This window comes from Streptococcus sp. CL9.43 (assembly GCF_049737935.1).
GTDB lineage: Bacteria > Bacillota > Bacilli > Lactobacillales > Streptococcaceae > Streptococcus > Streptococcus infantis_I.
Genome location: NZ_JBKOTS010000003.1, coordinates 173,015 through 229,603 on the forward strand (window position 1 = coordinate 173,015; position 56,589 = coordinate 229,603).

58 protein-coding genes and 1 pseudogene (1 of these 59 running past the window's edge) are annotated in these 56,589 nt (G+C 41.3%); 18 read left to right on the plus strand and 41 right to left on the minus strand.

What is annotated here, in order from left to right:
• The 3 genes in view from ACLNCS_RS06170 to ACLNCS_RS06180 are tightly spaced (at most 60 nt apart) and all read left to right on the plus strand, a layout consistent with a single transcriptional unit that may run on beyond the window.
• On the plus strand, positions 1 to 429 hold the 3' portion of the coding sequence (locus ACLNCS_RS06170; RefSeq protein ID WP_004250648.1) for a PTS mannose/fructose/sorbose transporter subunit IIC. The gene continues 384 nt to the left of window position 1, outside the view; 429 of the gene's 813 nt are visible here — the last part of the coding sequence; its start codon lies off the left edge, out of view; its stop codon occupies positions 427 to 429.
• 14 nt (positions 430 to 443) lie between these two features.
• Positions 444 to 1,355 (plus strand): PTS system mannose/fructose/sorbose family transporter subunit IID, encoded by a 912-nt coding sequence (locus tag ACLNCS_RS06175; RefSeq protein ID WP_070678627.1) that lies wholly within the window; start codon positions 444 to 446, stop codon positions 1,353 to 1,355.
• A gap of 60 nt (positions 1,356 to 1,415) precedes the next feature.
• Positions 1,416 to 1,505, plus strand: a complete 90-nt coding sequence (locus tag ACLNCS_RS06180) for an IS3 family transposase (protein ID WP_367400507.1) — start codon at positions 1,416 to 1,418, stop codon at positions 1,503 to 1,505.
• An 83-nt stretch (positions 1,506 to 1,588) separates the two neighbouring features.
• On the opposite strand, the gene ACLNCS_RS06185 is transcribed toward ACLNCS_RS06180, so the two are convergent.
• The 13 genes from ACLNCS_RS06185 to leuS form a co-directional block, all read right to left on the minus strand.
• A complete protein-coding gene (locus ACLNCS_RS06185) occupies positions 1,589 to 2,281 on the minus strand; it encodes a leucine-rich repeat domain-containing protein (RefSeq protein ID WP_004250645.1) in 693 nt (230 codons plus the stop codon).
• A 368-nt stretch (positions 2,282 to 2,649) separates the two neighbouring features.
• Positions 2,650 to 2,895 carry a hypothetical protein gene (locus ACLNCS_RS06190; protein WP_004250643.1) on the minus strand — a complete coding sequence of 82 codons (246 nt, stop codon included), beginning with the start codon at positions 2,893 to 2,895 and terminating at the stop codon, positions 2,650 to 2,652.
• A gap of 166 nt (positions 2,896 to 3,061) precedes the next feature.
• Positions 3,062 to 3,625 carry a DUF4230 domain-containing protein gene (locus ACLNCS_RS06195; protein WP_006151309.1) on the minus strand — a complete coding sequence of 188 codons (564 nt, stop codon included), beginning with the start codon at positions 3,623 to 3,625 and terminating at the stop codon, positions 3,062 to 3,064.
• 264 nt (positions 3,626 to 3,889) lie between these two features.
• Positions 3,890 to 5,206: an ISL3 family transposase gene (locus ACLNCS_RS06200; protein WP_004250640.1), complete on the minus strand. Its 1,317-nt coding sequence runs from the start codon at positions 5,204 to 5,206 to the stop codon at positions 3,890 to 3,892.
• Positions 5,207 to 5,344: 138 nt separating this feature from the next.
• Complete coding sequence (gene pepC, locus ACLNCS_RS06205; protein ID WP_004250638.1) at positions 5,345 to 6,679, minus strand: aminopeptidase C; 1,335 nt, start codon at positions 6,677 to 6,679, stop codon at positions 5,345 to 5,347.
• A gap of 107 nt (positions 6,680 to 6,786) precedes the next feature.
• On the minus strand, positions 6,787 to 7,509 hold the full coding sequence (locus ACLNCS_RS06210; RefSeq protein ID WP_004250633.1) for a pseudouridine synthase: 723 nt from the start codon (positions 7,507 to 7,509) through the stop codon (positions 6,787 to 6,789).
• A gap of 165 nt (positions 7,510 to 7,674) precedes the next feature.
• A complete protein-coding gene (locus ACLNCS_RS06215) occupies positions 7,675 to 8,247 on the minus strand; it encodes a nucleotidyltransferase family protein (protein WP_004250632.1) in 573 nt (190 codons plus the stop codon).
• Positions 8,228 to 9,226, minus strand: a complete 999-nt coding sequence (ruvB, locus tag ACLNCS_RS06220) for a Holliday junction branch migration DNA helicase RuvB (RefSeq protein ID WP_004250631.1) — start codon at positions 9,224 to 9,226, stop codon at positions 8,228 to 8,230. The genes ACLNCS_RS06215 and ruvB overlap by 20 nt, the downstream gene beginning before the upstream one ends.
• Positions 9,227 to 9,392: 166 nt before the next feature.
• Complete coding sequence (locus ACLNCS_RS06225) at positions 9,393 to 10,247, minus strand: ABC transporter permease (RefSeq protein ID WP_004250630.1); 855 nt, start codon at positions 10,245 to 10,247, stop codon at positions 9,393 to 9,395.
• Entirely contained in the window at positions 10,247 to 11,110 is an 864-nt protein-coding gene (locus tag ACLNCS_RS06230) for an ABC transporter ATP-binding protein (protein ID WP_004250628.1), read from the minus strand. The genes ACLNCS_RS06225 and ACLNCS_RS06230 overlap by 1 nt, the downstream gene beginning before the upstream one ends.
• 276 nt (positions 11,111 to 11,386) lie before the next feature.
• A complete protein-coding gene (locus ACLNCS_RS06235; protein ID WP_004250626.1) occupies positions 11,387 to 11,809 on the minus strand; it encodes a GNAT family N-acetyltransferase in 423 nt (140 codons plus the stop codon).
• Positions 11,810 to 11,821: 12 nt separating this feature from the next.
• Positions 11,822 to 12,514 (minus strand): GNAT family N-acetyltransferase, encoded by a 693-nt coding sequence (locus ACLNCS_RS06240; protein ID WP_074324496.1) that lies wholly within the window; start codon positions 12,512 to 12,514, stop codon positions 11,822 to 11,824.
• Positions 12,515 to 12,624: 110 nt separating this feature from the next.
• On the minus strand, positions 12,625 to 15,126 hold the full coding sequence (gene leuS, locus ACLNCS_RS06245) for a leucine--tRNA ligase (RefSeq protein WP_424847817.1): 2,502 nt from the start codon (positions 15,124 to 15,126) through the stop codon (positions 12,625 to 12,627).
• A 239-nt stretch (positions 15,127 to 15,365) separates the two neighbouring features.
• Here leuS and ACLNCS_RS06250 point away from each other — a divergent pair, with 239 nt between their 5' ends.
• The 8 genes from ACLNCS_RS06250 (at position 15,366) to ACLNCS_RS06285 (ending at position 24,067) form a co-directional block, all read left to right on the plus strand.
• Positions 15,366 to 16,382 carry an NAD(P)H-dependent glycerol-3-phosphate dehydrogenase gene (locus ACLNCS_RS06250; RefSeq protein ID WP_424847819.1) on the plus strand — a complete coding sequence of 339 codons (1,017 nt, stop codon included), beginning with the start codon at positions 15,366 to 15,368 and terminating at the stop codon, positions 16,380 to 16,382.
• 21 nt (positions 16,383 to 16,403) lie between these two features.
• On the plus strand, positions 16,404 to 17,300 hold the full coding sequence (galU, locus tag ACLNCS_RS06255; protein ID WP_254731318.1) for a UTP--glucose-1-phosphate uridylyltransferase GalU: 897 nt from the start codon (positions 16,404 to 16,406) through the stop codon (positions 17,298 to 17,300).
• Between the two features lie 127 nt (positions 17,301 to 17,427).
• Positions 17,428 to 19,971 (plus strand): penicillin-binding protein PBP1B, encoded by a 2,544-nt coding sequence (gene pbp1b, locus ACLNCS_RS06260; protein WP_424847821.1) that lies wholly within the window; start codon positions 17,428 to 17,430, stop codon positions 19,969 to 19,971.
• A 9-nt stretch (positions 19,972 to 19,980) separates the two neighbouring features.
• On the plus strand, positions 19,981 to 20,913 hold the full coding sequence (locus ACLNCS_RS06265; protein ID WP_070678476.1) for a DMT family transporter: 933 nt from the start codon (positions 19,981 to 19,983) through the stop codon (positions 20,911 to 20,913).
• A 63-nt stretch (positions 20,914 to 20,976) separates the two neighbouring features.
• A complete protein-coding gene (gene dapD / locus ACLNCS_RS06270) occupies positions 20,977 to 21,675 on the plus strand; it encodes a 2,3,4,5-tetrahydropyridine-2,6-dicarboxylate N-acetyltransferase (protein ID WP_424847824.1) in 699 nt (232 codons plus the stop codon).
• A 60-nt stretch (positions 21,676 to 21,735) separates the two neighbouring features.
• A complete protein-coding gene (locus ACLNCS_RS06275) occupies positions 21,736 to 22,866 on the plus strand; it encodes an N-acetyldiaminopimelate deacetylase (RefSeq protein WP_049496947.1) in 1,131 nt (376 codons plus the stop codon).
• A gap of 3 nt (positions 22,867 to 22,869) precedes the next feature.
• The gene (locus ACLNCS_RS06280) at positions 22,870 to 23,409 is read left to right on the plus strand and encodes a 5-formyltetrahydrofolate cyclo-ligase (RefSeq protein WP_049496943.1); all 540 of its coding nucleotides are present in this window, start codon (positions 22,870 to 22,872) and stop codon (positions 23,407 to 23,409) included.
• A complete protein-coding gene (locus ACLNCS_RS06285; RefSeq protein WP_371620884.1) occupies positions 23,393 to 24,067 on the plus strand; it encodes a rhomboid family intramembrane serine protease in 675 nt (224 codons plus the stop codon). Before ACLNCS_RS06280 ends, ACLNCS_RS06285 begins: the two co-directional genes overlap by 17 nt.
• A 73-nt stretch (positions 24,068 to 24,140) precedes the next feature.
• Here the strand turns inward: ACLNCS_RS06285 and ACLNCS_RS06290 are convergent, their stop codons facing one another.
• The 5 genes from ACLNCS_RS06290 to ACLNCS_RS06310 form a co-directional block, all read right to left on the minus strand.
• On the minus strand, positions 24,141 to 25,520 hold the full coding sequence (locus ACLNCS_RS06290; protein WP_424847826.1) for a glycoside hydrolase family 1 protein: 1,380 nt from the start codon (positions 25,518 to 25,520) through the stop codon (positions 24,141 to 24,143).
• A 110-nt stretch (positions 25,521 to 25,630) separates the two neighbouring features.
• Complete coding sequence (locus ACLNCS_RS06295) at positions 25,631 to 27,484, minus strand: proline--tRNA ligase (protein ID WP_414271901.1); 1,854 nt, start codon at positions 27,482 to 27,484, stop codon at positions 25,631 to 25,633.
• Positions 27,485 to 27,500: 16 nt separating this feature from the next.
• Positions 27,501 to 28,757, minus strand: a complete 1,257-nt coding sequence (gene rseP / locus ACLNCS_RS06300) for an RIP metalloprotease RseP (RefSeq protein WP_371500264.1) — start codon at positions 28,755 to 28,757, stop codon at positions 27,501 to 27,503.
• A gap of 21 nt (positions 28,758 to 28,778) precedes the next feature.
• Positions 28,779 to 29,582: a phosphatidate cytidylyltransferase gene (locus ACLNCS_RS06305; protein ID WP_424847827.1), complete on the minus strand. Its 804-nt coding sequence runs from the start codon at positions 29,580 to 29,582 to the stop codon at positions 28,779 to 28,781.
• An 8-nt stretch (positions 29,583 to 29,590) separates the two neighbouring features.
• Complete coding sequence (locus ACLNCS_RS06310) at positions 29,591 to 30,343, minus strand: isoprenyl transferase (protein WP_424847828.1); 753 nt, start codon at positions 30,341 to 30,343, stop codon at positions 29,591 to 29,593.
• A gap of 213 nt (positions 30,344 to 30,556) precedes the next feature.
• On the opposite strand from ACLNCS_RS06310, the gene ACLNCS_RS06315 reads away from it, so the two are divergent.
• The 4 genes from ACLNCS_RS06315 to ACLNCS_RS06330 all read left to right on the plus strand — a co-directional run bounded on the left by ACLNCS_RS06315 (position 30,557) and on the right by ACLNCS_RS06330 (position 35,097).
• A complete protein-coding gene (locus tag ACLNCS_RS06315; RefSeq protein WP_424847829.1) occupies positions 30,557 to 30,952 on the plus strand; it encodes a helix-hairpin-helix domain-containing protein in 396 nt (131 codons plus the stop codon).
• A 362-nt stretch (positions 30,953 to 31,314) separates the two neighbouring features.
• Positions 31,315 to 31,875, plus strand: a complete 561-nt coding sequence (locus ACLNCS_RS06320) for a GNAT family N-acetyltransferase (RefSeq protein WP_424847830.1) — start codon at positions 31,315 to 31,317, stop codon at positions 31,873 to 31,875.
• Positions 31,875 to 32,453 (plus strand): AAA family ATPase, encoded by a 579-nt coding sequence (locus tag ACLNCS_RS06325; RefSeq protein ID WP_424847832.1) that lies wholly within the window; start codon positions 31,875 to 31,877, stop codon positions 32,451 to 32,453. The genes ACLNCS_RS06320 and ACLNCS_RS06325 overlap by 1 nt, the downstream gene beginning before the upstream one ends.
• A complete protein-coding gene (locus ACLNCS_RS06330) occupies positions 32,446 to 35,097 on the plus strand; it encodes a valine--tRNA ligase (protein WP_424847834.1) in 2,652 nt (883 codons plus the stop codon). The genes ACLNCS_RS06325 and ACLNCS_RS06330 overlap by 8 nt, the downstream gene beginning before the upstream one ends.
• Before the next feature lie 51 nt (positions 35,098 to 35,148).
• On the opposite strand, the gene ACLNCS_RS06335 is transcribed toward ACLNCS_RS06330, so the two are convergent.
• From ACLNCS_RS06335 to ACLNCS_RS06395, 13 genes and pseudogenes are all read right to left on the minus strand, one after another.
• Positions 35,149 to 35,748 (minus strand): response regulator transcription factor, encoded by a 600-nt coding sequence (locus tag ACLNCS_RS06335; protein WP_247913141.1) that lies wholly within the window; start codon positions 35,746 to 35,748, stop codon positions 35,149 to 35,151.
• Positions 35,749 to 36,846, minus strand: coding sequence for a sensor histidine kinase (locus ACLNCS_RS06340; RefSeq protein WP_371500250.1), 1,098 nt, complete (start codon positions 36,844 to 36,846; stop codon positions 35,749 to 35,751).
• A complete protein-coding gene (locus ACLNCS_RS06345) occupies positions 36,846 to 37,583 on the minus strand; it encodes an ABC transporter permease (RefSeq protein ID WP_371500248.1) in 738 nt (245 codons plus the stop codon). Before ACLNCS_RS06345 ends, ACLNCS_RS06340 begins: the two co-directional genes overlap by 1 nt.
• A gap of 1 nt (position 37,584) precedes the next feature.
• Complete coding sequence (locus ACLNCS_RS06350) at positions 37,585 to 38,469, minus strand: ABC transporter ATP-binding protein (RefSeq protein WP_371500246.1); 885 nt, start codon at positions 38,467 to 38,469, stop codon at positions 37,585 to 37,587.
• On the minus strand, positions 38,456 to 38,650 hold the full coding sequence (locus tag ACLNCS_RS06355; protein ID WP_006154913.1) for a hypothetical protein: 195 nt from the start codon (positions 38,648 to 38,650) through the stop codon (positions 38,456 to 38,458). Before ACLNCS_RS06355 ends, ACLNCS_RS06350 begins: the two co-directional genes overlap by 14 nt.
• A complete protein-coding gene (locus ACLNCS_RS06360; RefSeq protein WP_006152799.1) occupies positions 38,647 to 38,838 on the minus strand; it encodes a hypothetical protein in 192 nt (63 codons plus the stop codon). The genes ACLNCS_RS06355 and ACLNCS_RS06360 overlap by 4 nt, the downstream gene beginning before the upstream one ends.
• Positions 38,839 to 38,980: 142 nt before the next feature.
• The gene (locus tag ACLNCS_RS06365; RefSeq protein WP_225749942.1) at positions 38,981 to 40,645 is read right to left on the minus strand and encodes a DAK2 domain-containing protein; all 1,665 of its coding nucleotides are present in this window, start codon (positions 40,643 to 40,645) and stop codon (positions 38,981 to 38,983) included.
• A gap of 2 nt (positions 40,646 to 40,647) precedes the next feature.
• The gene (locus tag ACLNCS_RS06370; protein WP_000216443.1) at positions 40,648 to 41,013 is read right to left on the minus strand and encodes an Asp23/Gls24 family envelope stress response protein; all 366 of its coding nucleotides are present in this window, start codon (positions 41,011 to 41,013) and stop codon (positions 40,648 to 40,650) included.
• 153 nt (positions 41,014 to 41,166) lie between these two features.
• A complete protein-coding gene (gene rpmB, locus ACLNCS_RS06375; protein WP_001140948.1) occupies positions 41,167 to 41,355 on the minus strand; it encodes a 50S ribosomal protein L28 in 189 nt (62 codons plus the stop codon).
• A 106-nt stretch (positions 41,356 to 41,461) separates the two neighbouring features.
• Positions 41,462 to 42,136 (minus strand): LiaF transmembrane domain-containing protein, encoded by a 675-nt coding sequence (locus ACLNCS_RS06380; protein WP_036758119.1) that lies wholly within the window; start codon positions 42,134 to 42,136, stop codon positions 41,462 to 41,464.
• 4 nt (positions 42,137 to 42,140) lie between these two features.
• Positions 42,141 to 42,587, minus strand: a complete 447-nt coding sequence (locus ACLNCS_RS06385) for a LytTR family DNA-binding domain-containing protein (protein ID WP_004250544.1) — start codon at positions 42,585 to 42,587, stop codon at positions 42,141 to 42,143.
• Between the two features lie 118 nt (positions 42,588 to 42,705).
• Positions 42,706 to 43,209 (minus strand): phosphatase PAP2 family protein, encoded by a 504-nt coding sequence (locus ACLNCS_RS06390; protein WP_414262595.1) that lies wholly within the window; start codon positions 43,207 to 43,209, stop codon positions 42,706 to 42,708.
• A 112-nt stretch (positions 43,210 to 43,321) separates the two neighbouring features.
• Positions 43,322 to 43,474 (minus strand): annotated as a pseudogene (locus tag ACLNCS_RS06395) (ABC transporter ATP-binding protein); the annotation flags it as partial.
• 356 nt (positions 43,475 to 43,830) lie between these two features.
• Between ACLNCS_RS06395 and ACLNCS_RS06400 the strand changes: the two are divergent.
• Positions 43,831 to 44,514, plus strand: a complete 684-nt coding sequence (locus ACLNCS_RS06400; protein WP_371500240.1) for a hypothetical protein — start codon at positions 43,831 to 43,833, stop codon at positions 44,512 to 44,514.
• A gap of 44 nt (positions 44,515 to 44,558) precedes the next feature.
• Here ACLNCS_RS06400 and ACLNCS_RS06405 read toward each other — a convergent pair whose 3' ends face one another.
• Both ACLNCS_RS06405 and ACLNCS_RS06410 read right to left on the minus strand, forming a co-directional pair.
• Positions 44,559 to 45,275, minus strand: coding sequence for a YebC/PmpR family DNA-binding transcriptional regulator (locus ACLNCS_RS06405; protein WP_424847840.1), 717 nt, complete (start codon positions 45,273 to 45,275; stop codon positions 44,559 to 44,561).
• Positions 45,276 to 45,372: 97 nt separating this feature from the next.
• Positions 45,373 to 46,743 (minus strand): MATE family efflux transporter, encoded by a 1,371-nt coding sequence (locus ACLNCS_RS06410; protein WP_414314620.1) that lies wholly within the window; start codon positions 46,741 to 46,743, stop codon positions 45,373 to 45,375.
• Positions 46,744 to 46,851: 108 nt separating this feature from the next.
• Here ACLNCS_RS06410 and ACLNCS_RS06415 point away from each other — a divergent pair, with 108 nt between their 5' ends.
• Entirely contained in the window at positions 46,852 to 47,406 is a 555-nt protein-coding gene (locus tag ACLNCS_RS06415) for a GNAT family N-acetyltransferase (protein WP_424847843.1), read from the plus strand.
• A 44-nt stretch (positions 47,407 to 47,450) separates the two neighbouring features.
• Here the strand turns inward: ACLNCS_RS06415 and recA are convergent, their stop codons facing one another.
• The 6 genes from recA to ACLNCS_RS06445 form a co-directional block, all read right to left on the minus strand.
• Complete coding sequence (recA, locus tag ACLNCS_RS06420; protein ID WP_006149228.1) at positions 47,451 to 48,599, minus strand: recombinase RecA; 1,149 nt, start codon at positions 48,597 to 48,599, stop codon at positions 47,451 to 47,453.
• 54 nt (positions 48,600 to 48,653) lie between these two features.
• Positions 48,654 to 49,910 carry a competence/damage-inducible protein A gene (locus ACLNCS_RS06425; RefSeq protein ID WP_254731382.1) on the minus strand — a complete coding sequence of 419 codons (1,257 nt, stop codon included), beginning with the start codon at positions 49,908 to 49,910 and terminating at the stop codon, positions 48,654 to 48,656.
• Between the two features lie 76 nt (positions 49,911 to 49,986).
• On the minus strand, positions 49,987 to 51,036 hold the full coding sequence (gene lytR / locus ACLNCS_RS06430) for a glycopolymer--peptidoglycan transferase LytR (protein ID WP_074324468.1): 1,050 nt from the start codon (positions 51,034 to 51,036) through the stop codon (positions 49,987 to 49,989).
• Positions 51,037 to 51,040: 4 nt separating this feature from the next.
• Entirely contained in the window at positions 51,041 to 51,562 is a 522-nt protein-coding gene (locus ACLNCS_RS06435) for a GNAT family N-acetyltransferase (protein WP_223334107.1), read from the minus strand.
• Positions 51,552 to 51,995 (minus strand): tRNA (adenosine(37)-N6)-threonylcarbamoyltransferase complex ATPase subunit type 1 TsaE, encoded by a 444-nt coding sequence (tsaE, locus tag ACLNCS_RS06440; protein ID WP_414312169.1) that lies wholly within the window; start codon positions 51,993 to 51,995, stop codon positions 51,552 to 51,554. The genes ACLNCS_RS06435 and tsaE overlap by 11 nt, the downstream gene beginning before the upstream one ends.
• Positions 51,996 to 52,084: 89 nt before the next feature.
• Positions 52,085 to 53,506, minus strand: a complete 1,422-nt coding sequence (locus ACLNCS_RS06445) for an NCS2 family permease (RefSeq protein WP_004250510.1) — start codon at positions 53,504 to 53,506, stop codon at positions 52,085 to 52,087.
• 196 nt (positions 53,507 to 53,702) lie between these two features.
• On the opposite strand from ACLNCS_RS06445, the gene ACLNCS_RS06450 reads away from it, so the two are divergent.
• Entirely contained in the window at positions 53,703 to 54,515 is an 813-nt protein-coding gene (locus ACLNCS_RS06450) for a Cof-type HAD-IIB family hydrolase (RefSeq protein ID WP_414256435.1), read from the plus strand.
• A 122-nt stretch (positions 54,516 to 54,637) separates the two neighbouring features.
• On the opposite strand, the gene ACLNCS_RS06455 is transcribed toward ACLNCS_RS06450, so the two are convergent.
• A complete protein-coding gene (locus ACLNCS_RS06455; RefSeq protein ID WP_414256437.1) occupies positions 54,638 to 55,075 on the minus strand; it encodes an SP_0198 family lipoprotein in 438 nt (145 codons plus the stop codon).
• An 86-nt stretch (positions 55,076 to 55,161) separates the two neighbouring features.
• Entirely contained in the window at positions 55,162 to 56,412 is a 1,251-nt protein-coding gene (locus tag ACLNCS_RS06460) for a bifunctional folylpolyglutamate synthase/dihydrofolate synthase (protein WP_424847848.1), read from the minus strand.
• Between the last annotated feature and the right edge of the window lie 177 nt (positions 56,413 to 56,589).

Below are 56,589 nucleotides of genomic sequence, written 5' to 3' on the forward strand. Positions count from 1 at the left end.
GCTGACGCTGCTGCTAAAGAAGGAAACATTGCAGCTGTTGAACGTGCTCACTACTTTGCCCTTGTTCTTCAAGGTCTACGTATTGCAATCCCTGCTGCCTTCCTTATCGCTATCCCTGCTTCTGCTGTTCAAGATGCTCTTAAATTGATGCCAGACTGGTTGAACGGTGGTATGGCTGTCGGTGGTGCCATGGTCGTTGCCGTTGGTTACGCTTTGGTTATCAACATGATGGCTACTCGTGAAGTATGGCCATTCTTCGCTATCGGTTTTGCTCTTGCAGCAATCTCTCAATTGACTTTGATTGCCCTTGGTGTCATCGGTGTTGCCCTTGCCTTCATCTACCTCAACCTTTCTAAACAAGGTGGAAACGGTGGCGGAGGAGCTGCAACTTCTAACGATCCAATCGGTGATATCCTAGAAGACTACTAGAAAGGGGAACAATCATGGCTGAAAAAATTCAATTATCAAAATCAGATCGCCAAAAAGTTTGGTGGCGTTCACAATTCCTTCAAGGTTCTTGGAACTACGAACGTATGCAAAACTTGGGTTGGGCTTACTCTTTGATCCCAGCTATCAAGAAACTTTACACTAAAAAAGAAGACCAAGCAGCTGCTCTTGAGCGTCACCTTGAATTCTTCAACACTCACCCATACGTAGCTGCTCCAATCATGGGGGTTACTCTTGCACTTGAAGAAGAACGCGCTAACGGTACTGAAATCGATGACGCTGCTATCCAAGGTGTTAAGATCGGTATGATGGGACCTCTTGCCGGTATCGGTGACCCAGTCTTCTGGTTTACAGTTCGTCCGATCCTTGGTGCCCTTGGTGCTTCACTTGCTGCAACTGGTAACATCGTTGGACCACTTCTCTTCTTCTTTGGATGGAATGCAATCCGTATGTCTTTCCTTTGGTATACACAAGAGTTTGGTTACAAGGCTGGATCTGAAATCACTAAAGACATGTCAGGTGGTATCTTGAAAGACATCACTAAAGGAGCTTCTATCCTTGGTATGTTTATCCTTGCCGTTCTTGTACAACGTTGGGTATCCATCAACTTCACTATCAACCTTCCAGGTAAACAATTATCAGAAGGTGCCTACATCAACTTCCCAGAAGGTCCTGTTACAGGTGGAGAATTGAAGGGTATTCTTGGTCAAGCACTTAGTGGCATGAGCTTGGATAGCGTTCAACCACAAACGCTTCAAGGTCAGTTGAACTCATTGATTCCAGGATTGATGGGACTTCTCCTTACTTTCCTTTGCATGTGGTTGCTTAAGAAAAAAGTATCTCCAATCACAATCATCCTTGCCCTCTTTGCAGTTGGTATCGCAGCTCGTTTCTTCGGTATTATGTAATCTCGGTGAGAACATACAAACAAAAAAGAATCAGGTTTATCACCTGATTCTTTTGGCTCTTTGTCAAATAGTGTTGATGAAGAACCTAATGAAAAAAGAATCCAACAAAAATTGGACTACCTGTCTCCGGTTGAATACCGAAGACGGTAGCCCTAGGGTGTTTTTATTAAATTCTCACTTTTTGGGGTCAGTCCCTAAGCCTGATAGTAGTTTCTTGTTCATACTATTCCCCTTTAGTCATTTACTACTTTGAGTCCTAAACTATTGGCAGCCTCTTCTGCCTTTGATCCCTTAGGTGTATGGATTTCTACATTCTTATTTGAATTTTCTGGGAAGTAAAATAAGTCTGTTATTTCAATTACACTTTCAGGTATTGTGATCGATTTGATTGATGGTGTGTCTGAAAATACCAATTGACCAATTGATTTTGTTCCTTCTGGAAATACAACAGACTCTAGAGAACTTGCTCCTAAAAATGCGTGATCATCAACAGTTTCTAATGATGTTCCTAAATAAATGTACTTCAATGCTTTATCTTGACCAAAAGATGACTCTCCAACATATCTTACTGTATCTGGTAAGACGATTGCTTCACATTTTTCAAGATTTGCCATACCACGCTGTGCAATCGCTATAACAGGTTTACCATTAATGGTTTTTGGTACACGAACAACCTTGTCGTCAGAAGTACAACTATAGATTGCGTATCCTTCTTGCCACTCTTCATATGTGAAGTACTTTTCATCTGTATCCGGGAAGTCTTTGAAGTTCTTCTCTGTTACTTCAGAGTTATTTGTTGTGGTATTTTTTGTTTCTATTGTAGAAGTACTTGTTGTGGTATTTTGTTTTGACTCCTTAGGTCCGCATCCTACTAAACCTGATAAGAGTACTGCTGCACATAAGCCTGATAATAGTTTCTTGTTCATTATTTCTCCTCCTAATATTTTATGAATATATTAATACCTATATGTTATAAGATGTAGATATTCTTGCTAATATCAAATATTTCTATCTAATCTTCCTATAAATATACGCATGTTAATATATTAATATCTTTAAGTATTTATAACTATAGTTCCTTAATTTTCCCAGTAAAAAACGAAAGGCACCACAAGTTATTTATATGTTTTCTTTAAACGATTCATGTACTTCTGTCGCAACTTCTCGCCCGTCTTTAATTGCGGTTGCGATAGATTGAGGACCTAAATATGCATCACCTGTTATTATTTATTTCTATTGTATTCTGATGTTGACCGAAAGTCAAATTTTTACCTTTCATCTAGAACACTAAAGTCTACTTTTGTTCAATTGCTGCAACGACAAGATCACATGGAATAATATGTTCACTACCTGCCACTTCATGCGTTAATCTTCTTCCACTTTCATCTGATTCACCAAGTTCCATTGTAATAACCTTTACACCAGTTACTTTCCCACTCTCATCACGCAATACTTCTTTAATATTCTCTAAGAAATGGAATGTAACACCTTCATTGTGTGCATCTTTGATTTGTAGTATAGCTTCTAGTATATTGTTCATATGGTCATCATCCTTTTGTTTTAGGTTTAGGCGCTTTTAATATAATGGATGTTGGCCTTTTTGTATACACTAAAATAGGGTTGGTGGAAAATTTCCATCAACCCTAAAAATTATAGAACCACACAAAACCCTGACCAGAGATGGTCAGGGTTTTGTATTTCAAAAATTATTCTGTAAATTCTATAGTTACTTTTACTTCAGAATCCATTGAAGAAAATATTGTTTTATAATAATTGATTGCAGATTCTTTAATTTCACTCTTAAATTTATCTAAATACTCTGCTTGTTTATCACTAGAAAGTTGGTTTGTGACCAATTTCCCAGTATCAACATCTTCTGTAGTCCCACTTAATAACTCTCCATGACTATCATATAAATCATAAGGATCATCTTTTGAAAGTTCAACACCAATTACTTCCAATTTTGGAACAATAACCTTATATTCTTTTTCGCTTATTTGTTCAACCTTTACACTACTTTTAATTCCAAATTTAGCGTTATAATTTAAAATTACTAATGCTGCTTTTTTAGAGAACGGCACATCAAACCCAAAAACTTGAGTTGTTTTTGTTTCAGAAATAATTTCATTAATTCCCGCATTCAAAAATACAACTTCATTCACTTTTTCAATACTTTCGATATTAATTGACGATTTGACTTCTGATTTATGTTCCTTAGGTAAGAAAAATAGCACTCCAATAGCTATAATAGCTATTAATACCAGATTCAATAGAACACTAAACTTATTAAATTTCTTCTTTAATATAGACAAGATAAAAAAACCTCACTTTAAATAATCTATCTAAATTTTACACATTCTAAAGAAAACAGTCAATATTTTTTCGTACTATCTTCTAAAATTAATTGTGCCTATTAAAAATGAAATTAGTTTGTTGCATTTGATTATATTTTTTGAACACCAAATCCATTTAAAATTGAGTGCTATTTTGGGGCTCTTTGTCAAATAGTGTTGATGAAGAAATTTAGGAAGGGATTAAGCAACTAATTGTTGCTTAATTCCTTTTTGTTTTGGGCCAAACATTTTTGTTATTAAAATAATCCTATTTCTAAAATAGTAATAGTTTCTAAAGCCGTAGGCATTTCTTTTAAGCACTTTTATTTTATTGTTTATTCCTTCAATAGGGCCTTTTGTTCTAGTTGGATACTCACAAGTATTTTGAATATATGGCAAGTAAGTCATAAGAGTCTTTAATACTCTTTTTAAACCAGGAGATAGGTCTAATTGCGTAGCTGCTTCAATCGTTTCCTTGAATTCTATATAATCTCTATCCTGTATACATTCACGAGGTGAATGTACAACCTCATAATCATTTTTTAGAGATGGATTGTTTTCTAAGATATAATCTACGATTCCTTTACTTGTTATGAAGCTTTCAAAAAGCTTATAACGATTATATTTATAGTTCTGAAGTTCATTAGGGTTCTTTAAAATTAACTTCCAATAATGTTTTAACTTTCGATATAATTTAGGATTTTTATAACGATGCTGATTCATGATACGTACCCGAGTTCGATTTAGTTCTCTATTCAAGGCTTGTACAATGTGAAAAGGATCAATGATAATTTTTGCGTTAAGAAACATTTCTTTTATTAATTGAATGTATGGCAAGTACATATCGATGGAGATAGTTTTCACCTTTAATCTAGTCTTAGGCTCAAAACGATAAAAATATTGTTTCAAACTGTAAGATTTTCTATCTCGTACAACATCGACCAACTTGTGTGTAGTGCTATCACAAATAATGAAGCTCATATTACTATCGGAAGATTTAACAGATTTAAATTCATCAAAACACAAATGCTCGGGTAAATCATGTAATGGTTTAATCGTTAATAATCGTGCTGTATCATCTATGATACGTCTAACGGTATGAATTGAAACATTTGTTTCTTTGGCAATATATGTTTCAGATACTGTTTCACTTATTTTTGCCTTAATTTCATTTTTTAATCGTTTCGAGATATGACAGTATTTTTCTACAATTCGACTAGTATCTGCAGTAAATGAAGAACCACATTCTCTACAGAGAAATCTCTGATTTCGTAGATTTAAGTAGGCTGGAAGGCCTGAAACAGAACAGAGAGTGATACGAGAAGTTTTCGTCCCGTTTTTAACTATATTGTTATTTTGGCTAACGCACCCACAAACGGCACAAAATTCTGGTTTATGCGTATATGTAGCTGAATAAAATAAAGATTTTCTATTTTTTAATATCTTCTCTTGAACATTATTATCCCAAATAATGTTTTTATCTTTGATTTGTAGTGTAGCTTCTAGTATATTGTTCATATGGTCATCATTCTTTTGTTTTAGGTTTAGGCGCTTTTAATATAATGGATGTTGGCCTTTTTGTATACACTAAAATAGGGTTGGTGGAAAATTTCCACCAACCCTAAAAATTATAGAAACATTCTTTTTATATCTCATTTATTCTGCCAAGGCACCCATTGGATCCCATGGTGCAAGGACGATTGGTTCTGCTTCATAAGCAGCTCGTTCTTCTGCTGTCAGTAATTCTTTACGGACAACGATTTGGTAAGTATATTCGTCCATCCAAGCATCTGAAGCAACAAAGTAACCATCTGTTCCGACCTTGTCTCCCCATGAGTTTTCAACTTTCCACTTAGTTGATTTACCATTTTCATCCAAATCAACACCTGTCAAGACCATAGCGTGGGTCATCAAGCTTTCGCTGTAGTCCAAACGTCCAGCCTTGTCTTGAGTGAGTTGAATATCCATACTTGATTCAAAATCATAGACATCTGTCGCAAGGATTCCTGCTTTACGGTTGCTGAGCTGGCCGACATCTGAACCAAACCAAACAGTTTCTCCTATTTGCATTTGGGCAATGGCCAATTCCTTCAAGCGTTCCATCGGTACGTTAATGTAGCGAACTGCACGGCTACCAACAACATTTCCCAACATCTCAACTGTATAGGATTTGCCATATGGTTTATCAGCAGTTGGAGCATTGATCACAGAAACATAGTCTTCTAGTGGAAGGTCAACATATTTCTTGTAAAACTCTTGTGGAGTGATGCCTTTTTCGCTTTGGTAGTTGTCATCCTTATCGCGATAAGCAAAGTTAAATTGACGTGGTGGGAGCCCCAATGACATAGCAAGGAAGTTAAAGATTTCTTGCAAGAGGTCTTCTTTCTTGGCTTGAACAGTTGCTTGGTCAGCGCCAGAAGCCAAGAGGTCACGCAAGATTTGAGCATCTTGACGAAGCAATTTGTTAAGGATTGCATTGAGCTCACGGCTACTACTAGATGAAACAGACTCTGGATAAACAGACTTAGGAACGACACCGTATTTCTCAAAGAGAGAAACTACCATATCCCACTGACCACCATCTTGTTGTGGAGTTTGGAGTAGGAAGCTAACCTTGCGGCTTGTCAATTCTTGGTCAGCAGTCGCAATCACTTGCTCCAAGAACCAATTAGATTTTTCATACTTGTCCCAGAAGAAGGTGTGGGCTTGTGACAATTCAAAGTTTTCAAGTTTGTATTGAGAGATGAGTTTGTGGCGGAAAGTATTAAGTGCCGCAAACATCCAGCAACGGCCAGATGCTTTCTGGTTAGTGACCTTGTCCTTAGTCAAGTCAAGTGAGAAAACAGGTGTGTTGTCTACATGGCTTTGACGACGCTCAAGGGCTGCAAAAATTCCATTGTGACTGGCAGCATTTTCGATAGCTTGGTATTTTACATTTGCTTCATAGTTAGCAAATAATTTATCTGTAAATGATTCTTGAATCGCGTTCATAAAATCCTCCTTTTTTCTTACTGTCTATTATAACTCTTTTCACAAAGGAAGCAACCAAAAACTGAAAAAGGCAGGGACATTTCCCCTACCTTTTCCTATTATCCAGTTTATTGAACACTTTTAAGCAAGCCTTCTAGCTCTTCCTTGCTTAAACGACGCCATTCTCCACTTTTCAAATCCTCATCCAAGGTCAAAGTTCCCATGGTTAAACGTTGCAAGTCCACAACTTCTTTACCACAGTAGGCCACCATCCGTTTGACCTGGTGAAATTTCCCTTCTGCAATGGTCACTCGGACCAGGCTTTGATCCTTTTCCGTATCAATAGACACAAGCTCCAGTTTGGCAGGCTGACAGGTAAAGTCCTTGAGCGGAATTCCTTGCGCAAATGTCTCAATGTCTTCATCCGTCATGATTCCATTGACTTGCGCTAGATAGGTTTTATCCACATGACGTTTTGGTGAAAGAAGAGCATGAGCCAGCTTGCCATCATTGGTCAAGAGCAAGAGTCCATGCGTATCGATATCCAAGCGCCCTACCGGGAAAACTTCCTTGGCACGTGCATAGTCATCCAACAAATCCAAAACAGTCTTGTGTTTAGGATCTTCAGTCGCTGAGATAACGCCCTGGGGCTTGTTCATCATATAGTAAACAAACTCCTCGTAGTCTAGCTTTTGTCCGTCAAAACAAATCTCGTCTGTCTCTTCATCAATTTGTAGCTTGGCAGATTTTTCTTTCTCGCCATTGACCGTCACGCGCCCAGCCTTTAGAAAGTTTTTTACCTCGGTCCGACTCCCGACAGCACAGGCAACTAAAAATTTATCTAATCTCATAGGGCTATTATATCATGAAAAAACATAGAATTAGAACAAAAAAAGCCGCCTGATTGGGCGACTTAATTTTTTTATAGGGAGATTATTATGAAAAAGTTTTAGGAGTATAAGTTAAGGTCTTCTTAACTTATGAGATAAGTATACAGCTCCTATCTTAAAGTTTCCTTAAGTATTTTTAAATGTGAGATTTTTCCATTTTTCTCGCCAGTTTTTCTTAGATAAACGCTGTTGATAAAGCTTCATCCGGTCGTCATTTTCTAAAAAATGGGGAGTTGGAGAAACCTGAAAGTTCAAAATATCCTCCAAACCATAAGGCGCAAAGAGCTCTAAAGTTGCGTCAACTTGCAAGCGAAGTCCTATCGCCGTACAACGTTCGGGATATTTACTCATAGCGTCACAGGAATTCACATACGGTTCCGTATGGGGACTATGCTGATGCATATAGGCTTGATTTTTCAACTCCCATTGATACTGGGGAAAATCCTCTCTCAACTTACTTTCTATAGCCAGCGTTTCTTCATAACTCACCTCTGGGTCAAAGAAAATGACGTCCACATCCGTTTCACGGTCAAAAGCTGGTTTATCTGACAAGAGATTCCAGATAAAATTTCGAACCGAACCAGCTGCTAACCAGGAATCTTTCAACTCCAAGTCACGAATGATAGTCAGAATAGCCATCATATCAGGATTTTCTCTGAAAGAGTCTAAAATATCAGCCTTATTTTTCAATGTATTCATACCCCAAATGCTCATAAGCCTTGGCTGTCGCGACCCGTCCTGAACGAGTTCGCATGATAAATCCTTTCTGGATCAGGTAAGGTTCGTACATATCCTCAACCGTCTCACGCTCTTCAGCGATATTAACCGAAAGAGTTCCTAGACCGACAGGACCCCCACCGTACATCTCAATCATGGTGCGAAGGATTTTCTGGTCTACATAGTCCAAACCTTCATGGTCTACATCCAGCATAGTCAAGGCCTTATCCGTAATCACATCATCAATCAAGCCATCGCCCATAATCTGCGCAAAATCACGCACGCGCTTGAGGAGACGATTGGCGATACGAGGAGTTCCACGACTGCGTAAAGCTAACTCGGAAGCCGCCTCATGAGTGATTTCCATCTCAAAGATATCTGCCGTCCGCTCGACAATCTCTGTCAAGTCAGCATGTTCGTAATATTCCATGTGACCTGTAATCCCAAAACGGGCACGAAGAGGATTGGACAGCATCCCAGCTCGTGTCGTTGCCCCAATCAAGGTAAAAGGTGGCAAATCTAGATGGACACTACGGCTAGCTTCTCCTGCACCAATCATGATGTCAATGTAGAAGTCTTCCATGGCACTGTAAAGGACCTCTTCTACCGACATGGGCAAGCGATGAATCTCATCAATAAAAAGAACATCTCCTGGCTCCAAGTCATTCAAAATCGCTACCAAATCACCTGCTTTTTCGATGACAGGACCAGACGTCTGCTTAAGATTGACTCCCAATTCATTGGCAATGACAAAAGCCATGGTTGTTTTCCCGAGACCTGGAGGGCCAAACAAAAGAACATGATCTAGCGCCTCATCACGCATTTTTGCTGCCTCGATAAAGATTTGAAGCTGATCCTTGACCTTGTCTTGTCCGATATATTCACGTAAATATTGGGGACGGAGGGTACGCTCTACCAACTCCTCATCACCCATGATTTCATTATCTAAAATTCTACTCATGTTCCTATTATAGCAAAAATCCAGCCTACAAACAAAAAAGCCACCTGATTTGGTGGCTTCTTTAGGGAGATTATTATGAAAAAGAAAAGTTTAGGATTTCTATTAAATAAAGTTAGGAGGTCTTTACTTAATGATTACATGATACAGTAGAAGACTTAAAGTTAGCTTAACCTATAAATTTTATTTTTTTGCTAGAGATTTTAACTACTACCAGCCAAAGCAGAAAAGTTAGGAGGCAGATACTCACCACTATTAAGTATGTTTCTTCCTTTGTTAAAAGGTTCTGCCAATTAAGCCGGATTCCTAATTTTTCTTGAAACTCTTCTAATAAGCTACTATTCCCCATAAATGTAGTTTCTAATTGCTCCTTCATTAAGACCTGTCTATAGAGAGAAGCAAGATAGGTAGCCGGTGTGCACTTCATGAGAACTTTAGCGAAGTTAGGAAGAATTCCCATTGGTACATAAGTTCCCACTAAAAATCCTGAAGCTGTACCTACAATTGTAGCCAATTTACCCAGACTATCTACTGACTGGAAATGATAAATCAAGAGTACATTTACCAATGTTGAAAGGAGACTACTTAGCAGCATGATTAAACTAATTTCAAATAGCTTACTCATAGCTGGAATTTCTTGAAAATAAAGGCTCATAACAACAAGCATAAAGGCTTGCATAACAAAGGAAATGATAAGGCTACTAATAAGATAAGACAGTTGCAAGCCCCAGCTCCCTAAATCTGTCAAAAAGAGATCCTGATCCACTTGATTTTCACGATCTTGTACCATCTGGGTCAAAGCTGTAAAACTGGTTGTAATCCCAGTCACAGCCAATGTTCCACCCATCAGCCAGTTATTTAAAAGGCTCTTATTATCAGGAAGTTGAGACCAGGCATCCATCAGATTTTTCTGCAAAAAAATGATATAGAGTAGAAAGGAAATCAAAGCTCCCAGTAATGAGAAAAAGACTCCTGAACGATTACGAAAATACAACAAAAAATCACGTTTTAACAAAGCTAACATTAGCGCACCTCTCTTCCTGTAAGGGCTATGAAGGCATCATCCATAGTTCCTGGACGAAATTCAAAGCTAGCAATCTTCTCACGAACTTGGGTCAAATAATCAATAGCTTCCAATTGGCTCTTAGGATAAAGACTATACTCAAACTCATTTTCCTTTTCCACAGGCATATTTTTAGGTAAGAATTTCTCCACCTGCTTGTCTTTAAAACAAATTTTTAAAAGATTGGAAGCGTACTCACTTTTAATTTCAGCAGCAGAACCTTGGGCAATAACCTTTCCATGATCTATAATATAAAGTTGATCTGCCTCATCTGCTTCATCCAGATAATGAGTCGTTAAGATAATAGTCATCCCTTCATCTCTTTGTAGACGATACAATAAATCCCAAATGGATTTGCGAGTCTGAATATCTAGTCCAGTCGTAGGCTCATCTAGAAATAAAATATCGGGATTGGCTAGGAGAGCCCGAGCAATGTCAACTCGACGTTTCTGTCCTCCTGATAAAGTTCCATAAAGTTGTTTCTGAAAAGCAGTCAACCCTAGTTGATTGATTAAATCTTCCACACGACCACCTTTAATCCCCTTATACTGCTGAGCGCGAATGGCTAGGTTTTCTTTGACCGTCAACTTTTCATCCAATACACTTGCTTGAAAAACAACTCCAATCCGAGTATTGGGCGCATAGATGATTTGACCATTAGTTGCTCTTTTAAGTCCGATTAACATTGAAATCGTGGTCGATTTGCCAGCCCCATTAGGTCCTAAGATTGCGTTAAAACTTCCTTTTTTAAACTCTAAATTTATATCTTTTACTGCTGTATAGTCTCCATAGTTCTTAGTGAGGCCTTTTACTTGTAAAATCATATTTCCTTCCTCCTTTTTACACCTTCAGTTTAACAAAAAGGAAAAAGAAAAAATATAGTTTGGTGCTATGTGGTCGAAATGGATGATTATGTGGTCAATTCTACCTTAAAACTTCTGCATTTGAACATAAAAAAAGCCACCTGATTTGGTGGCTTCTTTAGGGAGATTATTATGAAAAAGAAAAGTTTAGGATTTCTATTAAATAAAGTTAGGAGGTCTTTACTTAATGATTACATGATACATGAGTAAACTTAAAGTTAACTTAAGATAAAAGAATTATTTAAATTTTTTTCGATCCACCCAAATCATTCCTGTACAATCATAAGTAGATAAGGTTTCAAACCCCAGAGAACGGTAAAAACCCAAGTTTTTTTCTGTCTGTTCAGTCGCTAGTTGTATTTGGTAGGCATCCTTATAGTCAGCTAAGGCTTCTTTCATCAAATTACTACCAATTCCTTGGCGCTGATAGCTAGGCAAAACAATCAAATCCTGGACAAAAACGGATGAAAAACCGTCTCCAACCAGACGCATTAAACCAACGATTTCCTCACCATCACGCGCAAGATAAGTCGTTAGCGAATGAGACAAGGCCTGCTCCAACATCTGTGGCTGATTGGTATAGTTTGTCCAACCAACTGCCTGATAGAGATGTAAAACGTCATCAATTGAAACAGAGGATTCTTTTGTAAATTTTATCATAGTAGAACCTTTCTAACATTGCCTAAGCGATTTTATCTGCTGCCCATTTTTATCAAAGTTTTTAGGAGCCAACCATGTTTCCAAACGAGCTTTGACTTGTGGCCAGTCCTTATCGATCATGGACAACCAATCCGTATCTCTGGTGCGACCTTTATAGATAACAGCTTGGCGGAAGGTGCCTTCATAGACAAAGCCCAAACGTTCTGCTGCTTTTCTAGATTGAAGATTGAGGGCGTCGCACTTCCACTCATAGCGTCGATAGTTGAGTTCTTCAAAGACATAACGGGCTAGCAAACAGTGAGCTTCTGTTCCCATCCTGGTCTGTTTGAGAGCCGGAGAAAAAGTCACCGAGCCAACTTCAATGGTGCGATTGGCTTGGTCAATACGCATGAGCGAAAAAGTACCCAGTGCTTTACCAGTCGCTTTATCGATAATCGCGTAGTAAAAGCGATCCTTTTGCTCAATCATCTGCTTTAAAGCTACCATTAACTCTTCTAGATTAGCCACAGGTGGTTGAAAAAGGTAGATCCACATCTCACGAGGACTATCTGGGCCATAGACAGCTAATAAATCCTCTGCATGCTTTTCCACCGATAGAGCTTCTATAGTCGTATATCGCCCTTCTATCCGTATAAGTGAAGGCAAAACTCCAGGTGTATCATCTACAGATTCACCAATCATCTGACCGTATTCATTTACTGGCATAACTTTCTCCCTGTCTCCCACTTATAAGTTTAAAGATGTGAATAGTATATCACATCTCACAGGTAATCTACAAAAAATCCTCCAGATTCTACTCTGAAGGACTTTTAAATTTATTTCGTTACGATATTTACAAGCTTATTAGGTACACTAATTACTTTCACGATTTCTTTACCTTCGATCTCTGCTTTGACTTTTTCGTCAGAGAGAGCAACTTCTTGCAATTCCTCGCGTGACAGGTCTTTAGCGACCATGAGTTTGGCGCGGACTTTTCCTTTGATTTGGACTACGATTTCAATTTCATCTTCAACCAATTTGCTTTCGTCCCATGTTGGCCAAGCTACATAAGAGATAGACTCGCCTGTTGCTGCCACTGTTTGCCAGAGTTCTTCAGCCAAGTGAGGAGCAAATGGAGCAATCAATTGGATAAAGCCTTTAGCGTAATCCACATAGAGTTTGTCTTCCTTGTTCGCTGCGTTGACAAAGACCATGAGTTGGGCAATGGCTGTGTTGAATTTCATGGACTCGATTTGCTCTGTGACAGCTTTAACAGTTTCGTTGTAAACCTTGTCTAGAGCACCATTGTTTTCTGCAACGATTTCTTTACTTGTGATCAAACGGTAAACACGATCAAGGAATTTACGACTTCCTTCCAAGCCTTCTTCTGACCAAGCGATCGAAGCATCGAGTGGCCCCATGAACATTTCATAGACACGAAGGGTATCAGCACCGTATTGTTCCACCACATCGTCTGGGTTTACCACGTTCTTGAGGGATTTCGACATCTTGGCTGGCGCTTGTTCCAACTCTTCGCCTGTTTCCACATGGAAGAAGGAACCGTCACGTTTTTCAACTTTATCAGTCGCTACAAGAGCACCACGGTGGTCACGGTAGCTTGTTCCCAAAATCATTCCTTGGTTAAAGAGTTTTTGGAATGGTTCTTTGGTTGGAACAACACCGATATCATAGAGGAATTTATGCCAGAAACGAGCGTAAAGCAAGTGGAGCACAGCGTGTTCTGCACCACCCACGTAGATATCGACTGGCAACCATTGTTTGAGTAGATCCTCATCAGCCAATTTTTCTGTGTTATGTGGATCGATATAGCGGAGGTAGTACCAGCTTGAACCTGCCCATTGTGGCATGGTATTGGTTTCGCGACGACCTTTGACGCCATCTTCGCGGGTTACTTCCAGCCAGTCTGTCAAGTTGGCTAGTGGGCTTTCCCCAGTACCTGAAGGGCGGATGTCCTTGGTGACTGGCAAGACAAGTGGCAAGTCACTTTCTGGAACGGCTGTCGAAGTTCCATCTTCCCAATGAATAATTGGGATTGGTTCACCCCAGTAACGTTGCCGGCTAAAGAGCCAGTCACGGAGGCGGTAAGTCACCTTCTCTTGGCCACAACCTTTTTCTTCTAACCAAGCCACAATCTTGGCAATCGCATCTTCCTTGTTCAGTCCATCAAGGAAGTCTGAGTTAACGTGAAGGCCATCTTCTGTGTAAGCAGTTTCTGCTACATTTCCACCTTCCAGTACTTCTACGATTGGAAGACCAAACTGTTTAGCAAATTCCCAGTCACGTTGGTCATGGGCTGGTACGGCCATTACCGCACCTGTACCATAGCTAGCGAGAACGTAGTCGGCAATCCAAATTGGAATTTCTTTGCCGTTTACAGGGTTGATCGCATAAGCACCCGTCCAAACTCCTGTTTTTTCCTTGGCAAGGTCTGTACGAGCCAAGTCTGACTTGAGGCTAGCTTGATGTTTGTAGTCTGCTACAGCCTCAGCCTGTTCAGGACTTGTGATGGCATCTACTAGTTCATGCTCAGGCGCCAAGACAGTGAAAGTCGCACCAAAAAGGGTGTCAGGACGAGTGGTAAAGACGGTGAATTCCTTATCTGTTCCCTTCACTTTAAAGGTTACATTAGCACCAGTTGATTTACCAATCCAGTTGCGTTGCATGTCCTTGATAGACTCTGGCCAGTCAAGGTCATCCAAGTCATTGAGCAAGCGCTCTGCATAGGCCGTGATTTTGAGCATCCATTGGCGCATTGGTTTACGGACAACTGGATAGCCTCCACGCTCAGATGTTCCATCTGGAAGAACTTCTTCGTTGGCGATGGCCGTTCCCAATTCTTCGACCCAGTTTACTGGTACTTCCGCTTCATAGGCCAAGCCTTTTTCATAAAGCTTGGTAAAGATCCATTGCGTCCACTTGTAGTAGTTTGGATCAGTTGTATTTACCTCACGGTCCCAGTCGTAAGAGAATCCAAGCGCATTGATTTGGCGTTTGAAGTTGGCAATGTTTTCCGCTGTGAATTCCGCTGGATCATTCCCTGTATCCATAGCATATTGCTCTGCAGGCAAACCAAAGGCATCCCATCCCATTGGGTGAAGAACGTTGTAGCCTTGGGCACGTTTGAAACGGCTGAGGATATCAGTCGCTGTGTATCCTTCTGGGTGCCCTACGTGAAGACCCGCTCCAGATGGGTAAGGGAACATGTCCAATGCATAGAACTTAGGTTTTGAGGCATCTGTTCCTGTCTTAAAAGTGTGATGGTCAGCCCAGTATTTCTGCCACTTAGGCTCGATTTCTTTGTGATTGTAAAAACTCATGCTGTCTCTCCAATTTTCGTGATGCTCCTATTATACCATTTTTAGGGGAAATATTGTTCCTCTTTTCGTGTTTTTTATCGTTTCGCCCTTTGAATACTAAACTATTTTACAAATAAATTCTAAAAATTCTCCAATTTATATAATTTCCTATTCAAACAATTCTTAATAAATAATATAGATGCAAGATAGGGCTTTTTATGGTAGAATATAGGAAAGTGCTTTCTCAGAAGGAGGGGAAAATGAACAAACAAACCATCGCTGTTTTAGGGCCTGGTTCTTGGGGTACTGCTCTGTCACAAGTTTTAAATGACAATGGACATGAAGTACGTATCTGGGGAAATATTCCTGACCAAATTGACGAAATCAATACACAACATACCAACAAACGCTATTTTAAGGATACTGTTTTAGACGAAAAGATTGTTGCCTACCATGATTTAGCAGAAGTCTTGAAGGGCGCTGACGCTGTTTTGTTCGTAGTTCCAACTAAGGTGACAAGATTGGTAGCTCAACAAGTGGCTGCTGTCTTGGACCATAAAGTGGTTATTATGCATGCTTCAAAAGGTCTCGAGCCAAATAGTCACAAACGTCTTTCAACCATTCTTGAAGAAGAAATCCCTGAAGAGTTCCGCAGTGAAATTGTGGTTGTATCTGGTCCTAGTCACGCAGAAGAAACAATTGTACGCGACATTACCTTGATTACTGCCGCATCTAAGGATTTAGAGACAGCTCAGTATGTTCAAGCACTCTTTAGCAACCACTACTTCCGTCTTTATACCAATACAGATGTGATCGGAGTGGAAACAGCTGGTGCTCTTAAAAATATCATCGCTGTTGGTGCAGGGGCACTCCATGGACTTGGCTTTGGTGATAACGCTAAGGCGGCGATTATCACGCGCGGGCTTGCGGAAATCACTCGTCTAGGAGTCAAGCTTGGAGCAAATCCATTAACTTACAGTGGTCTTTCTGGAGTTGGGGATTTAATCGTCACCGGAACTTCTGTCCACTCACGCAACTGGCGAGCAGGTGATGCTCTTGGGCGTGGTGAAGCCTTGGCAGATATCGAAGCCAACATGGGAATGGTCATCGAAGGAATTTCAACTACCAAAGCTGCTTACGAATTAGCGCAAGAGCTTAGAGTCTATATGCCTATCACCCAGGCTATCTACCAAGTTATTTATGAAAATGTTAATATTAAGGATGCTGTTTCTGAACTCATGAGTAACGAGTTCAAGGCAGAAAACGAGTGGTCATAATCACCGTTAGAAAGGAAGCTCATGAAGCAAAAAGTTAGAAAAGCTGTTATCCCTGCCGCGGGGCTTGGAACTCGCTTCCTCCCGGCAACCAAAGCCTTGGCCAAAGAAATGTTGCCAATCGTGGATAAGCCAACTATTCAATTCATCGTTGAAGAAGCTCTCAAGTCTGGAATTGAGGATATTCTTGTTGTAACAGGGAAGTCAAAACGTTCTATCGAAGACCATTTTGATTCAAACTTTGAACTAGAGTACAACCTTAAGGAAAAAGGAAAAACAGATCTCTTAAAATTAGTTGACGAAACAACTGGAATGCGCCTCCACTTCATCCGTCAAACACACCCACGTGGACTCGGAGATGCCGTTTTACAAGCTAAAGCATTCGTCGGGAATGAACCCTTTGTGGTGATGCTGGGAGACGACCTCATGGATATCACTGATGACAATGCTGTCCCATTGACCAAGCAACTTATGAATGATTACGAAGAGACTCACGCTTCTACCATCGCTGTAATGCCTGTACCACACGAAGAAGTCTCTGCTTATGGTGTCATTGCTCCTCAAGGAGAAGGAAAAGACGGACTTTACAGTGTTGAAACCTTCGTTGAAAAACCAGCACCTGAGGATGCTCCTAGTGATTTAGCCATCATCGGTCGTTACCTTCTCACACCAGAGATTTTCGGTATTCTTGAAAATCAAAAACCTGGTGCCGGAAATGAAATCCAGCTAACAGACGCTATTGATACCCTCAACAAAACTCAACGTGTATTCGCCCGTGAATTTAAAGGTTCACGTTATGACGTTGGAGATAAGTTTGGATTCATGAAGACTTCCATCGAATACGCCCTCAAACATCCTCAAGTTAAAGACCACTTGAAAGACTACTTAATTGATCTTGGAAAAGAACTTTCAGGTGAATAACAAACTCTTAAAACCAGGTTGAATTTACCTGGTTTTTTTGTTGCCTAACTCCCTCTAAAGCTCGTCCATGACTAATTTCTTGCAATCATTGCTTTTATGGTATAATAAAATAAGAGTGAGGAAAGAAATGAAGAATAAATTGTTAGAACTTAAAGAAAAAGGACTGGCTTTCCTTCAGTCCCTAAAAACAAAGTTAAAAAATATACATTTAGGAAAAAGTAGTCCTAAAAAATCTAAAAAGAAAAAGCAAACCAAAACGAATATTTGGACTATCTTTGCCAATATCTTACTGGGAATTAAGGCAACCTTTAATACCCTATTCATTATCGCCTTTCTTGGTGGACTTTTAGGTACTGGAGTTGTTTTCGGTTATGCAGTTTCCCTGTTTGATAAAGTAAGTGTCCCTCAAACAGAAGATTTAGTCAAACAAGTGAACGATATTTCATCCATCTCTGAAATTCGCTATGCTGACGGTTCCATGATTGGCGCTATCGAGAGTGACCTCCTTCGGACATCTGTCGCATCAGATGCTATTTCAGAAAATCTCAAGCAAGCTATCGTTGCGACCGAGGATGAACATTTCGCCGAACATAATGGAGTCGTTCCTAAAGCGGTTATTCGTGCTAGTTTAGGAAACTTTATCGGACTTGGTTCTTCTAGTGGAGGTTCTACACTAACCCAGCAGCTCATCAAGCAACAAGTGGTTGGGGATGCTCCTACACTAACTCGTAAAGCTACTGAAATCGTGGATGCCTTGGCCTTGGAGAGAGCAATGAGTAAGGACGAAATCTTGACAACTTATCTCAACGTTGCTCCATTTGGTCGTAATAATAAAGGTCAAAACATCGCAGGAGCTCAACAAGCAGCCAAGGGTATTTTCGGGGTTGACGCCAATCAGCTAACGATTCCTCAAGCAGCCTTCATAGCAGGATTGCCACAAAGTCCTATCTCCTACTCACCTTATGAATCAACTGGGGAAATGAAGAGCGAAGAGGATATGGAACTAGGTATCAAACGTTCAAAAGATGTCCTTTACAATATGTACAGAACAGGGGTCCTCAGTCAGGAAGACTACGAAACCTATAAAGCATACGACATCAAACAAGATTTCTTACCAGCTGAAAGTGTAGACGTAACTTCTAGGGGCTATCTCTACTTTACTGCTCTCGATGAAGCAACTAATCTCATGTATGACTACTTGGTACAAAAAGACAACGTCTCTGCCCAAGAACTCAAAAACGAGTCTATCCAAAAATCCTATCGTGAATTAGCTGAAAAAGAAATTCAAAATGGTGGTTACCGTATCACTACTACAATCGACAAAACAATCCACGCTGCCATGCAAGATGCTGTGGCAAATTATGGCTACCTTTTAAATGATAGTAGTGGTCAACCTGAAGTCGGAAATGTCTTAATGGATAATAAAACAGGAGCCATCATAGGATTTGTAGGAGGACGAGATTACCAAAACAATCAAAATAATCATGCTTTTGATACTAAACGCTCTCCTGCCTCTACTACTAAGCCACTATTAGCTTATGGTATTGCTATTGACCAAGGATTGATGGGAAGTGCTAGTATCCTATCAAACTATCCTACCAACTTTGCTAACGGAACCCCTATCATGCACGTCAACAGTCCAGGAACAGCTATGATAAACCTTAAGGAAGCCCTCAATTATTCATGGAACATCCCTGCCTACTGGACCTATCGTATGCTCCGTGAAAAAGGAGTTGATGTCCGTTCTTACATGGAAAAAATGGGCTATGAGATTCCAGAATACGGTATTGAAAGCCTTCCTATGGGCGGAGGAATCGAAGTTACTGTAGCTCAACATACAAATGGATATCAGACACTTGCTAATAATGGAGTTTACCATAAAAAATACATGATTTCGAAAATCGAAAAAAGCAATGGCGAGGTCATATATGAGCATAAAGACGAACCTGTTCAGGTCTACTCTAAAGCTACTGCAACCATTATGCAAAGTCTATTGAGAGACGTACTTTCATCACGAGTAACCACGAGCTTTCAAAGCGATCTTGCTTCCATCAATTCTAAGTTAGCAGGTGCTGATTGGATTGGTAAAACTGGTACAACCAACGAAGAAGGTGATATGTGGCTCATGCTTTCAACTCCAAAATTGACTCTTGGAGGCTGGGTTGGTCACGATGATAATAGTCCCCTAGCTAACGGCGCATACTTCCGTAATGCTAAGTACATGGCTAATCTGGTAAATGCTATTCAACAAGCTTCTCCTTCTGCTTGGGGAACTGAGCGTTTCAGCCTTGATTCAAGTGTAACTTCTTCTCAAGTTCTTAAATCAACTGGTCAAAAGCCAGGACGAGTTAATCTCAACGGAAAAGATTACGAAATTGGCGGAGAGACTGTTACAAGTTACTGGGCCAACCAAGCTGGTGCCCCAACTACGACATTCCACTTTGCAATTGGTGGTAGTGAGGCTGACTATCGAAATGCTTGGAATACAATTGTTGGAAATTTAATAAAACAAGATAACAAAGACAAAGATAAAAAAGACAAAGATAACAATAACAATAGCAACAATAATAATCGAAGTAATAACAGTAGCAACAGCAATAATAATGGTAATACTAACAATAATACTACCAGTGAGAGCAACAACTCTTCTTCGAATAGATCCCAACGCTAACCTTTCTATATGAATCAGTATCAAAAGAATATTTTTAAGGGAACCATTTACTCCCTCCTATCTGGATTAATATGGGGTATTTGTGGCATTTTAGGAGAATTCTTCTTTACGCATTATCAAGTATCATCTGGCTGGATTACTTCCATGCGACTAAGCCTTGCAGGTGGTTTCGTACTTATCTTTTCTAGCTTTAAGTTCCGCTCACAGCTATTCGATATATGGAGAAAGCGCAAAAACTACCTGCCTTTTCTGGCTTATGCCATCTTAGGAATCTTCTCTGTTCAGTATTTCTTCTATCTCTGTGTAGAACACTCTAATGCGACAACTGCAACCATCCTACAATTTATCAGTCCTGTCTTCATTCTCATATACAACCGTATCATCTACAAGAAAAAAGCTTCTAAAAAAGCAATCTTCTATGTTTTAACTGCCATGCTTGGGGTCTTTTTGATGGCTACCAAAGGCGATCTCTCTAAGTTATCCATCACTCCTATCGCTTTATTAACTGGACTTCTCAGTGCGCTGGGCGTCATGTTTAATGTCATTTTGCCCCAGCCATTTGCTCGAAAATATGGTTTTGTTCCCACTGTTGGTTGGGGAATGATGCTGGCTGGACTCTTTAGTAATTTTCTCTATCCTGTTTATAGAATTAGTTTTCAGCTGGATTGGGTGAGCATCTTGATTTGTTTGACCATTGCCTTTTTGGGAACAGCTTTTGCCTTTTTCCTATCTATGAAGGCTGTATCACTCGTATCCCCATTGGTGGTGTCAGTGGTCAGTGCAAGTGAACCGCTATCCTCTGCTATTCTAAGCGTTCTATTTCTAGGTCTGGTCTTAGATGGCTACCTGCTATTAGCTATGATTTTGATTATTATTCCCATGATCTTCTTATCCATCGAAGAATCAAAGGATAAACTGAAAGAATCTTCTTTTAACACTTAAGGCTTCAATTTTGAAGCCTTTTTTGGTAGAATAGTAAGCATTACAAAGAGTGAGGAGACCCCTATGACTGCTACAAAAATGAATGCACAAGAAATTATCCAATTTATCGCCAATGCTGAAAAAAAGACAAGTGTAAAAGTAACCTTTGAAGGACAACTTGCTGGAACTATCCCTACTTCTGTTACCAAGCTTGGTAATGTTCTTTTCGGAGACTGGAAGGATATTGCTCCTCTTCTCGAAGGACTGACTGAAAATAAAGACTATGTTGTTGAGCAAGATGCTCGTAATTCTGCAGTTCCTTTGCTAGATAAACGTGCTATCAACGCTCGTATCGAACCAGGGACTATCATCCGTGACCAGGTTGAGATTGGCGACAACGCTGTTATCATGATGGGAGCTGTGATCAATATTGGTGCTGAAATCGGTGCTGGCACTATGATTGACATGGGTGCTATTCTAGGTGGACGTGCTATTGTTGGTAAAAATAGTCACGTGGGTGCGGGAGCTGTTCTTGCAGGTGTTATCGAACCAGCTAGTGCAGAGCCTGTCCGTGTCGGTGACAATGTACTCATCGGTGCTAACGCTGTGGTTATCGAAGGTGTTCAAATCGGTAGCGGATCTGTTGTTGCAGCAGGTGCCATCGTCACTCAAGATGTTCCAGAAAATGTTGTGGTTGCTGGTGTCCCGGCTCGTGTTATCAAAGAAATCGATAGCCAAACCCAACAAAAAACAGCGCTAGAAGATGCGCTTCGTACCTTGTAAATAGTAACAGAGGCGGAAACTTTCCAGCCTCTTTATCGTATCAATAGAAGGAAATTAGATATGTTAGATTTGATTCAAACTCGACGCGATCTTCACCAAATTCCTGAGATCGGTTTAGAAGAAGTCAAGACTCAAGCTTATTTGCTCAGTGTCATTGAGAAATTAACAGTTGGTAAAGATTTTGTTCAAATTCTCACTTGGCGAACAGGTATTTTAGTGTATTTACAGGGAAGTCAGCCAGAACGTACCATCGGTTGGCGGACAGATATCGACGGACTCCCAATCGTTGAACAAACAGGTCTTGCCTTTGCCTCTCAGCACCCAGACCGTATGCATGCTTGTGGACATGATTTTCACATGACCATTGCCCTAGGAAGTCTCGAACGTGCTCTAGAAAACCAACCTAAAAACAATCTCCTCTTTCTCTTCCAGCCTGCCGAGGAAAACGAAGCAGGTGGTATGCTCATGTATGAAGATGGAGCATTTGGTGACTGGTTGCCTGATCAATTTTATGGGCTTCATGTTCGTCCAGACCTAAAAGTCGGACAGATTGCGACCAATACTCATACACTCTTTGCAGGAACTTGCGAAGTCAAGATTCGTTTCAAGGGTAAAGGTGGTCACGCTGCCTTTCCACATCAAGCAAACGACGCTCTGGTTGCAGCTAGCTATTTTGTCACTCAAGTTCAGTCGGTTGTCAGCCGTAATGTCGATCCTATCGAGGGAGCTGTCGTCACTTTCGGTGTCTTTCAAGCTGGAACAACCAATAATGTCATCGCTGATACAGCTTTCTTGCATGGAACGATTCGAGCTCTCACACATAGCATGAGCCTCTTGGTTCAAAAACGTATCAAAGCCATCGCTGAAGGTGTCGCAGCTGCTTTTGATATGGATGTGGAAGTTGAACTCAAGCAGGGAGGTTACCTACCTGTCGAAAACAACCCTGAATTAGCCCAGGAATTGATGACCTTCTTTGATGAAAAAGAGGGAATTGAACTAATCGACATCGAACCTGCCATGACAGGAGAAGACTTTGGTTATCTTCTCTCCAAGGTTCCTGGTGTTATGTTCTGGCTTGGAATTGATAGTCCCTATGCTCTTCACCATCCACAGATGAGTCCTAAAGAAGAAGCTCTGGCAATTGGAGTCGAGGCTGTATCAAGCTTTTTAGCAAAGAAAGCTGCGGAGTAAACAATGAAAAAAGCCCTACGCAAGCAGGTCTTGCAAGAACTCAAATCTCTATCAGCCGAAGAAAAGGAAGTCATGGACGCTTGGTTGACTGAGCAACTACTTCTACATCCCTTCTACAAGGAAGCAAAAACCATCGCCACTTACCTGTCTTTTCCTCATGAATTTCAGACAGCTAGACTCATTGAACAAGCTCAAAAAGATGGGAAGACACTCCTCATTCCCAAAACCTATCCGCATGGGAAAATGGACTTTGTTCTATATGAACCAGAGAAACTCGAAAGAAACTCTTTTGGACTTCTTGAACCTCAAGGAAACTTCACAATCCTTGAACCCTCTCAGATTGACCTGATTCATGTTCCTGGTCTGGCCTTCAATCCTTCTAGATATCGGGTTGGCTACGGTGGTGGCTACTACGACCGCTACTTGGAGCATTTCCCAGGTCCTACTATTAGTACGATTTATCCATGTCAGATTCAGAATTTTCAACCTGAGCACTACGATATTCCTATTGAGGAGGTACTCATCTATGAAAGAAATTTTTGATCGTCGTTATCCTGTCACGAGCTTCTTTCTACTCGTGACAACCCTGGTTTTTGTACTCATGTTTCTAACCAGTGGTTTCAACTATACCAGCGCAGCCACCTTATATAAATTCGGAGCTGTGTATCCCCCTGCTATCAAGGCCATGCCTGAACAAATCTGGCGCTTATTCTCCGCAACCTTTGTCCACATTGGCTTGCAGCACTTTTTAGTCAATATGCTATCCCTCTACTTTTTGGGACGTCAGATGGAGCAAATCTTTGGCTCCAAACAGTTTTTCTTTATCTACCTTCTATCAGGTATGATGGGAAATCTCTTTGTCCTAGTTTTTAGTCCCAATGCTATTACTGCAGGTGCTTCAACTGCCCTCTACGGTATGTTTGCCTCAATTGTTGTTCTCCGATATGCTTCACGCAATCCCTATCTCCAACAACTTGGTCAATCCTACCTCTCCCTCTTAGTCATCAACCTAGTAGGTAGTGTCTTAATCCCTGGAATCAGCCTTGCTGGACATGTCGGGGGTGCTGTCGGGGGTGCATTACTGGCTATCGTCTTCCCAGTTCGAGGAGAACGAAAGATTTACAGCCCAGGCCAACGTGGTCTAGCAACCCTAGCCTTTATTGCTTTATCAGCTCTACTACTTTTTATCGGACTATTATAAGAACAAGAAAAACCATTGGAAGTTCTCAAATTGAGAAGTTTCAATGGTTTTTTGGATCTTTATAAAAAGTAGCTTAAAATCCATTATTGTCACTGAGTTCTTTGAACCAGTGGCCTGATTTTTTCAGACGGCGTTCTTGCGTTTCTAAGTCAAGCTCGACCAAACCATAGCGGTTTTTATAGCTGTTGAGCCATGACCAGCAGTCGATAAAGGTCCAAATCAAGTAGCCTTTACAGTTAGCACCGTCTTCAATGGCACGATGAAGTTCACGAAGGTGACCTTTGACAAAGTCAATACGATAATCATCCTGAATCACTCCATTTTCGCGGAATTTATCTTCACCTTCAACGCCCATCCCATTTTCGGTCAACATCCACTCGATATTGCCATAGTTTTCCTTGATGTTTTGAGCGATATGGTAAATCCCTTGCTCGTAGATTTCCCAGCCACGGTGCGGATTAATCTTACGACCAGGCATGACGTAAGGTTCATAGAAATGCTCTGGCAAGAGCGGACTGTCAGGATGTTTAGCAAAACGTGGCGCCATGACACGCAAGGGTTGGTAGTAGTTAACTCCAAGGAAATCTACTGTATTCTCACGAATAAGTTCCAACTCCTCAGCTGTATAATCTGGCAGCAAATTATGCTCAGCTAAAATTTCCACCAATTCTTCTGGATAAGTTCCCAAGACAGATGGATCTAGGAAAGATTGAGCTTGGAATAGATCAGCAATGCGTGCAGCTTTGACATCCGCAGGATGCTGACTACGTGGATAAGCTGGTGTCAAGTTGAGGACAATCCCAATCTTAGAATCAGGCAAAACCTCATGACAAGCCTTGACTGCAAGAGTGCTGGCCAGTTGAGTGTTATAGGCTACCTGAACCGCAGCTTTGGCATCCACCTTATGTGGATAATGCGCATCATAGAAATAGCCAAACTCAACGGGAACGATAGGCTCATTGAAGGTAATCCATTGGTCTACCAAGTCTCCATAAGTTTCAAAACAGAAACGCGCATAGTCTTCATAAGCCTTGATGGTCGCCTTATTTTCCCAACCATCGCCATCCTCTTGAAGGGCAAAAGGCAGATCAAAATGATAGAGATTGACTAAGAGACGGATTCCCTTGGCCTTAATAGCTTCAAAGACATGACGATAGAAAGCCACACCTTGAGGATTGACTTCTCCACGACCCTGTGGGAAAATACGAGACCACTGGATGGAAGTACGAAAGGCTGTATGACCTGTTTCTAACAATAGTTCGATATCTTTTTCCCAATTTTCATAGAAGGTCGATGTCTTGTCTGGTCCAATCCCATTGTAGTAGCGATTTGGTTCCACTTGAAACCAATAATCCCAGAGATTATCTCCCTTTCCGTCACCAAGAACTCGCCCTTCTGTCTGTGGCCCAGAAGTTGAGGAACCCCAGACAAAATCCTTTGGAAATATTAGCATAGCTCTACCTCTTTATTTACTCTTTTTATGTTTATTTTATCTCATTATAAAGAAAAAACAAGGCAAAAACTAGTTACATTTTTGTCTTGTTTTTCTTCTGATTATAGATTTTATTTATTTGTTAAGATTTCAAGAGTTTCAAGCAAGTTATCAGCGTGAACTTCGATTGTATCTCCCGTTGCCTTAATCTTCACTTCTACAATCCCGTCAGCTGCTTTCTTACCAACAGTGATGCGGATTGGAAGACCAATCAAGTCGCTGTCACTGAATTTAACACCGACACGTTCATTACGGTCATCTGTCAAGACTTCGTAGCCTTTATTGACCAAAGCTTCTTCGATACGATTTGTCAATGCAAGACTTTCTTCATCCTTGACATTAACTGGAATCAAGTGCACATCAAATGGCGCCAATTCTTTAGGGAAATTGATTCCCCAAGCGTAACGGTATTCACCTTTTGGAGTCTTGTTAACAAAGAGGCGAGCGTGTTGTTCCATGACTGCTGAAAGGAGACGGCTGACACCGATACCATAGCAACCCATGATGATTGGCACAGCACGACCATTTTCATCCAAGACATCTGCCCCCATACTTGCTGAGTAGCGAGTCCCAAGTTTGAAAATGTGACCAATCTCGATACCACGTGCAAAGTTGAGCACACCTTGTCCATCTGGAGAGATTTCACCCTCACGAACTTCACGGATATCAACATACTCAGCAGTGAAGTCACGACCAGGGTTCACACCAGTTAAGTGGTAACCATCTTCGTTAGCACCTACAACAGCATTGCGACTATCTTGCACCTTGCGGTCTGCGATAATCTTGACATTTTCTGGAAGATTGACTGGGCCAAGTGAACCAAAGTCCGCTCCCAATAATTCTTTCACTTCCGCTTCGGTTGCAGGTTCTAAGAAGTCTGCACCAAGGTAGTTTTTCAATTTGACTTCATTGAGTTGGTCATTGCCAACGAGTAGGGCAACAACTGGCTCCTCGTCTGCGATATAAACCAAGGTCTTGATTGTTTGCTCTTCAGAGACATTCAAGAAAGCAGCAACTTCATCAATCGATTTGACACCTGGTGTTTCCACACGTGCTACTTGGTCTTCAGTCACAACACGGTTGCTTGGTTTGTAGGCGTTTGTTGCCATTTCCAAGTTAGCTGCATAGCTTGACTCACTTGAGTAGGCAATAGTATCTTCACCAGAAACCATCCATTTGAGCAATTCTGCCTTGATTTCTTTCTGTACATCTACAGGAATCTCGTCAAATGATGCAACAGACTTATCCAAAACGACCCAGCGGTCAAGGTCTGTACGAGCAGGTGTAATGGCCATAAACTCTTGGCTATCCTTACCACCCATGGCTCCACCGTCACCGATGATTGCTTTAAAGTCTAAGCCACTACGAGTGAAAATACGTTCGTAGGCTGCCTTGTACTCATCATAAGTAACATCTAAACTATCATAATTAGCGTGGAAGCTATAACCATCTTTCATGATAAATTCACGCGTACGGAGAAGTCCATTACGTGGACGTTTTTCATCACGGTACTTAGGCTGGATTTGGTACAAGTTCAGTGGTAATTGCTTGTAAGATTTAACAGAATCGCGGACAATAGCTGTAAAAGTTTCTTCGTGAGTTGGACCCAAGATGAAGTCTGACTTCTCACGATTTTTCAATTTATACAAATCTTCACCGTAGGTCTCATAACGTCCTGATTCACGCCAAAGGTCCGCACTGAGAAGGGCTGGGGCCAACATTTCAACAGCACCCATCTTGTCAAACTCTTGGCGCATAATCTTCTTGGCTTTTTCAATAACACGGTTAGCAAGTGGTAGGTAAGAATAAACACCTGCTGATACTTGGCGAACATAACCAGCACGCAACATAAGGGCGTGGCTGATAACTTGAGCATCGCTTGGCATTTCGCGAAGCGTTGGAATAAGCATTTTACTTTGTTTCATATTTTTCCTCTAATTCTTAAAAGAAGGTACGCATGATGTCGTTCCAAGTCACGGCGATCATCAAGACAACCATAATCACAACTCCAACTAGAGTCACATAGGTTTCAATTTCTTGTTTCAGCGGTTTACGGCGAATGGCTTCGATGATGTTGAGCACGATTTTTCCACCGTCTAGTGCCGGGATAGGAATCAAGTTGAAAATCCCGATATTGATGGAAATCATAGCCAAGAAGAACAAGACATTCTCAAGACCATTTTTAGCAGCATCACTACTTGCCTTAAAGATAGCAACAGGTCCACCCAATTTATTCAAGTCAGGCTGGAAAATCAAGCTCTTCAAGGCGTTGAGAATGCGCAAGGCTGAATCAGCAGCAGAGGTGAATCCACCTACAAACATAGACCAGATATCTGATTTGAGTCTTGGTTGAACACCTAGAATATAGCGACCTTGGTTTTCCTCAGGGGTCACACTGACTTGTTTTTCAGTTCCATTTTCAGAGACTGTTACATCCAATACAGGTGCTGTTTTGTCTTTGGTCTCTGTCTCAACTGCCTGAATCAAATCTTGCCAGTTACTAATTTCGTGTGAACCGACTTTAGTGATTTGTGCTGTATTTTCAACACCGACCTTAGCTAATGCACTGTTGGGAATAATACTGAAGTTATTCGTTTGCGTATCACGAACGCCACCTTGCATGAAAATCAAAATCCAAAAAACGATAACTCCTAGAATAAAGTTATTCATAGGACCTGCAAAGTTGGTAATCAACTTGCCCCAGACAGTTGCATTCTGATATTGAACATCTAGCGGAGCGATACGAACTTCCGTCCCATCAGCTTCTACAATCGTTGCATCATGGTCTACGGAGAAAGTTTTTTCCTCTTCCAAAACCAGACCTGTGATAAAGAGTTTATCCTCAAAGTCAAACTGGGTTACCTGCATCGGAAGAGCCGTTTGGTCGACCTTCTTACCAGAAAGATTGATGCGCTTCACCTTACCATCTTCGGCTAAAGTCAAACTAACAGGAGTTCCTGTCTTAATCTCTGTGGTATCCTCACCCCAACCTGCCATGCGGACATAACCACCAAGCGGTAGGAGACGAATCGTGTAAGCAGTCCCGTCTTTCCCGATATGGGCAAAGATTTTCGGACCCATACCAATGGCAAATTCACGAACCAGAATTCCAGACTTCTTAGCAAAGTAGAAATGGCCGAACTCGTGAACCACCACGATAATTCCAAAAACAAGGATAAAGGTTAATAATCCTAACATTTAATATTTGTTCACCTTTCCTTAAAATAAGCCAAAGAGGTGCATAATAGGGAAAACAGCCAACATAGAGTCAAAGCGATCCAGTACTCCACCATGGCCTGGGATAAAGAAGCCTGAATCCTTGACTCCAAAATGGCGTTTCATGGCACTCTCAATCAAGTCACCCAATTGCCCTGCAATACTAAAGAAAATAGCAAAGAGCATCATTTTGTAAATGCCATAAGGAATAGCAACCGTACTATCCACTAACATAAAGATAAGAGTGACAAGCATGGCAGCTAAAATTCCACCAAAGGCTCCCTCGATAGATTTGTTCGGAGAGACTCTCGGAGCCAATCTTCTCTTACCGAAATTCATTCCGACCAAGTAAGCACCACTATCAGTTGCCCATACGATACAGAGGGCCAAGAGGGCTTTATCCAAACCTGCGATTCGAGCATCCACTAAAGCATTAAAGCCAAAACCAACATAGAAACTCATGGCAATCGGGTATACAGCATCCTCAATGGTGTAATTCTTGCTAAAAACAGTGCAACCTAACATGATAAAAATCACAACACCATATGCGACAACATTCCCATCTACAGGTAAAAATGTCAAGTAGTTTTCTAGGGGGATTGTCAGTGCAAAAGTCGCTAACAAGGTCAGCAAACCCTCAGGTGTCATGGTGTTTAACCCTTTCATCTGAAGCAACTCATGAACCCCTAGCATGGCTAGAAGTCCCATAGCAATCTGTAACCAAAGCCCACCAATCACCAAGAGCGGGATAAAGATTGCTAATGCCAGAGCGGCAAATATGGTTCTCTTTAATAAATCCTTTTTCATAACTTTTCCTAAACCCCTCCAAATCGACGGTTGCGGCGATTATACTCTGCAATAGCCTCCTTCAAAGCTTCCTCATCAAAGTCAGGCCACAAAATATCTGTGAAATAAAGTTCACTATAAGCTGCTTGCCAAGGCAAGAAATTGCTCAAGCGAAGCTCCCCACTCGTTCGAATGATTAAGTCCGGATCACGCAAGACCTTAGGCAAATGCCCTGTAAAGAGGTATTCCCCAATCAACTCTTCTGTAATATCGCCTGGATTCACCTTGGCATCCAAAACATCCTGTGCAATCAACTTGACTGCTTGTGTAATTTCAGCTCGTCCACCGTAATTAAGGGCAAAATTAAGAATCAAACCTGTGTTTAACTTGGTCAACTCTTCCGCTTTTTTCAAAGATTCAAAAGTTTGTTTTGGCAAGCGATCAGTTTCCCCAATCATTTGGATCTTCATGTTCTTTTGGTGCAATTCGGGGACATACTTATCATAAAATTCAACAGGCAAGTTCATAATAAACTTGACTTCCTGGTCTGGACGTGTCCAATTTTCAGTAGAGAAGGCATAGACAGTCATAGCCTTGACACCCATATCACTAGCAGCAATGGCTACCGTTCTCAAAGCATCCATCCCAGCCTTATGCCCAAAGACACGTGGCTGCATCCGTTTTTTAGCCCAACGACCATTACCATCCATGATAACTCCGATATGTGCTGGCACCACTGCTGGTGTTTCTGTTACTTTATCTTTTTTTAAAAATCCAAACATGATTGTATTCCTATTCAAAAATCTATCGTTTCATTATACCATATTTTTCGCTTTTCTTCTATCATATTCTCTTATTCTAAGGCGGAATTCCCTATAGGACTCCTATCTTTCTAAACTAACATGCCTTGCATTTCCCAAAGAAAGTTGATACAATAAAACATAAAGATTTATCCTTGTTCAATCACAGGGGTTTTTTATTGAAAGGATCTTATCATGTCAAAAAAACTACAACGTAAAAAACAATTAAGAAACAACCTTCGTCGTTCAGGTGCACTTTCAAATGCTGTAAACAAGGTTGTCGAAGAAACAAAAAAAGTTGTGAAGCATGCTGAAAAAGCAGCAAGTGAGGCAGGAAAAGCTGTCTCTAAGCAAGTAGAAAAAGCTGTAGAAGCAACTAAAGAGCAAGCCCACAAGCTTACAACTTCTGTTGAAGATTTCGCAGCTGACCTAGGCGGACTTCCACTTGACCGTGCTAAAACTTTCTACGATGAAGGGATCAAGTCTGCTGCTGACTTCAAAAACTGGACAGAAAAAGAACTCCTTGCCTTAAAAGGAATCGGTCCAGCTACTATTAAGAAATTAAAAGAAAACGGCATCAAGTTCAAGTAATCTTTCTTGTCCCTTGCATTTCCGTCAAAAACTTGTTAAAATAAAGCCATTAGAGGTGTTTTGAGTCCCACATTTTACAGAAAGTGGCGGAGCTGAGAAGTCCACAAATGTGTCAAAACTGGTTGCTAGTGAGTTGAAATTAAAAATTGAAATATAAATCTTTTTGTTTCTTTTTAGGACTAGGCAGCGAGTTGCAGGTTGTACTAAAGTACGCCAAGCCGAGCTAACGACGTCATAAAAGTGAAACAAGAAGATTAAAGTTGCGGGCTCTGCCCGAAATTGGGTGGTACCGCGGATAAACACATTCGTCCCTGTCAGATTGATGACAGGGGCGATTTTTTTGTAGAAAGCGAGGGAGGAAGATGACAAGAGCAGAGTTGCCAGAACGAATAGAGACGGACCGACTTGTCTTACGAGTCCGTACCGTGCCGGATGCTGAGGATATCTTTGACTATGCTAGTCGTCTAGAAGTCTCTTACCCAGCAGGTTTTCCACCTGTCAAGACCTTGGAAGATGAGATTTATTACCTAGAACATATCCTTCCCGAGCGCAATCAAAAAGACAATCTCCCAGCAGGCTATGGAATCGTGGTCAAAGGGACCGATAAAATCATAGGCTCAGTCGATTTTCCCCGTCGCTACGAAGACGATGTACTGGAGATTGGCTATACCTTGCACCCCGATTATTGGGGACGAGGCTATGTTCCTGAAGCGGCCCGTGCCTTGATTGATTTAGCTTTTAAAGAATTGAATCTACACAAGATAGAATTGTCTTGCTTTGGTTACAACCTTCAAAGTCAACGAGTCGCTGAGAAGCTTGGTTTCACTCTCGAAGCTCGTATCCGAGACCGCAAAGATACCCAAGGAAATCGTTGTGATAGTCTCATATATGGATTGCTGAAGAGTGAGTGGGAGGTAATTTGATGCATCTTTTCATCATTGGGGCTCCGGCTTCTGGGAAAATGACGATTGGTCAAGAGTTATCTCGACTGACAGATGCTACCCTCTTTTATAACCATCAAGCCATCGATTTTGCACTAGAAATCTATCAGGACTTTACAGAGGAAATGTGGGAATTTGTTCGTGGAATCACCTTTTCTTTCCTTGGAGCAAGTGCAAGAAATCAGCGATCAGTAATTTTAACTGACGTAATTGATTTTTCAAATCAGTACCAGCTGATGTATTTAAAGCAAATTCAGGATTTATTGGATAACTTTCATCAAGAGATTCTGTTTGTTGAATTGGAAACAAGTCTTGAAGAGCGTTTACGTCGAAATCGAACGGAGAACCGGTTGAAGCACAAGCCCTTGAAACGGCATATTGAGATATCTGAAAGAGAAATTTTAGAGACCGCTGAAACACTTCAATTAAATTCCCAACATCAACCGAATGAGTTGCACCACTACCTTAAAATAAATAATACGAATCTGTCTGCAGAAGAAGCTGCTAAGCAGATTCAAGATAAAATGAATACAATAGAGAAAGGACACACACATGTCTAAAGAACTTTCACCTAAATACAATCCAGCCGAGGTTGAGGCTGGTCGTTATCAAAAATGGCTTGATGCGGATGTTTTCAAGCCTTCAGGCGATCAAAAGGCTAAGCCTTATTCAATCGTGATTCCACCACCAAACGTGACAGGTAAACTTCACCTTGGTCACGCTTGGGATACAACTTTGCAAGATATCATCATCCGTCAAAAACGCATGCAAGGTTTTGATACGCTTTGGCTTCCAGGGATGGACCACGCTGGTATTGCCACTCAAGCTAAGGTTGAGGAGCGCTTGCGTGGTGAGGGCATTACGCGTTATGACCTCGGTCGTGAAAAATTCCTCGATAAGGTTTGGGAATGGAAAGACGAATATGCCACTACCATCAAGGAACAATGGGGCAAAATGGGGCTCTCTGTAGACTACTCTCGCGAGCGTTTCACGCTTGATGAAGGTTTGTCAAAAGCCGTTCGCAAGGTCTTTGTGGACCTTTACAAGAAAGGTTGGATCTACCGTGGTGAGTTTATCATCAACTGGGACCCAGCAGCTCGTACAGCTCTTTCCGATATCGAGGTTATCCACAAGGATGTCGAAGGTGCCTTCTACCACATGAACTACATGCTAGAAGATGGCTCACGCGCCCTTGAGGTTGCGACAACTCGTCCTGAGACAATGTTTGGGGACGTTGCGGTTGCAGTCAATCCAGAAGACCCACGCTACAAGGACTTGATCGGTAAAAACGTCGTCCTTCCAATCGCTAATAAACTCATCCCAATCGTTGGAGATGAGCACGCGGATCCTGAGTTTGGTACTGGTGTCGTGAAAATAACACCTGCCCACGATCCAAACGACTTCTTGGTTGGTCAACGCCATAACTTGCCACAAGTTAACGTCATGAACGACGACGGAACTATGAACGACTTGGCCTTCGAATTTGCAGGTATGGACCGATTTGAAGCTCGTAAGGCAGTTGTTGCCAAGTTGGAAGAAATCGGTGCCCTCGTCAAAATCGAAAAACGTGTCCACAGCGTTGGTCACTCAGAGCGTACAGGTGTTGTAGTTGAGCCACGCTTGTCTACGCAATGGTTCGTCAAGATGGATCAATTAGCTAAAAATGCTATTGCAAACCAAGACACAGAGGACAAGGTAGAATTCTACCCACCTCGTTTCAACGATACTTTCCTTCAATGGATGGAAAATGTCCACGACTGGGTTATCTCTCGTCAGCTTTGGTGGGGTCACCAAATCCCTGCCTGGTACAATGCTGAGGGTGAAATGTACGTCGGCGAAGAAGCACCAGAAGGTGACGGATGGAAACAAGACGAAGATGTCTTGGATACTTGGTTCAGTTCTGCCCTCTGGCCATTCTCAACTATGGGCTGGCCGGATGTCGACTCTGAAGACTTCAAACGTTACTTCCCGACTTCAACCTTGGTAACAGGTTACGATATCATCTTCTTCTGGGTATCTCGTATGATCTTCCAATCTTTGGAATTCACTGGTCGTCAGCCATTCCAAAACGTTCTTATCCACGGTCTTATCCGTGACGAGCAAGGACGCAAGATGTCTAAATCACTCGGTAACGGGATTGACCCGATGGATGTTATCGAGAAATACGGTGCTGATGCCCTTCGTTGGTTCCTTTCAAACGGTTCTGCGCCAGGTCAAGACGTCCGCTTCTCTTACGAGAAAATGGATGCTTCATGGAACTTCATTAACAAGATCTGGAACATCTCTCGCTACATCCTCATGAACAATGAAGGCTTGACCCTTGAGCAAGCAACTGCCAATGTGGAAAAAGTTGTCAACAAGGAAGCTGGAAATGTCACTGACCGCTGGATTCTCCACAACCTCAATGAAACCATAGGAAAAGTCACTGAAAACTTTGACAAGTTTGAGTTTGGTGTCGCTGGTCATATCCTCTACAACTTCATCTGGGATGAGTTTGCGGACTGGTACGTTGAGTTGACCAAGGAAGTCCTTTATAGCGACAACGAAGAAGAGAAAATCATCACACGTTCTGTTCTCCTTTATACTTTAGACAAGATCCTTCGTCTCCTTCACCCAATCATGCCATTCGTGACCGAGGAAATCTTTGGGCAAATCTCAGAAGGCTCTATCGTCACAGCAGCATACCCAACTGTCAACCCAGCCTTTGAAGACCTCGCTGCCCACACTGGTGTGGAAAGTCTCAAGGACTTGATCCGTGCTGTTCGTAATGCGCGTGCGGAAGTAAACGTTGCTCCAAGCAAGCCGATCACCATCCTTGTTAAGACAAGCGATAGCGACTTGGAAGCCTTCTTTAACAGCAATGTCAACTACATCAAACGTTTCACAAATCCAGAGCACTTGGAAATCGCATCAAACATCCCTGCACCTGAACTCGCTATGTCAAGTGTTATCACAGGAGCAGAAATCTACTTGCCGCTGGCAGACCTCCTCAATGTCGAAGAAGAGTTGGCTCGTCTCGACAAGGAACTGGCTAAATGGCAAAAAGAACTGGATATGGTCGGTAAGAAGCTCTCTAACGAACGCTTCGTAGCCAATGCCAAACCAGAAGTCGTCCAAAAAGAACGCGACAAACAAGCCGACTACCAAGCCAAATACGATGCGACCGTAGCACGTATTGATGAGATGAAGAAGTTGGTGAAATAAACAAAAAAATCTCTTAGATTCATTTCTAAGAGATTTTTTCTTTCTCTCCCCTCACAACCAACCTTCTTCTTCGGCAGTTTTAGCTGCTTCGGTTCGGTTGCTTGCGCCTAGTTTGGAGAGGATATTGGTCATGTAATTACGGACGGTTCCGTTTGAGAGGTAGAGCTTGTCCGCAATTTCTTGGTTGGACAGCCCCTGTGCTACTCCATGCAAAACAGCGACTTCTTGCTCGGTCAAGGGATTGGGATGGGTCATCATGACTTCCATGAGCTCTGGAGAATATTCCTTGCGTCCCTCTAACACCGTATGCAGGGTTTGCATGAGCTCGGCGATGCTCCGCTCTTTCAAGACATAGGCGTCGACTCCTGCTTTGACCGCTCGTTCAAAATAGCCTGGGCGTTTAAAGGTCGTAACGATAACCACCTTGGTTTCAGGCACTTCTTGTTTGATCCACTCGAGCGCTTCTAGTCCCGTCTTTACTGGCATTTCGACGTCAAGGATGGCAATATCTACTGCTTCTTTCCCTAAAACCTCAATAGCTTCAGATCCATTTTTCGCCTGCAAGACAGCCTCCACATCTGGTTGAAAACTCAAGAGCTGGCACATGGCATCTCTAAGCATACTTTGATCTTCTGCGACTAATACTTTCATCTACTTTCTCTCCTTATAAGGCAGATGCACGCGCACCTCTGTGGGATCTTTCAAACTGACCAGCTCTACTTGACCTGAGAATGCTGCTGCACGGTCACGGACTGTATGGAGTTCATTCCCTTTTACAGTTGCAAATCCTTTCCCGTCATCTCTAACTGTCAGGAGCAATTCCTGATCTGTACGTTCCAGTTTTAGATAGGCTTTTTCAGCGCTAGCATGCTTGATGATATTGGTCGCCAGTTCTAACAAAATCATAGCAGCTGTCGACTCTACATCTTGGGTCAAACTAGCCTTGTCCAACTGATTGTCAACCTGAACTTCAATCCCAGCAATCTCTAGCATCTTTTTGACAGTCTCAAGCTCTGAAGCTAGGGTCCGTGATTTCAGATTTTCCACAATGGTTCGCACTTCATTCATGGAATCCTTGCTGATCTGGTGAATTTCTTTTAATTCCTTCTCCACCTGTGGATAAGCCTGCATCTGAAATAACTGCAAGGCTAAATCTGTCTTGACACTTAGCATAGCAAAGGTATGTCCCAAGCTATCATGCAAATCCTGACCGATACGACTACGTTCATTTTCAGCAAGCAATAGATTTATCTGGGCATTTTGCTTGGCCTGAGCTTCTTTCAAATCCTCCACAATACGAATCCGAACCAAGCCAAAAGTCATTAAATCGATAAAAGTGAGAATTCCAAGTAGATAGACTAGAAACTCAACTTCAACTTCCTGAAAAATCAAAAGTTGCCCCACAACAAGGACTTGAGCAAGGAGAAAAGTTCGGACATGTAAAGAATTAAAACTACGTACGCCGAAATGATAAATTAAGAGATTGGCAAGGAAAAAGAAGAACCAGATATAATTTACACCAACAAAGGCAGTATAGCCAGCTACATAGGCTAGCATGATAACCCAACAGAGCCAGGATAAACGCTGACTCTTGGTGGTTAAAACACCTAAGTAAGCCAAGACAAATAGAATATCAATCAACAAATGCCAGCTAGGAAGCTCCCCAGTCACTACAGGAACGATGGGAAAAACCATAAAAATCAAACTGGCCCAATACATATAATCTATGCTTTTCAGTCTTACAAGCATTAAGCATTCTCCTTATGACCTTGAAGGTAAATGGTCAAACCAAACAAAACTGTTGAAAAAACAAGTAGATAAACTGTGGCTGATAAATTGATGCCACCCTCGTTTAAGAAGGTCTTGAGCAACTCCATCAACTGGTAGGTTGGCAGGCACTTACCGATTGCTTGCATCCAGTCTGGAAATAAAGTGATAGGCATCCAGAGTCCGCCTAAAACAGCCAAGCCTAGATAGAGAAGATTCCCCACGACTGACATCAGCTGACTAGAAGGCAAGAGTGTCAGGGTCAAGCCAAGTGCTACAAAGGCAACACTTCCTACTATCAGCAAGAGCGCAGCCCCAATCCAGCTTCCTAAAGGCATATCCACACCTCTGGCCAAGTGCCCAACTGAGAAAACAACCAGGATTGAAACCAGATAATCAACCATCATACTTGTTATCTTTGATAGATAATATTCTACCATATTTACTGGAGTATGGCGTAATGTTTTCTGCCAGTTGTTGATCTTGTCGGTATGTAAGACAGCTGGAAATGAAAACATAGCTGTCGACATCATGGAAAAGGCTGTCATGGAGATGAGGTAATCACGCATAAAATTATCTGGTCCACCAGGTGTGTCCTGGTACATACCTGAAAAGAATAAATAGAAGGCTGTCGGCATCCCTACGGATAACAGATAATAGACTAATTGTCGTTTGGTCAATAGAAATTCTATCTTATTTAGTGCGATCCATCGTTTCATCTTAGTCATCTCCTTTTTGTGTTTCTTCAAAGATTGTATCCAACAAGCTACGATTATTGACTTCAATTTCTTGAATCCTACATCCTGCTTGCACTAACAGTTCCCAGAAAGCATCTGCTTCGCGTGTGACTACTTGTAGAGCATCTTGTTTTTGTGACCAGTTTTCAACCAAGTTTGACTGTTCAACGACTTCCTTATAAGCCAGAGGTAGGATAAAGTGCTTTTCAATCTCCTCACTGCGCATGGCTAGAGGTGTTGTATCGCGAATCAACTCTCCCTTATTCAAGACCAAGATTCGGTCCGCTGTATGTTCTACCTCTTCGATATAATGGGACGAATAGAGAATGGTAACTCCCTGCGCTTTTAGATCCTGGACAATTTCCCAAAAACGTTGACGGGTTGAAGTATCCATGGCAGCAGTTGGTTCATCTAAAAAGACAAGCTTTGGTCGCCCAATCAAGGTCAAGACAAAAGAGAAGAGACGCTTTTGCCCACCTGACAATTTTTCTGCCAATTGTTCTTTTTGTTGCTTGTCAAACTGCAATAGTTGATCGATTTCTTGGTTGCTCAAGGGATTTGGGTAAATGCTTTGAAAGAAAGCAATCAACTCTTTAACCTTTAGTTTTTGAACAATGACATTTTCTTGAGGGAGATAGGATCTAGTGTAGTCTAACTTGGAACTCGTCACTGGCAACCCTTGAATGGATACTTGACCGCTTGTAACCAGTTTATCTCCAAGCAAACAGTCCAGCAGTGTGGTCTTCCCAGCACCATTGGGACCAATCAAAGCGACGCATTCACCTTCAGCTACCTCAAAGGAAATATCCTTCAAAATAGCCTTTCCCTTGATGTTTTTATTTAGGCTTTCTACCTTAATCATGTTCATGATATTCTCCTTTCAGCCACTCCTTTCCCATCGGAAAGGCGATAAAAATCATAAATCCTAATCCCCAGGCACCACGAATAGCTTGGTGAAGGAAGGCTTGATCAAACCAACCTGTAAACATTTCGACCAACCATACCACTAGTGATAGTCCAATAAAAAGATAGAGAATCGCTTTTTTCATTTTTCAAACTCCTTTTTCACATCTGAGACCAATTTCAAACCTTCTCGAATCAACCAAGACATGATTCCAAAGCTTGCAAATAACTCCCAAGGAAAATGATAAAAGCCTTCATCCAATCCTGAAAACATGAGATAAGTCATGACTCCTGCTGCTACTAAACTCATTGCGACAATTACTTTATGTTTCATTTTGTTCTTCCTCCATTTGATATATCTAGTATAATTCTTTGAAGCATGTGCCACTAGAAGCTTCTGTCATAAGGAGATATGACAAATGTCACAAAAAAAGAAAGTTGATTTCTCAACTTTCTTTTTCTATTTATTTCATTCTTTATTCCACACTGAAAAGATATGGATAAACCGGTTGTTGACCTTGGTGAATTTCTACTTCGACATCTTCGAATTCTTCTGCGATTTCTTGAGCAATTTCATTTGCCAATTCTTCGCTTCCGTCTTCGCCAACATAGAAAGTTACGATTTCACTGTCTTCATCCAACATGTGTTTCAAGGTTTCAGTCAAGGTTTGGTGCATATCAGGATTTGATACGAGAATCTTACCATCCACCATACCAAGATTGTCATTTTCATGAATTTCTAGACCATCAATAGTCGTGTCACGAACGGCTGTTGTTACACTACCGCTGACAACATCGCCAAGGGCTGCAGTCATGCGTTCTTGGTTTTCTTCGATAGACTTGCTTGGGTCAAATGCTAGAAGGCTAGTCAATCCTTGAGGAATTGTACGCGCTTCTACTACAACAGCTGGTTGTTCCAATACTTCAGCTGCAGATTGAGCTGCCATGAAGATGTTTTTGTTGTTTGGCAAGAAGATGATGTTACGAGCATTAACTTTCTCAACAGCCTTGACAAAGTCTTCTGTCGAAGGGTTCATGGTTTGTCCACCCTCGATGACATAGTCCACACCTTGAGCACGGAAGATGTCTGCCAATCCTTGTCCAGCTACTACTGCGATAAGGGCATATTCTTTTTCTTCAGCTGGCTTGCTGACTTGAGCTTCTTTTTCCACTTGAGCTTCGTGTTGGTTACGCATGTTATCGACTTTAACCTTGACCAAGCTACCATATTTGAGACCTTCTTGCATAACAAGTCCTGGATCTTCTGTATGGACGTGAACTTTAACGATTTCGTCATCATTAACAACAAGTAGAGAATCCCCAAGTTCGTTCAAGTAGTTACGGAATTCTTCGTAGTCAAACTCTTTAGCATAAGTTGGACCTTGTTTAAGAGCAACCATGATTTCAGTACAGTAACCAAAGGTAATGTCTTCTGTTGCCACATGTCCAGCTACAGATTTGTGGTGTTCTGCATTGATCATCTCACCCATATTGGCTGGAGTCGCTACAAAGTCTTCAGACGCACTGTATTCACCAGTAAGAGCTGAAAGGAATCCTTCGTAGATGAAGACCAAACCTTGACCACCTGAGTCCACAACTCCAACTTCCTTCAATACTGGAAGCATTTCTGGAGTTTTAGCAAGGGCTGCTTTAGCTCCTTCCAAGGCTGCACGCATAACCTCAACTGCGTCATCTGTCTGCTCTGCTTTTTTCTTAGCACCGATGGCAGCACCACGTGATACTGTCAAGATTGTCCCTTCAACAGGCTTCATAACAGCCTTGTAGGCAACCTCAACACCTGATTGGAAGGCAAGAGCTAGGTCTTTTCCTGTTAGCTCTTCTTTTGTCTTGATGGCTTGTGAAAATCCGCGGAAAAGCTGAGAAGTGATAACTCCTGAGTTCCCACGCGCACCCATCAAAAGACCTTTAGCCAAGATACTTGCAGCCTCACCAACAGTTGAAGCTGGTTTGTCTGCTACTTCTTTAGCACCATTTTCGATCGTCATTCCCATGTTTGTTCCTGTATCTCCGTCTGGAACTGGGAAGACGTTCAATGAATTGACATATTCGGCTTGCTTGTTCAAACGAGTTGAAGCAGCCTGTACCATTTCTTGAAATAAGCTTGTAGTAATATTTGACACGATTATTCTCCTACAACTTTGATATTTTGAATGTAGACATTCACAGTTTGAGCAGTGATCCCAAGTTGGTTCTCTAGGCTAAAGCGAACTCGTTCTTGGATGTTTTTTGAAACTTCACTGATTTTTGTACCGTAGCTCAATACAGTATATACATCAACTGCAATACTACCGTCTTCAGCTGCTTTAACGACTACACCTTTTGAATAATTTTCCTTACCAAGAAGGGCTTGGAAATTATCTTTGAGGGCATTTTTACTAGCCATACCGACTACACCAAAAATTTCAGTTGCTGCACCACCTACGACAGTAGCGATTACATCATCTGTCAGTTCGACTTGACCATCTTTTGTATTAATTTTTACAGTCATTTTTTTTACCTCAAATAGTTGATACTCTATTTTATCATATTTCAGCCCAACTGTAAAAGCAGAATGATGTATCATCGGATATTTGCTTGATTTTTCAAATGATTTCAGCTTTCGAGCAAAACAAAAAAGACCCTGTAGGTCTTTTCATGTTTATTAAACGCGTTCTACTTTTCCTGATTTCAAAGCACGAGCTGAAGCCCAAACTTTTTTAGGTTTACCATCGATAAGAACAGTAACTTTTTGAAGGTTTGGTTTTACGGCACGTTTAGTTTGGTTCATCGCGTGTGAACGGTTGTTTCCTGATACAGTCTTACGACCTGTAAAGTAACATACTTTAGCCATTGTGTTTTCCTCCTATTAGATCTAATATAGCGGATGTGCTAGCACCACATACCGTACTATGTTATCACACTTTCTTATTTTTGGCAAGGGAATTGGAAGACTTTTTTTATTTGACGTAGACAACTTCTAATTTACCAAAAGCTACCTCTCCACGGATAATCAAGGTTTTGCTGGTTGGGGCTACAGGAGCATCTGCCTTAGCTACTCCACAAGAAGTCTCCACCTTCAGGTCCACTCTCCAGTGTTGGGGCACATAGATAACTGCATTCCCTAAACTGACTTCTACCTTCAAGGTTGCACTATCGCCTAACATCTCTGCATTGTCATAATAAATCTTGGCATTTCCACAGCTAACTTCAAACTGGTCTTCTACCAAGTCTTGGTCCTGTTTGTAAAAAGTTCCACTACCAAAGGAAACTTCCTTTTCTGTTAGAATGGTCTTTTCAGCGTCATACCACCATTTTTTCTCGTTCCATGTTTTGTTCGAATTAGTCAACATGCCAACTCCGAGAACGATTAGCACTCCCGCCCAGAACAATGATTGATTGGGAATCGGTAAAATGTCATAAAAATGATTCGCAATCATGAGGGCCACTAGGGCTGTAAAAGAGGCTGAAGTGAAATGACGACGAAGGATTGCCTCAACTGATTGATAGGCAAAAAATCCAATACCAATCAAGGGCCAAATCTGCCCTCCAAATGAAGGAATTCCAAAATTCCCCTGTAATAATACTAAAGCTGCCAATACTAGCAACACAATACCAAATGCTTTCTTTTTCATATTCTTACCTCATGTTTCTTAGATTTTCTTTTAGGAGGGATTGGTAGTGCCGTGACACGTGAACCTCCTTGTGGGTTTGATAAAAGGAAATAGTGCCTGTCCCTGAGAAGGACTTGTCAACCGAGTAAACTTGCCGGATATTGGCAATGGTCGACTTGGATACCCGACTGAAATAACGTGGCAGGATAGACTCCAACTCATAAAGCTTGAGCCGAACCTCGTAGGCCTCTTTCTGGGTATGGGCGTAAATCTTGCTACCTTCCGTCTCAAAGAAGAGGATTTCTGCCAAGTCTAAGTAGTACTCACCCGTCCCCTTGTAAAAGATCAACCTAGGAGCCTTGGTTTCTTGCAAGAGTCGTTGCAAGTCAGCTATCTCATCTGTCAGGGCTGCAGCCTTGATGACAATCTCTGTCTCAGTTAATTCACTATCAATCTCGATTCGTAACTTCATCCTATCTCCTTTCTGCATCTACTATACCAAAGGCCAGAAGACTTTACAAGGGCAAAAAAGCAAGTGGTCACTTTTAACCCGTAAGTGGTTACGAGGCCAAGCCCACTTGCTTTGCTTCTTACAAAATAAAGAAAAGAATTCCCAAGAGGAGACCACAGGCGTAGCCAACTAAAACATCCTTGGGATAATGAACGCCTCCTAAGACCCGCACAAGACCGAGAAGAACTGATAAGACCAACAAAACCAACCCCACAGGCAGATTTGCATGCAAGCAAGCCATGGAAATGATGGTTGCCGAAAAGACGTGGCGACTAGGCATTGAATTCCCAGAGCTGTCCTTATCTAGTAGTGGGACAATTTCCCAAGTTTCATAGGGACGCGGTTGATTGATCCACTTACGTACAAGCGTCAATAGGAGAAATCCTAAAGCTGGAACTAAAATATAAGCGTAAAGGTCTTGTCCCAAGCCCTTGCTTATAAGGACTGTTCCCAATAAGCTCAAGTAGGCCAAGGGCATCAGAACTGTCATCATGCGATTAAAGACTCGCATCAATTGCAATAATTGTGGGTGTCGAAGAAGACTTGATTTCCTCTTATCGTACCACTCTTGATAGTTTTTCATCTGTTTTCTCGTTGTTTCTAGATTTTACACAAGAAGCCTGACAGAACAAGTCTGCAAGCATCTCCTATTCTAGTATAGTGCAGAAAAAGAAGGCCGTCAAGCCTTCTGAGATTTATTCTTCTGCTTCGTCTTCTGTAAATTGACTATTGTAGAGGTCTGCATAGAAACCACCCTGAGCCATAAGCTCTTCATGATTGCCTTGCTCAATGATGTTTCCTTCTTTCATGACCAGAATCAAGTCAGCATTGCGGATCGTTGACAATGACTCCACCACTACTGCCCAAATCCAGTATTCTGACATGCCAAGGATTTTCCCAATGGCCCAAATAGCCATGATAGGACCACGAGTGACCACTTGGAGTCCCATGGTAAAGAGCATTTGAATCTGCGTGATATCATTAGTCGTCCGAGTCAATAGACTGGAGATTGAAAAACGTTTAAAGACCAACATCGGTTTATCCATTCTTTCTCCCTTCTAAGTAAAAATAGTTCTCATAAGAACATTTAAGTTTCAATGAGAACTATCTAAGCAGTAATTGACATCAGCTCTTATTTTATCTATAATAAACACTATCTCACACCTATAAGAATACACCCTGATTAGAAATGAGAAACTTACAAATGAAACATAAAGAAGAGAAAATTTTAGGAATCTTTGCCATCATCTTTGGAACCCTGGCCCTTCTTGGTTCCTGGCTACCAATCATTAGCATTCTAGCCTTTTTCTTTGCCATTATTGCTATCGCCCTAGGCATTTTTGGTATTGGCCTTAATCTCAAAAATCGTAAAATATTGGCTATTATCGGAACAAGCCTAGGTATTCTATCCATTTTTCTTGTCTTAATGACGCAAGTATTACCTTCTGGTGTCTTTACTGACTTGGCTAAAAACTTTCGACACCCATATAGAAGTCTGACCTCTTTAACAGAGGATGAGGAATTTGGAAAATTACCAGATTATAAACCAGACGAGAATCATGATGAAGAGGATATCGAAGATACCGGTACCTTCTCTTGGACCCAGGAGCAGTTCGATGCTTTGATAGAGGGAGACACTGCAAACAGAGGAAAAGGCGGCTCCAACTACAAAGATATCATCAGCAAGCATGGATTACCAGATTCTGAAATTGAGTCAACCTCAGGTGATTACGACATTAAGAAAATCACCTATCTATCCCTCGGTTCAAACACCAAGACAGTCGTACTCACTTTCGCAAAGCAGGAAAACGGCCAGTTTCTTCTCATCCGAAAATTTGCCCTAGGCTTGGATAGAAAAGAGAAAACTGATGATGGAGTGAAAGTTTAACATAACAAAAAAGCGAACAGCTATTAAGGCTGTTCGCTTTTCTATTAGAATCCATCTACATTGGTATAGATTTTTTGGACATCTTCGTCATCTTCAAGAACGCCATAAAGTTTTTCAAAGGTTTCAAGGTCATCCCCTGACAACTCAACTTCTGATTGAGGAATCATCTCAAGTTCTGTTACTTGGAATTCTTCGATACCATATTCACGCAAAGCCACAATGGCTTTGTGAAGGTCAGTTGGAGCTGTGTAAACAGTGATTGTTCCTTCTTCTGCTTCTACATCGTCTACATCGACATCTGCTTCAAGCAAGAGTTCAAAGATAGCATCAGCGTCATCACCAGCAAATACGATGACACCCTTGTTGTCAAAGAGGTAAGATACTGAACCTGAAGCTCCCATGTTTCCGCCGTTTTTACCAAAGGCAGCACGGACATTAGCAGCTGTACGGTTAACGTTTGAAGTCAAGGTATCCACGATGAGCATTGAACCATTTGGCCCAAAGCCTTCGTAACGTCCTTCTGTAAAGGTTTCGTCTGTATTTCCTTTAGCCTTATCCAAAGCCTTATCAATAACGTGTTTTGGCACTTGCGCTTGTTTAGCACGGTCGATAACGAATTTCAAAGCTGAGTTTGATTCTGGATCTGGATCACCTTTTTTAGCTGCTACATAGATTTCTACACCAAATTTTGCATATACTTTAGAGTTAGCTCCATCTTTAGCCGTCTTCTTGGCTACGATATTGGCCCATTTACGTCCCATTAGGAATCTCCTTTTTTCACATTTTAATCTTTCTTATTATAACACAAGTCTAGTCGATTTTCACTAGAGGAAATGGATTTTTCTTTTATAAATGAAGCTAGGATTGTCCGCCGACAGCCAAGATTTTCTTGCCTTCTTTTATCCAAGGGTGCTGAGAGAGTGAGATATAAAGCTGTGCAGTCATAACAAGCCAAAGTAGCGGTTCACATAGAATCACACCTGTATAACCTGCCCAAGGAATAATCCAAGCGACGAAAACAATTTTCCCGATAAATTCGATAAAACTAGATATGAGGGGTAAGAGTTTTTGACCGAGTCCCTGCAAACTATTTCTATAAATCAACAAAAGACTCAAAAACGGATAGAAAACAGAACTAATACGTAGGTACAAGGTCCCATTTTCAATCAAGTAACCATCTGTTGAACTCGCTAAGAAAGAAACTAGGCTAGGACTTGCAAAAAATAGGAACACACAAGCAAAGGTTGCCCAAGCCATACTCAAATAGCTCCCTAAACGAAGACCTTGGACGATACGATCTGGACGTTTTGCCCCAAAGTTTTGAGAGATAAAAGTCGTCATAGAAGCCGAAATTGCCGTCATTGGCAATAGAGCAAAAGCCATAATTCTACGTGCTGCCGTTTGGGCACTGATAATAACTGCTCCAAAGCCATTAACAGAGGATTGCAAGATGACACTTCCGACAGAGACGATTGAACCCATCAGCCCCATGGCTAGCCCCTGCTCCAAGAGATCAACATAGAGAGCCTTGTTCCATTTGAAATGCTTAAGTTCTGGAAGAAGCTCTGGAACACTCTTGCGGATATAGAAATAACAGAGAATAGCGGACAAACCTTGCGAGATGATAGTTGCAAGACCTGCAGACTGAACCCCCAATTGCAGTTGTGTAATAAAATACAAATCTAAAATGACGTTAACAATGGCTGAAAAGATAAGAAAGGCAAGCGCCGCAAGGCTATCACCAATCGAGCGTAGTAATCCTGCAAAGAGATTATAGGCAAAGCTAACTCCCACGCAACTAACAATCATTGAGATGTATTCATAAGATTGGGGAAGTATTTCTGCAGGTGTTTCGAGATATTGTAAGAGCGGATAAAGGCCGAAGAAACCCATCAGCATGACAAGACCACTCAGGATTGCACCTAAAATCCAAGTCGCTGCAACAGCCTCTTTAATCTTTGTGAAATTACGAGCACCATAAAGTCGAGCAATAACAACTCCCATCCCATTTCCGACTCCGAGAGCAAAGCCAATAATCAAATCAAAAATAGCTGTCGTAGCTCCGACTGCCGCCAAGGAATTTTGTCCCAAAAAACGCCCAACAATCAAAATATCAGCTGTATTGTATAGTTGCTGAAAGATATTGGACAGTAAAATCGGTAATGCAAAACTAATCAGTGAAGGAAGAATGGGACCATGAATCAAGTCCACCGTTGATTTTTTATTCATAGGGCTATTATATCAGCTTTCAAGTTGAGGAACAAGGGAGTTTCCTCGAGAAAGCGTTGCCTATATGTAAACAATCTGGTATAATCGTGACAGAAAAGGAGGGTATGTATGAGCTTAACAAGTCAGTTAATTACAGATGTATTCCCAGACCTTGAGAAAGTGGAACAATTAAACAAGGAGGCCTTCCCTGAAGAAGAACGCGTCTCTTTGGAGGAATTTTTAAGTTACCAGGATAGAGATGACGCCCACTTTTTCGCCTTTTATAACGAAGAAGAATTTGTCGGCTTTGCTTTTGCCATTTCTAATCAAAAAGCTTTCTACATTAGCTTCTTTGCCATTATGACCCATCTCCGTAGCCATGGATACGGGAGAGAAATCATTGAAAAACTCATTGATTTTTACCAGCGTACCATGATTCTTGAAGTGGAGCGCTTAGACGAAGACTGTGACAATCTCGCACAAAGAAAATCCCGCATGGACTTTTACTTACAAAATGGCTTTAAAACTGCCAACGCCTTCTTGGAATACGAGGGAATGAGTTTCGAAATTCTCTATCGTGGCGACCACTTTGATGAAGAGGCCTATCGGAACATCTTTCAAAAATTGCAAGAAGAGAACTACTTCGACTTTCGTATCGAATACCGACGCTTTAGTGACCACTAGTCATGATGAAACAAAAAGTAGCAGTTTTACTGCTACTTTTCTTTTTATTCTTCAATTTCGATTTCAAGAGCGTCGCCCAAATCAAGTGTTACTTCTTGGTTAGAATCTGCATCAGCTGCTGCACTTGCTTTAGAGCCTTCTTCCTCTTCAATTAAACCATATTGAACACGAACTTGGTGGTCGATTTCATCAAAGATTTCTGGGTGATCTGCCAAGTATTTCTTCGCATTTTCAGAACCTTGTCCGATTTTTTCACCCTTGTATGAGTACCAAGCACCTGCTTTTTGGATAATATCCAAATCACTAGCAATCTTCAAGAGTTCACCAGTTCTAGAAATCCCTTCACCATACATGATTTCAACAAGAGCTTCTTTGAACGGTGGAGCCACCTTGTTTTTCACAACTTTAATCTTAGTTTCTTTACCAACGTTCGTATCTTTTTGGTCACCAGTTCCCTTGATTTGTGTACTTCCACGCACATCCAAACGGACTGAAGCATAGAATTTAAGGGCGCGTCCACCAGGAGTTGTTTCTGGATTTCCAAACATAACCCCTACTTTTTCACGCAACTGGTTGATGAAGATAGCAATTGTCTTTGTCTTGTTGATAGAAGCACCGAGTTTACGCATAGCTTGGCTCATCATACGAGCTTGAAGACCAACGTGGCTATCTCCGATATCACCATCGATTTCCGCACGAGGAACAAGGGCTGCAACTGAGTCAATAACCACAAGGTCGACCGCACCTGAATCAATCAATTTTCCTGCAATTTCAAGACCTTGCTCACCTGAGTCTGGTTGTGACAAGAGCAATTCGTCAATGTTAACCCCAAGAGCTGCTGCATAGGCTGGGTCAAGAGCGTGTTCCGCATCGATAAAGGCTGCAATTCCACCTTCTTTTTGTGCTTGCGCTACAGCGTGAAGGGCAACTGTTGTCTTACCTGATGATTCTGGACCGTAGATTTCGATGATACGCCCCTTTGGATAACCACCTGAACCGAGTGCAATATCAAGTGCCAAAGAGCCTGAACTCATCACTTGCACTTTTTGCTCTGCACGCTCACCCAAGCGCATGATTGAACCCTTACCGAAGTCTTTTTCAATCAATTTAAGCGCATCATTCAAAGCTTTTTCACGATCAGCTCCAAATTTTTTCCCAATTTCATCTAATTTTTTTGTTGGTTTTTTCGCCATTTTGTTCTCCTATATTTTAATGATTCTAAGAACCTTGTTCTATTATATCAAAAGTTAGTCACTTAATAAAGCTTTGCGAACTAAGTTAAAAGCATGCATGACTGCAATTTTACGAACATCTGCTCGGCTTCTTCCAGCTATATTGACCTGAACAACTTCTGTTCCGGATGCTTGAGACAAACCGATAAAAACTGTACCTGCAGGATGCCCTTCTAGACTATCCGGACCAGCCACTCCTGTCAAGCTAACTCCAATGTCCGACTGGGTTTTAAGCCGTGCCTGATCTGCCATTTTTCTCGCCGTAAAGGCTGAAACAACTCCATGTTTTTCCAACTCTACTTGTGGAATATCTAACATCTTAGCCTTTTCTTCTAGACTATAAGTGACAAAACCACCTTTAAAGATAGCTGACACTCCCGAAAAGTCTGCCAAAGTTGCTTGAAAAAGCCCTGCTGTCAAACTTTCCGCAGCCGTTATGGTTTTATGCTGCTTTTTCAAGTCTTCAACAACTACACTAGCTAGACTCGCTTCCTCACCATAACCATAGCAAATATCCTTTAAAGCAACACCTTCAAAAGTCTGGCGTGCAAGAATTTGAACCTCAAGACGATCCAAAGATTTTCTTGCTTCTTCTTGACTAGTAGCCTTGGTAGACAAACGTAGAGTCACTTCTCCTGTTTTTGCATAAGGGGCCAAGGTTGGATCTGTCTGCTCTTCAATCAAATCCGATAGAATCGTTACTAGCTGGCTCTCGCCAATGCCAAAGAAACGAAGCACACGTGAGTACAACTTAGCTCCAGTTGTCAATCTCGGGAGCAATTCATTTAAAACCATGGGTTTCAGTTCACTTGGCGGCCCTGGTAGGACGACATAGGTCACGCCAGCTACCTCAATCATGCCTCCGACTGCTAGTCCTGTTTCATTAGGTAGCGGGATCGAACCCTCAACGATTTGAGCTTGGCGTTCATTATTTGGAGTTCGGGCATAGTCCGGCCGATGAGCAAAAAACTCATCTAGCTTAGCCTGTGCTTGAGCATCAAAAGTTAAATCACGCCCTAGAAAATGGGCCAAGGTTTGTTTGGTCAAATCATCCTCTGTCGGTCCCAATCCTCCTGTTAGGATAACCAGATTGCTACGATTCTTAGCAATCTCCAACAAGGATAAGAGACGAACCTCATTATCACCTACAGCCGTTTGGAAGTAGACATCAACACCGATTTCAGCCAACTTTTCAGATAAAAACTGAGCATTGGTATTGACAATTTGACCTGTTAGAATCTCTGTTCCAACAGCTATGATTTCCGCTTTCATTTTTTCCTCCTACCTATCTATTCGGATTTCTTTGAAAAAATCGCAGGAAAATTCCTACGATTTTAGTATTCATTTCTTATTGTTCTGGTTGTATTTGTTGCTCTTGATTTACAACGGAACCAGCCGTTTGTGGTAAACGCCCATAAATATTTTCATACAAGACTACATTTGTCTCCAATTCGGTCACTTCTGGTTTGTCCAATGAACGACGTAAAAGATTTTGCATCTCTAACATATGCTCAGATGTCACGATTTGGTAAGATACTCCGTCAATCATTGCATCCTCTCCACGCAATTGCTGAGACTCAATATTCTTAAAGGAATCTTGGTAGCCCATCAACTGAGGAATCGTTGTTGTCGTAATCTCGATATTTGTCTGCATGTTATCGCTAAGAGCCTTCAAAATTTCTTGGTAGTGGCTGACACTATTCAAACTAAGAATTTTTTCAACAATCTTTTGAATAACTTCGCGCTGACGTTTCTGACGACCGTAGTCTCCCTCTGGATCCTGATAGCGCATGCGTGAATATACTAGCGCCTCGTCACCATTTAGGGTTTGTTCCCCAACACCGATAGAAATCGTGTTAAATGGTTCCTGGTCTTGGATAGAGATTGGGAAACCTAGAGTGTTGTTTACTGTGATACCTCCGACAGCATCAACCATTCTTTGAAGACCGTGCATATTGACCATCACATAGCGGTCGATGTGGATATTCATCATTTTTTGAATGGTCGAAATGGCAAGCTCTGCCCCACCATCAGCATAGGCAGCGTTGAGTTTAGCTTCTCTAACACTACCATCTGATTGTTGGATTTGTGTCAGAATATCACGTTCCAAACTCATCATAACGACTTTCTTGGTTTTAGGATTCACTGTTACCAAGATCATTGAATCACTATTTCCTGCCCATGGGTCTGTACGTTCAACATTCCCCGTATCTACCCCCATAAGAAGGATTGTCAATGGTTCAGTTGCCTCGATAACCTTGGTTTCTTCTCCGATTTGTTTATAAGTTTTGGCTAAAGTCTGTGTACTTTGTTGGTAGATAGTATAGGCATAAGCTCCCACACCAAGCACTGTCACAAGAACAAATCCTAAAAACATTCCGATTATTTTTTTTGCCATACATTTATTCGTCTATCAGTCGACCCATCAGGTAAACATCAAGAAACTCTCCTCCTTCTATACAAGCGCCGCGTTCCTGCTGGCCTTCAATGATGAAGCCCAGCTTTTTATATAGATGAACAGCTGCCAGATTTCGTTTTTGAACTGTCAATTGTAAACGTCGAATACTTCCGCTCGATTGGGCCCACTCAATAGCTTCTTCCATCAAGATACTACCGAGACCATTTCCCCAATAGGCTTTTTTAATACCCAAAAAGATATCCCCAATATGCCGAACTCGCGGACGTTGATCAGCCGTTATATTGATCACTCCTGCCAATTCTTCATTCAAATAAGCTAGTAAAGTAATCTGATTATCCGACTGGGCCTGCTTGTTAATAAAACGCTGCATTTCAGATTCACTCATTGCAATTCCATTTTCATCCAGACTGGTAAAACTAGATTCATGACCAATCTGATCCAAAAGTGCAATAAGTTCTGTAGCATCTTGGGCTTCTGCTTCACGAATTAATAAATCATACTCCATCTGTCAACCTCTGCAAGAGTTCTGCTGCTCGTTGACCGTGGGCATGAAAGACAATTTCGCGCCCCTCACCGTCTTTAAGAATTTCTAATTCCAGATAGTCAGCTGGAAGAGCCTCACCTAATAGGTGTCCCCACTCAATAACCGTCACACCTGAACCAAAAAGAAATTCATCAAGGTCGATTGAATCTGCATCTCCTTCGATGCGGTAAACATCCAAGTGATATAAGGGTAGGCGTCCTTCATATTCTCGAACAATGGTATAAGTAGGACTTTTGATCATTTGATGAATCCCTAGTCCTTTAGCTAGACCTTTTGTTAATGTGGTTTTTCCAGCACCTAATTCACCAGTTAAAATCAATACATCATTTTTTTCAAGTAGACTACCCAACTCTTGTCCAAGAGCGATTAGTTCATCTTCATTTTTTGTGTGCATGTTATTATTATACCAAAAAGTTTTCTTTTGCGATATTTCTAGTAATAAAAAAAGAGGAGTTTCCTCCTTCTTTTTTAAAGTTTTTATCCTTAGTTTAGAGCCATGCTAATGTAGTTCAAGATGAACAGAGCGTCTAAAATCCAAATCATGACATGCACTTCCTTAACTTGACCTTTAACAATCTTCGCTAAAGTGTAAGTTAGGAAACCAACGGCAATTCCTTGTGTAATGGAGTAACTGAATCCCATAAAGATAGATGTGAAGAAGGCTGGAACAGCTTCTGACATATCATCCCAAGGAATGTTTTTCAAGTTAGAGAGCATCATAATTCCGACGATAATCAAAATTGGTGCTGTCGCAGCTGAAGGCACAATGGCAAGAAGTGGGCTAAAGAAGCTTGACAGAGCAAAACAGATAGCAACAACTAAAGCTGTCAAACCTGTACGTCCACCAGCACCGATCCCTGCTGCTGACTCAATATAAGTTGTAACGTTTGAAGTACCTGCAATGGCACCAACTGATGTCGCCACCAAGTCAGAATATAGAGCCTTATCCAATTTAGCTGATTCATTGTTTTCACCACTTGATGCGATGATCCCAACTTTTTCACCTGTACCGATAAGAGTACCAATTGTATCAAAAATATCAGTCAATGAGAAGGCAAGAATGGCCATCAAGGTTTCCGGTAAACGTGAAGTATTTGAAATCAGAGAACCCAAACCTTCTGAACCAAGGGCTGCACCAAATAAAGTTCCTAGGTCATTAACTGCTGCTGAAAGATTGTTGCTAGCAAAATCGATTCCTGACAAATTAACAAGACCAACCGCAATCGCAAGGACTGTCGTTGTCAAAATAGAAAGAATGATTCCACCTTTAATACCTTTGACAACAAAGAAGATTGTAATGGCAAGACCTGCAATAGCTACCAATACTGCTGGAGTATTGAAATCTACCAATCCTGGAACAGCTGCTGCATTTGCAGTAATCGCTGCTTGAGCCTTATCTGCTCCTTCACCTGCTACAGTATAAGTCCCTGGGTCAATTGAGAATTTCAAGAGACCAGCATTCTTAATACCAACATAGGCAAGGAAAACACCAATACCAGCTGAAATTGCTGAACGAAGAGTTGCAGGAATAGACTCAATGATCATTTTACGAACATTGGTTAATGTGATAATCAGTGAAATAATCCCACAGATGAAGACCATACCAAGAGCTTCTTTCCAAGTATAGCCCATTCCGAATACAACCGTAAATGTAAAGAAAGCATTAAGTCCCATACCTGGAGCTTGTGCGTATGGCAAGTTAGCATAGAAAGCCATCATCAAAGTTCCTACTACAGAACCGATGATTGTTGCCAAGAATACACCCTGAACAGGCATTCCTGTTTGCGAAAGCATTTGAGGGTTTACAAAGAGAATATAACTCATTGCAAAGAAAGTTGTTAAACCAGCAAGCACCTCTGTACGGACGTCTGTCCCGTGCTCTTTTAGTTTAAATAATTTGTCCATTTTTAATCTCCTTTGTCATTTTACGAACAATATGACTATTATATCATCAATCATTCACATTTTCAAGCTGTTTTTCCTATTTTTAAAAATTCTTAAAGGATATAATTCTTCTTATTTTTGCTTATAGTCAGCTTTTCTTTCAGCTTTTTGATATAATAGGAAACATCTTATCTGAAACTAAATTCGGGAGGATTTTATGACTAAAAAAATGATTGCCGTTGATTTAGACGGAACTCTACTCAATTCTGAAAGCAAACTTTCTGACTTTACTATTGAAACAATTAAAAAAATCTCTAAAAAAGGCCACCAAGTCGTTATTGCAACCGGTCGCCCATATCGTATGGCCAAAGATTTTTATGACCAACTTGAACTTGAAACCCCTATGATCAATTTCAACGGTTCACTTACTCATCTGCCAGGTAAGACTTGGAAACATGAAAAGTGTCTGACTGTGGACAAAAAATACCTCTTGGATATCGTAAAACGAAAAGAAGAGATTGAGGCAGACTTTATCGCTGGTGAATATCGTAAAAAGTTCTACATTACGGCACCAAACAAAGAAATTGCTGATCCTAAATTGTTTGGCATTGAGAACTTTCGCCCAGAAAATCAATTCAAGTCTGACTTAGTGACCAAGGGGCCTAACTGTATTTTATTGCAAACTAGGGCAGACGATAAATATGCACTAGCAGAAGAGATGAACAGCTTTTACAAGCACCAACTTAATATTAACACTTGGGGTGGTCCTTTGAACATTCTCGAATGTACTCCCAAAGGAGTCCACAAGGCTTTTGCTCTCGAATATCTTCTTAATGTCATGAATATTGACAAACAGAATTTGATTGCCTTTGGTGACGAACACAATGACCAAGAAATGCTCTCTTTTGCAGGTAAAGGCTATGCTATGAAAAATGCAAATCCTGCTCTCTTACCTTTTGCAGACGAGCAATTACCATTGACCAATGAAGAAGATGGTGTCGCTCAATTTTTACAAGAGCAGTTCCTTTAATAAAAACTATCCCTCCATACTTTTTTGGTAGAAAATAGCTACCTTAATCGTATGGATTTTTTATTCCAAAAATTGATTAAAGAAAAAAAGGACCCGAATCCTTGTTAACGAGATTCAAATCCTTACAAAAGATGTCTATTTTTTAGAACGATACGATCAGAAATTTCGCGACCCATATCATCAATGATCATTTGATTGCCATCAGCTACATAAACCTTGATATCATCTCCAATAAAGACTCTCTGACTTTCTGGTTCGAAGGTGACCTTTTTAATTTCCTGATCGCCATCAGCTTCTACTTCTGTCCATGTTCCAGTATTACCAGTAACAACGAGAGTAATGCTATCTCCCTCATCTTGCCCTTTATAGGTCCCATCAATGTTGCTTACTGAGCTAGCCGTAGAACTAGAAAGGGTCGTTTCTGCTGACTGAGCAGTTGTTACTTCAGTACTAGTACTTGCTTGAGTTGAAGGAGTTGCTTGCTCTTTTGGCGAACATGCAACTAAGAGACTAAGACTTGCCAAAGAAGCAAGAGAAAGTGTGAATTTTTTTAGTGACATAATGTCTCCTTTCTTTTAGTGGCTTAAAATCAGAATAACCCTGCCGAGCTACCACACCGTTACTATAACAAATAAAGACAGGAGGGTCAATCAAATGAATCTAGGGCCATGAGATAAGCTCGAACCTCAGATATAAAATAGAGAGAACCTGTCACAAATAGCAAGTCTTGCTCCCCTGCAGAACTCTCAAAATTATCTATAAAACCTCGATATGAAGCAATGCTTGTATAATCTCCAAAGTCTTGCTCTTCCAAGGAACCCTGATAGTCAAAACTCGTAACATAGAGAGCTACATCAGGTAAATGCTCTGTTAAATAAGTAAGCATCCCACTATAATCTTTCCGCTTTAGGGCACCAAATAGGATGTGAGGCTGATACCCTTGCTGGATTTTTTCTTGGATAAACTCAACCAAACGCTCTAGAGCTGGTAAATTGTGAGCCCCATCTAGATAAATGTGCTCAGTGATAGCTTCTAGCCTTCCTGCCCATTTAGTAGCTTGCAAGGCAGCATGTACTGCTTCTTGATCTACTTTCTCGTCTCTTTGTGCCATAAATAGTAGAAAAGCCTGCAAGGCAAGACCTGCATTTTCCTCCTGATATGCTCCCTCCAGTCCCAATATTAGGTGGTTAAAGTCAGCTAGAGAAGAAGAAAAGTTCCCATTTCGGAAAGAAAAATCTTTATTAGCTTGGTAGAGACTTACACCCAAATCAGTGGCTGTCCTTTGACAAACGAGTTGGGCTTCCGGTGCTAAATTTGCAATCACAGCTGACTTCCCGGGCTTAAAAATTCCAGCTTTCTGCTCTGCAATTGCTACTAGACTATCGCCCAAGGTCTCCTGGTGATCGAGGCCAATTGATGTGATGATTGCAATTTCTCCTGTCAGGACATTAGTGGTATCAAGAAGTCCACCTATCCCAACTTCCAGTAGGACCAAATCTACTTTTTGCTCTTTAAAATAAAGCAAAGCAATCAAGGTCAGCAACTCAAAAAAAGATAGCTGATCGTGGGTTTCTAAAAGTCTTTGCTCCATTGCTTTGACTTGATCTGCTAAACGAATGAAATCTGTGTCCGATATAGGCTCACTATTAATACAGATACGGTCATGGATGCTGACAATGTGGGGCGAAGTAAAGGTGCCAACCGTTTTCCCATGGGCAACAAAAAGTTCCCTCATAAAAGCAATAGTTGACCCCTTGCCATTTGTCCCTGTCACATGGATAATTGGATAGGTTTGCTCAGGGTTCCCCAGCAAATCTACTGCTCTTTGCATCCGTCCCAATCCTGATCTAAAATTCAAGCCAATCCGACTATGAAGCCATTTTTCTACTTCAATCATGCTTATCTCCTTAACAAAAAAGCGAAGATTCTCTTCGCTTTTTACTCATTTTGCTAGATACTAGCTAAATTTTATTTTTAGCGTCAGGCTAAAAATGTTCACTGGATGTTCCAACTCTTTCTAGTTTCTAGGAGTTGGGCTAAAAACATCCCCCGGATGTTCCAACTCTTTCTAGTT

What these genes read in the sequence shown, in the direction of transcription:
- pbp1b (WP_424847821.1), top strand. Translation starts at nt 17,428, where the DNA reads ATGAAGAATAAATTGTTAGAACTTAAAGAAAAAGGACTGGCTTTCCTT.
- ACLNCS_RS06345 (WP_371500248.1), bottom strand. Translation starts at nt 37,583, where the DNA reads ATGAAACGATGGATCGCACTAAATAAGATAGAATTTCTATTGACCAAA.
- ACLNCS_RS06385 (WP_004250544.1), bottom strand. Translation starts at nt 42,587, where the DNA reads ATGAAGTTACGAATCGAGATTGATAGTGAATTAACTGAGACAGAGATT.
- recA (WP_006149228.1), bottom strand. Translation starts at nt 48,599, where the DNA reads ATGGCGAAAAAACCAACAAAAAAATTAGATGAAATTGGGAAAAAATTT.
- ACLNCS_RS06280 (WP_049496943.1), top strand. Translation starts at nt 22,870, where the DNA reads ATGAAAAAAGCCCTACGCAAGCAGGTCTTGCAAGAACTCAAATCTCTA.
- rseP (WP_371500264.1), bottom strand. Translation starts at nt 28,757, where the DNA reads ATGTTAGGATTATTAACCTTTATCCTTGTTTTTGGAATTATCGTGGTG.
- ACLNCS_RS06265 (WP_070678476.1), top strand. Translation starts at nt 19,981, where the DNA reads ATGAATCAGTATCAAAAGAATATTTTTAAGGGAACCATTTACTCCCTC.
- ACLNCS_RS06320 (WP_424847830.1), top strand. Translation starts at nt 31,315, where the DNA reads ATGACAAGAGCAGAGTTGCCAGAACGAATAGAGACGGACCGACTTGTC.
- ACLNCS_RS06455 (WP_414256437.1), bottom strand. Translation starts at nt 55,075, where the DNA reads ATGTCACTAAAAAAATTCACACTTTCTCTTGCTTCTTTGGCAAGTCTT.
- ACLNCS_RS06275 (WP_049496947.1), top strand. Translation starts at nt 21,736, where the DNA reads ATGTTAGATTTGATTCAAACTCGACGCGATCTTCACCAAATTCCTGAG.
- ACLNCS_RS06335 (WP_247913141.1), bottom strand. Translation starts at nt 35,748, where the DNA reads ATGAAAGTATTAGTCGCAGAAGATCAAAGTATGCTTAGAGATGCCATG.
- ACLNCS_RS06400 (WP_371500240.1), top strand. Translation starts at nt 43,831, where the DNA reads ATGAAACATAAAGAAGAGAAAATTTTAGGAATCTTTGCCATCATCTTT.
- ACLNCS_RS06450 (WP_414256435.1), top strand. Translation starts at nt 53,703, where the DNA reads ATGACTAAAAAAATGATTGCCGTTGATTTAGACGGAACTCTACTCAAT.
- ACLNCS_RS06435 (WP_223334107.1), bottom strand. Translation starts at nt 51,562, where the DNA reads ATGGAGTATGATTTATTAATTCGTGAAGCAGAAGCCCAAGATGCTACA.
- ACLNCS_RS06330 (WP_424847834.1), top strand. Translation starts at nt 32,446, where the DNA reads ATGTCTAAAGAACTTTCACCTAAATACAATCCAGCCGAGGTTGAGGCT.
- ACLNCS_RS06235 (WP_004250626.1), bottom strand. Translation starts at nt 11,809, where the DNA reads ATGATAAAATTTACAAAAGAATCCTCTGTTTCAATTGATGACGTTTTA.
- ACLNCS_RS06190 (WP_004250643.1), bottom strand. Translation starts at nt 2,895, where the DNA reads ATGAACAATATACTAGAAGCTATACTACAAATCAAAGATGCACACAAT.
- galU (WP_254731318.1), top strand. Translation starts at nt 16,404, where the DNA reads ATGAAGCAAAAAGTTAGAAAAGCTGTTATCCCTGCCGCGGGGCTTGGA.
- ACLNCS_RS06360 (WP_006152799.1), bottom strand. Translation starts at nt 38,838, where the DNA reads ATGAAACATAAAGTAATTGTCGCAATGAGTTTAGTAGCAGCAGGAGTC.
- pepC (WP_004250638.1), bottom strand. Translation starts at nt 6,679, where the DNA reads ATGAACGCGATTCAAGAATCATTTACAGATAAATTATTTGCTAACTAT.
- rpmB (WP_001140948.1), bottom strand. Translation starts at nt 41,355, where the DNA reads ATGGCTAAAGTATGTTACTTTACAGGTCGTAAGACTGTATCAGGAAAC.
- ACLNCS_RS06325 (WP_424847832.1), top strand. Translation starts at nt 31,875, where the DNA reads ATGCATCTTTTCATCATTGGGGCTCCGGCTTCTGGGAAAATGACGATT.
- ACLNCS_RS06410 (WP_414314620.1), bottom strand. Translation starts at nt 46,743, where the DNA reads ATGAATAAAAAATCAACGGTGGACTTGATTCATGGTCCCATTCTTCCT.
- ACLNCS_RS06250 (WP_424847819.1), top strand. Translation starts at nt 15,366, where the DNA reads ATGAACAAACAAACCATCGCTGTTTTAGGGCCTGGTTCTTGGGGTACT.
- leuS (WP_424847817.1), bottom strand. Translation starts at nt 15,126, where the DNA reads ATGAGTTTTTACAATCACAAAGAAATCGAGCCTAAGTGGCAGAAATAC.
- ACLNCS_RS06310 (WP_424847828.1), bottom strand. Translation starts at nt 30,343, where the DNA reads ATGTTTGGATTTTTAAAAAAAGATAAAGTAACAGAAACACCAGCAGTG.
- ACLNCS_RS06305 (WP_424847827.1), bottom strand. Translation starts at nt 29,582, where the DNA reads ATGAAAAAGGATTTATTAAAGAGAACCATATTTGCCGCTCTGGCATTA.
- ACLNCS_RS06370 (WP_000216443.1), bottom strand. Translation starts at nt 41,013, where the DNA reads ATGACTGTAAAAATTAATACAAAAGATGGTCAAGTCGAACTGACAGAT.
- tsaE (WP_414312169.1), bottom strand. Translation starts at nt 51,995, where the DNA reads ATGCACACAAAAAATGAAGATGAACTAATCGCTCTTGGACAAGAGTTG.
- ACLNCS_RS06355 (WP_006154913.1), bottom strand. Translation starts at nt 38,650, where the DNA reads ATGAAAAAAGCGATTCTCTATCTTTTTATTGGACTATCACTAGTGGTA.
- ACLNCS_RS06215 (WP_004250632.1), bottom strand. Translation starts at nt 8,247, where the DNA reads ATGAATACATTGAAAAATAAGGCTGATATTTTAGACTCTTTCAGAGAA.
- ACLNCS_RS06290 (WP_424847826.1), bottom strand. Translation starts at nt 25,520, where the DNA reads ATGCTAATATTTCCAAAGGATTTTGTCTGGGGTTCCTCAACTTCTGGG.
- ACLNCS_RS06315 (WP_424847829.1), top strand. Translation starts at nt 30,557, where the DNA reads ATGTCAAAAAAACTACAACGTAAAAAACAATTAAGAAACAACCTTCGT.
- ACLNCS_RS06380 (WP_036758119.1), bottom strand. Translation starts at nt 42,136, where the DNA reads ATGAAAAAGAAAGCATTTGGTATTGTGTTGCTAGTATTGGCAGCTTTA.
- ruvB (WP_004250631.1), bottom strand. Translation starts at nt 9,226, where the DNA reads ATGAGTAGAATTTTAGATAATGAAATCATGGGTGATGAGGAGTTGGTA.
- ACLNCS_RS06405 (WP_424847840.1), bottom strand. Translation starts at nt 45,275, where the DNA reads ATGGGACGTAAATGGGCCAATATCGTAGCCAAGAAGACGGCTAAAGAT.
- dapD (WP_424847824.1), top strand. Translation starts at nt 20,977, where the DNA reads ATGACTGCTACAAAAATGAATGCACAAGAAATTATCCAATTTATCGCC.
- ACLNCS_RS06210 (WP_004250633.1), bottom strand. Translation starts at nt 7,509, where the DNA reads ATGAGATTAGATAAATTTTTAGTTGCCTGTGCTGTCGGGAGTCGGACC.
- lytR (WP_074324468.1), bottom strand. Translation starts at nt 51,036, where the DNA reads ATGGCAAAAAAAATAATCGGAATGTTTTTAGGATTTGTTCTTGTGACA.
- ACLNCS_RS06425 (WP_254731382.1), bottom strand. Translation starts at nt 49,910, where the DNA reads ATGAAAGCGGAAATCATAGCTGTTGGAACAGAGATTCTAACAGGTCAA.
- ACLNCS_RS06230 (WP_004250628.1), bottom strand. Translation starts at nt 11,110, where the DNA reads ATGATTTTACAAGTAAAAGGCCTCACTAAGAACTATGGAGACTATACA.
- ACLNCS_RS06225 (WP_004250630.1), bottom strand. Translation starts at nt 10,247, where the DNA reads ATGTTAGCTTTGTTAAAACGTGATTTTTTGTTGTATTTTCGTAATCGT.
- ACLNCS_RS06285 (WP_371620884.1), top strand. Translation starts at nt 23,393, where the DNA reads ATGAAAGAAATTTTTGATCGTCGTTATCCTGTCACGAGCTTCTTTCTA.
- ACLNCS_RS06200 (WP_004250640.1), bottom strand. Translation starts at nt 5,206, where the DNA reads ATGAACAATATACTAGAAGCTACACTACAAATCAAAGATAAAAACATT.
- ACLNCS_RS06185 (WP_004250645.1), bottom strand. Translation starts at nt 2,281, where the DNA reads ATGAACAAGAAACTATTATCAGGCTTATGTGCAGCAGTACTCTTATCA.
- ACLNCS_RS06175 (WP_070678627.1), top strand. Translation starts at nt 444, where the DNA reads ATGGCTGAAAAAATTCAATTATCAAAATCAGATCGCCAAAAAGTTTGG.
- ACLNCS_RS06460 (WP_424847848.1), bottom strand. Translation starts at nt 56,412, where the DNA reads ATGATTGAAGTAGAAAAATGGCTTCATAGTCGGATTGGCTTGAATTTT.
- ACLNCS_RS06340 (WP_371500250.1), bottom strand. Translation starts at nt 36,846, where the DNA reads ATGCTTGTAAGACTGAAAAGCATAGATTATATGTATTGGGCCAGTTTG.
- ACLNCS_RS06240 (WP_074324496.1), bottom strand. Translation starts at nt 12,514, where the DNA reads ATGCCAGTAAATGAATACGGTCAGATGATTGGTGAATCTGTAGATGAT.
- ACLNCS_RS06415 (WP_424847843.1), top strand. Translation starts at nt 46,852, where the DNA reads ATGAGCTTAACAAGTCAGTTAATTACAGATGTATTCCCAGACCTTGAG.
- ACLNCS_RS06445 (WP_004250510.1), bottom strand. Translation starts at nt 53,506, where the DNA reads ATGGACAAATTATTTAAACTAAAAGAGCACGGGACAGACGTCCGTACA.
- ACLNCS_RS06295 (WP_414271901.1), bottom strand. Translation starts at nt 27,484, where the DNA reads ATGAAACAAAGTAAAATGCTTATTCCAACGCTTCGCGAAATGCCAAGC.
- ACLNCS_RS06350 (WP_371500246.1), bottom strand. Translation starts at nt 38,469, where the DNA reads ATGAACATGATTAAGGTAGAAAGCCTAAATAAAAACATCAAGGGAAAG.
- ACLNCS_RS06390 (WP_414262595.1), bottom strand. Translation starts at nt 43,209, where the DNA reads ATGAAAAACTATCAAGAGTGGTACGATAAGAGGAAATCAAGTCTTCTT.